39 protein-coding genes and 1 pseudogene (1 of these 40 cut by a window edge) are annotated in these 57,671 nt (G+C 36.9%); 13 read left to right on the top strand and 27 right to left on the bottom strand.

What is annotated here, in order from left to right:
- Positions 1-118 precede the first annotated feature (118 nt).
- A complete protein-coding gene (locus Q0486_RS11885; protein WP_299233531.1) occupies positions 119-565 on the top strand; it encodes a MarR family transcriptional regulator in 447 nt (148 codons plus the stop codon).
- A gap of 123 nt (positions 566-688) precedes the next feature.
- Positions 689-865: a hypothetical protein gene (locus tag Q0486_RS11880; RefSeq protein ID WP_287679639.1), complete on the top strand. Its 177-nt coding sequence runs from the start codon at positions 689-691 to the stop codon at positions 863-865.
- 64 nt (positions 866-929) lie between these two features.
- On the opposite strand, the gene Q0486_RS11875 is transcribed toward Q0486_RS11880, so the two are convergent.
- From Q0486_RS11875 to Q0486_RS11865, 3 genes are all read right to left on the bottom strand, one after another.
- Positions 930-1,640 carry a response regulator transcription factor gene (locus Q0486_RS11875; protein WP_299233528.1) on the bottom strand — a complete coding sequence of 237 codons (711 nt, stop codon included), beginning with the start codon at positions 1,638-1,640 and terminating at the stop codon, positions 930-932.
- Position 1,641: 1 nt separating this feature from the next.
- Positions 1,642-3,198: a HAMP domain-containing sensor histidine kinase gene (locus Q0486_RS11870; RefSeq protein WP_299233525.1), complete on the bottom strand. Its 1,557-nt coding sequence runs from the start codon at positions 3,196-3,198 to the stop codon at positions 1,642-1,644.
- A 265-nt stretch (positions 3,199-3,463) separates the two neighbouring features.
- Complete coding sequence (locus Q0486_RS11865; RefSeq protein ID WP_299233522.1) at positions 3,464-5,623, bottom strand: elongation factor G; 2,160 nt, start codon at positions 5,621-5,623, stop codon at positions 3,464-3,466.
- Between the two features lie 463 nt (positions 5,624-6,086).
- Here Q0486_RS11865 and hemW point away from each other — a divergent pair, with 463 nt between their 5' ends.
- A complete protein-coding gene (hemW, locus tag Q0486_RS11860; protein ID WP_299233519.1) occupies positions 6,087-7,217 on the top strand; it encodes a radical SAM family heme chaperone HemW in 1,131 nt (376 codons plus the stop codon).
- A gap of 62 nt (positions 7,218-7,279) precedes the next feature.
- On the opposite strand, the gene glmM is transcribed toward hemW, so the two are convergent.
- The 7 genes from glmM to Q0486_RS11825 all read right to left on the bottom strand — a co-directional run bounded on the left by glmM (position 7,280) and on the right by Q0486_RS11825 (position 15,193).
- On the bottom strand, positions 7,280-8,668 hold the full coding sequence (glmM, locus tag Q0486_RS11855) for a phosphoglucosamine mutase (RefSeq protein WP_287679646.1): 1,389 nt from the start codon (positions 8,666-8,668) through the stop codon (positions 7,280-7,282).
- A gap of 8 nt (positions 8,669-8,676) precedes the next feature.
- Positions 8,677-9,336 carry a DUF4827 domain-containing protein gene (locus Q0486_RS11850; RefSeq protein WP_299233511.1) on the bottom strand — a complete coding sequence of 220 codons (660 nt, stop codon included), beginning with the start codon at positions 9,334-9,336 and terminating at the stop codon, positions 8,677-8,679.
- Between the two features lie 101 nt (positions 9,337-9,437).
- The gene (locus Q0486_RS11845; protein WP_299233508.1) at positions 9,438-10,475 is read right to left on the bottom strand and encodes a DHH family phosphoesterase; all 1,038 of its coding nucleotides are present in this window, start codon (positions 10,473-10,475) and stop codon (positions 9,438-9,440) included.
- 49 nt (positions 10,476-10,524) lie between these two features.
- On the bottom strand, positions 10,525-12,456 hold the full coding sequence (locus Q0486_RS11840) for a ComEC/Rec2 family competence protein (protein ID WP_299233505.1): 1,932 nt from the start codon (positions 12,454-12,456) through the stop codon (positions 10,525-10,527).
- Positions 12,457-12,519: 63 nt separating this feature from the next.
- Positions 12,520-13,173: a ribulose-phosphate 3-epimerase gene (gene rpe / locus Q0486_RS11835; protein WP_299233502.1), complete on the bottom strand. Its 654-nt coding sequence runs from the start codon at positions 13,171-13,173 to the stop codon at positions 12,520-12,522.
- Between the two features lie 137 nt (positions 13,174-13,310).
- Complete coding sequence (locus Q0486_RS11830) at positions 13,311-14,651, bottom strand: outer membrane beta-barrel protein (protein ID WP_299233499.1); 1,341 nt, start codon at positions 14,649-14,651, stop codon at positions 13,311-13,313.
- Positions 14,648-15,193: a sigma-70 family RNA polymerase sigma factor gene (locus Q0486_RS11825; protein WP_299233496.1), complete on the bottom strand. Its 546-nt coding sequence runs from the start codon at positions 15,191-15,193 to the stop codon at positions 14,648-14,650. The genes Q0486_RS11830 and Q0486_RS11825 overlap by 4 nt, the downstream gene beginning before the upstream one ends.
- A gap of 155 nt (positions 15,194-15,348) precedes the next feature.
- On the opposite strand from Q0486_RS11825, the gene Q0486_RS11820 reads away from it, so the two are divergent.
- Positions 15,349-16,131 carry a NigD-like C-terminal domain-containing protein gene (locus Q0486_RS11820; RefSeq protein ID WP_299233492.1) on the top strand — a complete coding sequence of 261 codons (783 nt, stop codon included), beginning with the start codon at positions 15,349-15,351 and terminating at the stop codon, positions 16,129-16,131.
- Here the strand turns inward: Q0486_RS11820 and fmt are convergent.
- From fmt to Q0486_RS11750, 14 genes are all read right to left on the bottom strand, one after another.
- Positions 16,045-17,016 carry a methionyl-tRNA formyltransferase gene (gene fmt / locus Q0486_RS11815; RefSeq protein WP_299233489.1) on the bottom strand — a complete coding sequence of 324 codons (972 nt, stop codon included), beginning with the start codon at positions 17,014-17,016 and terminating at the stop codon, positions 16,045-16,047. The two genes, Q0486_RS11820 and fmt, sit on opposite strands and share 87 nt — an antisense overlap.
- Positions 17,017-17,026: 10 nt before the next feature.
- Complete coding sequence (locus Q0486_RS11810) at positions 17,027-18,823, bottom strand: chloride channel protein (protein WP_299233486.1); 1,797 nt, start codon at positions 18,821-18,823, stop codon at positions 17,027-17,029.
- Positions 18,824-18,844: 21 nt separating this feature from the next.
- Positions 18,845-19,408 (bottom strand): L-threonylcarbamoyladenylate synthase, encoded by a 564-nt coding sequence (locus Q0486_RS11805; protein WP_154044658.1) that lies wholly within the window; start codon positions 19,406-19,408, stop codon positions 18,845-18,847.
- Between the two features lie 16 nt (positions 19,409-19,424).
- The gene (locus Q0486_RS11800) at positions 19,425-20,525 is read right to left on the bottom strand and encodes an Mrp/NBP35 family ATP-binding protein (RefSeq protein WP_154044637.1); all 1,101 of its coding nucleotides are present in this window, start codon (positions 20,523-20,525) and stop codon (positions 19,425-19,427) included.
- Positions 20,526-20,602: 77 nt separating this feature from the next.
- Positions 20,603-21,361, bottom strand: a complete 759-nt coding sequence (gene trmB, locus Q0486_RS11795) for a tRNA (guanosine(46)-N7)-methyltransferase TrmB (RefSeq protein WP_299233481.1) — start codon at positions 21,359-21,361, stop codon at positions 20,603-20,605.
- Positions 21,362-21,467: 106 nt separating this feature from the next.
- The gene (locus Q0486_RS11790) at positions 21,468-22,118 is read right to left on the bottom strand and encodes a hypothetical protein (RefSeq protein ID WP_299233478.1); all 651 of its coding nucleotides are present in this window, start codon (positions 22,116-22,118) and stop codon (positions 21,468-21,470) included.
- A 466-nt stretch (positions 22,119-22,584) separates the two neighbouring features.
- Positions 22,585-23,025: a hypothetical protein gene (locus Q0486_RS11785; RefSeq protein WP_299233475.1), complete on the bottom strand. Its 441-nt coding sequence runs from the start codon at positions 23,023-23,025 to the stop codon at positions 22,585-22,587.
- A gap of 257 nt (positions 23,026-23,282) precedes the next feature.
- Positions 23,283-24,302, bottom strand: coding sequence for a branched-chain amino acid aminotransferase (locus Q0486_RS11780; RefSeq protein WP_299233473.1), 1,020 nt, complete (start codon positions 24,300-24,302; stop codon positions 23,283-23,285).
- A 173-nt stretch (positions 24,303-24,475) separates the two neighbouring features.
- Positions 24,476-25,921 carry a hypothetical protein gene (locus Q0486_RS11775; protein ID WP_299233471.1) on the bottom strand — a complete coding sequence of 482 codons (1,446 nt, stop codon included), beginning with the start codon at positions 25,919-25,921 and terminating at the stop codon, positions 24,476-24,478.
- Positions 25,922-25,984: 63 nt separating this feature from the next.
- A complete protein-coding gene (locus Q0486_RS11770; protein ID WP_299233469.1) occupies positions 25,985-27,757 on the bottom strand; it encodes a DUF6057 family protein in 1,773 nt (590 codons plus the stop codon).
- A gap of 31 nt (positions 27,758-27,788) precedes the next feature.
- A complete protein-coding gene (gene xseB / locus Q0486_RS11765) occupies positions 27,789-27,998 on the bottom strand; it encodes an exodeoxyribonuclease VII small subunit (RefSeq protein ID WP_299233466.1) in 210 nt (69 codons plus the stop codon).
- A 10-nt stretch (positions 27,999-28,008) separates the two neighbouring features.
- The gene (xseA, locus tag Q0486_RS11760; RefSeq protein ID WP_299233461.1) at positions 28,009-29,307 is read right to left on the bottom strand and encodes an exodeoxyribonuclease VII large subunit; all 1,299 of its coding nucleotides are present in this window, start codon (positions 29,305-29,307) and stop codon (positions 28,009-28,011) included.
- Positions 29,308-29,315: 8 nt separating this feature from the next.
- On the bottom strand, positions 29,316-30,683 hold the full coding sequence (locus Q0486_RS11755) for a S8 family serine peptidase (protein ID WP_299233459.1): 1,368 nt from the start codon (positions 30,681-30,683) through the stop codon (positions 29,316-29,318).
- A gap of 57 nt (positions 30,684-30,740) precedes the next feature.
- On the bottom strand, positions 30,741-31,883 hold the full coding sequence (locus tag Q0486_RS11750; RefSeq protein ID WP_299233457.1) for an acyltransferase family protein: 1,143 nt from the start codon (positions 31,881-31,883) through the stop codon (positions 30,741-30,743).
- 300 nt (positions 31,884-32,183) lie between these two features.
- Here Q0486_RS11750 and Q0486_RS11745 point away from each other — a divergent pair, with 300 nt between their 5' ends.
- The gene (locus Q0486_RS11745) at positions 32,184-33,125 is read left to right on the top strand and encodes a nitronate monooxygenase (protein WP_299233455.1); all 942 of its coding nucleotides are present in this window, start codon (positions 32,184-32,186) and stop codon (positions 33,123-33,125) included.
- An 86-nt stretch (positions 33,126-33,211) separates the two neighbouring features.
- Here the strand turns inward: Q0486_RS11745 and Q0486_RS11740 are convergent, their stop codons facing one another.
- From Q0486_RS11740 to Q0486_RS11730, 3 genes are all read right to left on the bottom strand, one after another.
- Complete coding sequence (locus Q0486_RS11740; protein ID WP_299233564.1) at positions 33,212-35,239, bottom strand: family 20 glycosylhydrolase; 2,028 nt, start codon at positions 35,237-35,239, stop codon at positions 33,212-33,214.
- Positions 35,240-35,318: 79 nt separating this feature from the next.
- Positions 35,319-37,652 (bottom strand): family 20 glycosylhydrolase, encoded by a 2,334-nt coding sequence (locus tag Q0486_RS11735; RefSeq protein ID WP_299233453.1) that lies wholly within the window; start codon positions 37,650-37,652, stop codon positions 35,319-35,321.
- Positions 37,653-37,801: 149 nt separating this feature from the next.
- On the bottom strand, positions 37,802-41,629 hold the full coding sequence (locus Q0486_RS11730) for a response regulator (RefSeq protein ID WP_299233451.1): 3,828 nt from the start codon (positions 41,627-41,629) through the stop codon (positions 37,802-37,804).
- A gap of 325 nt (positions 41,630-41,954) precedes the next feature.
- Between Q0486_RS11730 and Q0486_RS11725 the strand changes: the two genes are divergently transcribed.
- The 8 genes and pseudogenes from Q0486_RS11725 to Q0486_RS11690 all read left to right on the top strand — a co-directional run.
- A complete protein-coding gene (locus Q0486_RS11725) occupies positions 41,955-44,273 on the top strand; it encodes a family 20 glycosylhydrolase (protein ID WP_299233449.1) in 2,319 nt (772 codons plus the stop codon).
- Positions 44,274-44,364: 91 nt separating this feature from the next.
- The gene (locus tag Q0486_RS11720; protein WP_299233447.1) at positions 44,365-47,562 is read left to right on the top strand and encodes a TonB-dependent receptor; all 3,198 of its coding nucleotides are present in this window, start codon (positions 44,365-44,367) and stop codon (positions 47,560-47,562) included.
- An 11-nt stretch (positions 47,563-47,573) separates the two neighbouring features.
- On the top strand, positions 47,574-49,595 hold the full coding sequence (locus Q0486_RS11715; protein WP_299233445.1) for a RagB/SusD family nutrient uptake outer membrane protein: 2,022 nt from the start codon (positions 47,574-47,576) through the stop codon (positions 49,593-49,595).
- Positions 49,596-49,897: 302 nt separating this feature from the next.
- On the top strand, positions 49,898-52,333 hold the full coding sequence (locus tag Q0486_RS11710; RefSeq protein ID WP_299233443.1) for a glycoside hydrolase family 2 TIM barrel-domain containing protein: 2,436 nt from the start codon (positions 49,898-49,900) through the stop codon (positions 52,331-52,333).
- Between the two features lie 239 nt (positions 52,334-52,572).
- Positions 52,573-54,129 (top strand): beta-galactosidase, encoded by a 1,557-nt coding sequence (locus Q0486_RS11705; protein ID WP_299233435.1) that lies wholly within the window; start codon positions 52,573-52,575, stop codon positions 54,127-54,129.
- 15 nt (positions 54,130-54,144) lie between these two features.
- Positions 54,145-56,127 (top strand): annotated as a pseudogene (locus Q0486_RS11700) (family 20 glycosylhydrolase); the annotation flags it as partial.
- A 12-nt stretch (positions 56,128-56,139) separates the two neighbouring features.
- On the top strand, positions 56,140-57,177 hold the full coding sequence (locus Q0486_RS11695; RefSeq protein ID WP_363317994.1) for a glycoside hydrolase family 18 protein: 1,038 nt from the start codon (positions 56,140-56,142) through the stop codon (positions 57,175-57,177).
- A gap of 18 nt (positions 57,178-57,195) precedes the next feature.
- Positions 57,196-57,671, top strand: partial view of an arylsulfatase gene (locus Q0486_RS11690; RefSeq protein WP_299233432.1) — the 5' end (the start) only. It continues 1,090 nt past the right edge of the window; the window shows 476 of its 1,566 coding nt (coding positions 1-476); it begins with the start codon at positions 57,196-57,198; its stop codon lies beyond the right edge, outside the window.

Genomic DNA, 57,671 nt, shown 5'->3' with positions numbered 1-57,671 from the left:
GCCTTTTTCTTCACTATTAATTTACTAATATATACGAATAAGTGCTTATTATGGATAATACAATATATACTTTTGACAATAAGTTGTATATTTGCATAGTTGTATAAACAATAATTATATGATAGAACAATTTAATTTTGACATCCAGTTAATTTTTGCAATACTTAATGGTAAAGTTTCGGCTGCAATCAACCGTAAATTGATAAGAAACTTCAGGATGAACGGACTGGACATTACCCCAGAGCAATGGACAGTACTAATATTTTTGTGGGAAAAAGATGGGGTTACACAGCAGGAACTTTGTAACGCTACGTTCAAAGACAAGCCAAGTATGACCAGACTTATAGATAATATGGAAAAACAACATCTGGTAGTACGCATTTCGGACAAAAAAGACAGAAGAACAAATCTTATACATCTGACGAAAGACGGAAAGCAACTTGAAGACAAAGCAAGACTCGTAGCCAACTTAACGTTAAAGGAAGCGCTAAAGGGCTTGACTTTAGACGAGTTACGTGTAAGTCAGGAAGTATTACGCAAAATTTTCACAAACACGAAGGATTGAAGAATTCATTAAGCACGATATTCTACGATTTTCGTTTTTTTTCGCAAAATAATTTTCTTGTATAAAGAATTATGCTTTAATTTGTAACCAATAACGAATAAACCATAAAAATAGAAGACACACATGAAAAGCTTATTAAAGAATCTGGGAGTAATATTGATTATTATCGGAGCTGTTATCCTTATTGCATGCTTTGCAACTGAAAATGTAAACAACAATGCTATTTTAGGAACATCATTTGTTCTTATAATCGTAGGATTAATCAGCTATATTTTGATTAACAAACGTATTACTGATTAATTCAATCAAGACTTTAAAGAAAAAATAAAAAGAGGTTGCTCTTTCGAGCAACCTCTTTTTATTTTTAAGCTTCCTGTTGATCTTCATCAGGAGTAATGAGTTTATATCCCTTACCATGAATATTTATAATTTCTATAGAAGGATCAGCCTTAAGGTGTTTACGTAATTTTGTTATATAAACATCCATACTTCTGGCATTAAAATAATTATCATCTATCCATATATTCTTAAGTGCATAATCCCTTTGAAGAATCTCGTTTGCATGAGAGCACAACAAAGATAAAAGTTCTGATTCTTTTGTGGTAAGTTTAGTCTGCTTATCACCAATTGTCAGCAATTGCTTTTGTGTATCAAAAGTAAAGTTACCAATAGTATACATAGAACTTTCCTTTACTTTTTTACCTTTTACACGGCGTAAAATCGCTTCTATACGTAGTGTCAATTCTTCCATACTGAACGGCTTGCTGATATAGTCATCCGCACCTATTTTGAATCCTTCCAGAATATCTTCCTTCATTGTTTTTGCAGTAAGGAAAATCACCGGAACTTCAGAATTGATCTGTTTTATTTCCTGTACCATAGAAAAACCATCCTTCACTGGCATCATCACGTCAGTGACAATCATATCATATTTTCCTCTCTGGTAACCTTTAACACCTTCGTCACCATTCAGAAACAAATCAGCTTCATAACCTTTTGCCTGTAAATATTCTCTCAAAAGCATGCCAAGATTCTCATCATCTTCGCACAATAAAATACGCATTCTTTCGTCCATATCAATCTTCTTTAAATAATGGTAATACAATAATAAATTTAGTTCCGACATTCAGTTCACTCTCAGCTCTGATACTTCCATTGTGATCTGAAATAATCTTCTTTACATAGGCCAGTCCCAAACCGAATCCTTTCACGTCATGAAGGTTTCCGGTATGAACACGGTAGAACTTATCAAATATCTTTTTCAAATTTTCTTTCTTTATACCTATACCGTTGTCCTCAACAGAAATGTGGAGTTTATTAGCCTCATTCCATGTTCTGACTTTCAAACTAATATCCACATCCGCACGTTTATACTTGACAGCATTATCGAGCAAATTAAAAATTACATTTGTAAAATGCATTTCATCAACAAAGACAAACGGATCCGTGGCTTCCAATTCTGCGTCTAATGTTCCATGACAACTTTCCACTTTCAATCTGAAAGTATTTATAACACCATTAATCAACTCATTCGCATCAATTTTCTTTTTCTTCAAAGTAGCTTTTTGACGTTCGAACATTGACATCTGCAAGACTTTTTCTACCTGAAAACGAAGACGCTTAGTTTCATCATTTATCACTCCGGATATATGTTTGAACATCACGGGCGATTTTCCTACAGCTGGATCATTTAACATTTGAGCCGCAAGTGATATTGTAGAGATAGGCGTCTTGAACTCATGCGTCATATTATTGATGAAGTCGTTCTTTATCTCCGTAAGTTTCTTCTGACGGAATATTATATATATTGTAAATATAAATGTTATCAGAAGTACAACCGTAAATATTATTGAAGGAATCATAAACTTTACGGAGCTGAAAATATAGTCATCCATTGTCGGGAAGAATATTTTCACATATCCCATTTTTGCAGGAGGATCATTCTCAAACAAGAGTCTGGAATATATTTTCTCACCGTCATACACATAATCAGAACAACGGTAAATTTCCTTTCCTTCCCTATCAGTAACCATAAAATGGTATGGTAAATCCAATCCGTTATTAAGCAACTCAGATTTTATGAAATGATCCAATTGCTTAAAGTTTATCCTCTCCTTTAACGGTTTGTCACTGGCTGTATATAATATATTATACACCACCTCGTCAAGCAAAGCCCTCTGATAGACATATCTTTCTTTAATTATTTCCTGCAATGTTCTTGATGTCTGCGGAATATTTTTTCCGTTGGATATTATCACTTTTGGAACATTGGCAGGTCTGTTAGTAATAGTCTTAAATTCAAAAGTAGAATACATGCTTCCATCAGGCGATGTTATAGTATATTGGTGATGCTGCTGGAGAATGTCTTCACTTCCTTTTCCTTTATTCAGATTAAACTGCTCCGCCAGACGAGCCGCTCTTTCAGTAGCAGCAACATCTGCCTCAAGATACTTCTTGGTTTCCACCAGTTCAAGATTACGCACGGACTGAACAAGACTGCGGTTTACATTCTCTTCGAATTGTCCACGACGCATCTTAACCATCTCTTCTATGTAACTTACCTGCAAATATAGCAGACTAAGAAAAGACAGAGCCATAATGACTCCTAATATCCATATTGTTGACTTTTTCATGGTGACAAATTTAACAAGCTAATTAATATAATCATTATCAATTAACATGTTTTACACGGCATTTTTTCAGATTTAACAATACACACTCATTTTAATTATTAAAATCACAACTAAAAGTCACCTCCACAACATTTACTTTACAAAAATAATATAACTTTAAATGTATAACAACTAAAAGTGACAAAAAGTTCATGAAAAGTGAATAAAAAAAAGCCGTATTTTTAAGAAATACGGCTTTTTTATGTATTAAAATATCAACTAATTATCAATCTTCATTCTTTTCCTGTTCTTCAAATTCCTTCATAAGTTTATTCTGAACATCAGTTGGAACAAGTTCGTAACTTGCAAACTTCATAATGAATGAAGCACGTCCACCTGTCAATGAACTTAAAGCAGTAGAATAGTTAGACATTTCTTTCAAAGGCACCTTTGCTGCAAGTTTTTCGTATCCCTTTTCACTGCTCATACCCATAATCATACCGCGGCGTCCCTGCATATCACTCATCACATCACCAAGTTTATCACTCGGAACGAAAACTTCCACATCATATATAGGTTCAAGAATCTTAGGACCTGCGTTCTTGAATGCTTCGCTGAAAGCATTACGTCCGGCAAGCATGAACGAAATTTCATTTGAGTCAACCGGGTGCATCTTTCCGTCATACACGATAACACGTACGTCGCGTGCATACGAACCAGTCAGAGGTCCCTGCTCCATACGGCTCATGATACCTTTAAGGATTGCAGGCATAAATCTTGTATCGATAGCTCCACCTACAACACTGTTGATGAATACCAGCTTACCACCCCATTCCAAATCAACAGTTTCAGTTCCCTTCACATTGATCTTGAATTCCTGACCATTGAATTTATAGACTTCAGGAGTAGGCATACCCTCGTAATATGGCTCAACAATAAGATGAACTTCACCAAACTGTCCGGCACCACCCGACTGTTTCTTATGTCTGTAGTCAGCACGTGCAGCTTTAGTAATAGTTTCTCTATAAGGTATCTTTGGTTCAAGGAACTGAACAGCCAGTTTCTCATTATTCTCAAGACGCCATTTCAATGTACGCAAATGGAACTCACCCTGACCATGAACAAGAATCTGTTTCAATTCCTTTGACTGTTCAACAACCCATGTAGGATCTTCTTCACGCATACGGTTCAGGATAGCCATCATCTTTTCTGTATCTGCCTCATTTTCCGGCTTGATAGCTCTAGTATATTTAGGATTTGGATACTTGATGAAATTAAATCTGTTTTCACAATCCTTGCTGTTAAGTGTATTGCCTGTCTTTACATCTTTAAGTTTAACTGTACAACCGATATCACCGGCTCTCAGTTCTTCCACCTTTTCACGGTTCGCACCGGCACACACATAAAGCTGAGCCATACGTTCCTTCGATCCACGGTCGGCATTATTCAAATCATCGCCTTCGTGAACCACACCACTCATAACCTTGAAATACTGCACATCACCGATATGAGGTTCAACGGCAGTCTTGAAGAAATAAAGTGAAGTTGGAGCATCAGCCACAGGAGGCACAGGAACACCACGTGTATTGTGAACTACAGGCATTTCGTCAACGAAAGGCACTACGTTACCAAGGAATTCCATCAATCGGCGTACACCCATATCTTTTCCCGCACATACACAGAACACAGGGAACATGCCGCGTGCAGCCAATCCCTTGCGGATACCTTCACGCATTTCGTCTTCTGTAAGTGATTCTGATTCGAAGAATTTCTCCATAAGAGTTTCGTCGTGTTCGGCAGCAGCCTCAACAAGTCTCTTATGCCATTCCATTGCCTTTTCCATTTCTTCTTCTGGAACAGGTTCGATAGTAGGAGCACCTCCTTCAGGTCCCCATGAATATTTTTTCATTAAAAGTACATCAATCAACGAATTGAAGTCCGGACCTGTACTGAGAGGATACTGAACCGGAACAACTTTAGAACCATAATTTTCAGTCAACTGTTCGAGTACTTTGTCGAAATCACAGTTAGGCGAGTCAAGTTGGTTAACGAGGAAGATAACCGGTTTACCCAACTTCTCAGTGTAACGGAAATGATTCTGCGTACCAACTTCCGGTCCATACTGACCGTTAAGAAGTAATACAGCAGTATCTGTTACGTTAAGTGCAGTTATAGCAGCACCCACGAAGTCATCACTACCCGGACAGTCTATGATATTAAGTTTTTTACCATTCCACTCCACATGATAAACGGTAGAGAATACAGAGTAACCATACTCCTGCTCTACCGGGAAATAGTCGCTGACAGTGTTCTTGGCAGTAATTCTGCCGCGACGTTTTATAATACCACTCTCAAAGAGCAACGCTTCAGTGAGGGTGGTTTTACCTGAGCCATCATTGCCAAGAAGTGCAATGTTTTTGATTTCGTTAGTCTGATATACTTTCATGGTATTCTAGATTAAAAAATTAATAGAATAAAGGATATGCTTTTCATATCTCATTTTTAAGTTGGCGCAAAATAGAAATTTATGTTCAGAAATCCAACTATTACATCAGTGTTACTAAACTATGTTTTCCGACACATAGTTTAATATAACGCTTTAAATCATATTGTTAGGTAACGTATTTAAAGGTAAGAATAAAACAGAATCTATTATATAAAAGTGGATTTATATAGAATAAAAAAGATTTCTGTCTTAACATTTTCTATAAATACAACTTATATTTATAAAATTCAAACTTGTGTTTTTAAAAACAAAACTGTTGTTTATAAAAACACAAGTTTAATTTTAAGATTATATCATATCGTTTATAAAAATATTCAAGCACAAAACCTCTTTCCATACAGGCAATACTATAATTCAGAAATTTCGTACCTTTGCATAAAGTCTCAACAATAACAGGATATAAATGGCAGGAATTTACATACACATACCGTTCTGTAAAAGAAGATGCATATACTGCGACTTCTTCTCAACTACGGCTTCCGAAAAGAAAAACGATTATATCAAGGCTCTTTGCAAGGAAATAGCCGGAAGAAAAGACTATCTTAGCGATGAAACCATAGACACTATTTATTTTGGCGGCGGAACGCCATCGCAACTGGAAAAGGATGATTTCACAAATATATTCAGAACCATATATGACAATTACAGCGTAAATCCGAATGCTGAAATCACAATAGAAGCAAATCCTGACGACCTGACAGACGAATATGTGGAAATGCTCTCTACCCTTCCTTTCAACCGTCTGAGCATGGGAATACAGACCTTCAACGACGATATTCTGTCTCTTCTGAAAAGACGCCACAACGCACAGCAGGCCATAGAGGCTTTTGGCAGATGCAGGAATGCAGGATTCCGCAATATAAGCATCGACCTTATGTACGGACTACCCGGCGAAAGTATGGATACGTGGAACAAAGATCTTGACACTGCCATTTCACTGAAACCGGAACATATTTCGGCATATCATCTGATATACGAAGAAGGAACTGTGCTTTACAAACTTAGAGAAGAAAACAAAGTGAGAGAAGCCGACGAGGATTTGAGCAATTCACTGTTTGAAACACTCATCTCACGTCTGAAAGAAAACGGATATGTGCATTATGAGATTTCAAATTTCTGCCGCCCCGGAATGCACTCACGACATAATTCAAGTTACTGGACAGGGATAAAATACCTTGGATGCGGCCCTTCGGCCCATTCATACAACGGATGCTCACGGCAATGGAACATTTCATCACTTGATAAATACATAGAAGGCATAAACAATGGTTCGGATATATCCGAAATAGAAGAACTGGACCTATACACCCGCTACAACGATTTCGTAATCACATCAATCCGTACCGCATGGGGAATGCCACTGGATAAGCTTAAAGCCGAATACGGAAACGTTCTTTACGACTATTGCCTGAAGATGGCTCGCCCACACATCAGTCAGGGAACTCTTGAAATAAAGGACAATACCCTGAAACTGACTCAAATCGGGATTTTCATATCAGACGGAATAATGAGTGACATGCTTTGGGTGGAATAAAAAATGCTCCCCCGATTTATCCATCAAGGGAGCATTTTCATAGATATGAATAGTAACAATTATTACTTAGCCAGGCTATATACTATATCCATGATCTGCTTGCCAAGTTCATCGGCAGCCTCCATAGTAGAAGCTTCAGAATAAACACGGATGATAGGTTCTGTATTACTCTTGCGCAAGTGTACCCATTTATCTGCAAAGTCAATCTTGACACCGTCGATGTCGTTGATTTCCTCATTCTTGTACATTTCCTTAACTTTCAGCAGGATAGCATCAACATCTGTTTCAGGAGTGAGGTCGATACGGTTCTTTGCAATGAAGTATTCAGGATATGTGGCACGGAGTTCTGTCACTTTCTTGCCTTCGTGTGCAAGGTGGCTCAGGAACAATGCTATACCAACAAGAGCATCGCGTCCGTAGTGTGATTCAGGATAGATAACTCCACCGTTACCCTCACCACCGATTACAGCGTTTGTAGCCTTCATCTTTGTTACTACGTTCACTTCACCTACTGCAGACGCATTGTATTCCATACCATATCTGCGGGTAACATCGCGCAAAGCACGAGTTGAACTGAGGTTTGAAACTGTATTTCCAGGAGTATGTTTCAATACATAGTCGGCAACAGTCACCAATGTATATTCTTCACCATACATTGAACCGTCTTCGCTGATGATAGCCAAACGGTCAACGTCAGGGTCAACAACGAAAGCTACATCATTTCCACCCTTCTTCATAAGTCCCATGATGTCGCTCAAGTTCTTTTCAAGAGGTTCTGGGTTGTGCTGGAAGTCACCTGTTGGCTCGCAATACAGTTTTTCTACATGCTGAACGCCCAACTGCTCAAGCAACTGAGGAAGGATGATACCACCTACAGAGTTAACACAGTCAATAGCCACACGGAAGTTAGCCTTACGGATAGCCTCAACGTCAACAAGTTTCAAAGCCAATACGCTGTCAATATGGCGCTGGTTATATGTATTGTTTTCTGTATATTTACCAAGGTTGTCTATGTCGGCAAATGTAAATTCTTCGGCAGCTGCAATACGCAACACTTCATTACCTTCGGCAGCATTAAGGAATTCTCCGTGTTCGTTCAGAAGTTTCAGAGCGTTCCACTGTCTTGGATTATGACTTGCAGTAAGGATGATACCACCGCAAGCACCTTCCATAGTAACGGCAAGTTCTGTAGTAGGAGTAGAAGCAAGACCGATGTTTACAACATCGAATCCCATACCCATAAGAGTACCGCAAACTACATTCTTAACCATTTCGCCGGAAATACGTGCGTCGCGTCCAACAACGATTTTATTGCTTTTCACAGTTGTTGTCTTACGAATCAGCGTAGCATATGCTGAAGTAAACTTCACAATATCCAACGGATTAAGTCCTTCACCGGCCTGGCCACCTATAGTACCACGAATACCGGAAATAGATTTGATTAATGTCATAGATTATATTAATTTAGGTCATAAGTTATTTCATAATAACAAGGATATACATAACGTGTAGCAAATGAAGCCGTACCTTCGCTATGAGGTACAATTAATCTCACACGTGCAATCTTATCTGACGGAGGAGCTGAAATATATGATTTCATTTTCAGATAAGCAAACGGAACAAGCCATCCAGATGGAAAGTCAGCTGTTTGGTAAAAACTATACATAGAACTTTGAGCCTGATCCGTAAATGAAGCGGAATAAGAACCGGACGAACCAATAGTGAGCAAGAAGTTCTCTGAATACGGTGAATATATGTTATGCGCCAATGTATCACCTGCAGAAAATCCTAACTCCTCAACATCCTTTATACAAATCTCGAGAAAACGAGAAGAAATATTATACCTTCCTTCTTTAAGGATTTCACCGTCTCCACGATACTGAATGTTCATATACACACCACTCTTGTCGAACAAAACGAACTCATTCTCCTTAGTCACCGTATCATTCTCTATGAATTCTTTTTCAGAGATAACCTTTATATCGTTCTCTAAAATAAACTTGTTGATGGCATCAGCCTCTTCTTCCTTCATTTCGGCATACGTCTTTCCATTATTACAACTCTGAAGTCCGAAAGACAATGCATATACCAATACCGATAAATAGAATAATTTCTTCATTATTTTAAAAATTTACAGGGCAAAATTAATAAAATTATTTATACCCCTATACTAAATTAGTCGATGTAATAGTTAATTTTGTAGAAAAGATATACTCAGAATCAGTTCTTAAGCAACAGATCCTCATATTTTACAAGTGCCTGCTTAAACAATTCTATGGCCTCATCCATAGTGCCATAAAACTCGCCTCCGGAAGCATTCAAATGACCACCACCATTGAAGAATTCTGTAGCGACCTTGTTGCAAGGGAAATTTCCGACCGAACGTAATGACACTTTTATCATATTCTTTTCTGTATCTTCACGAAGGAATACAGAGAAGCATATACCTTTCATCTGAAGAGGTATATTTACAAATCCTTCAGTATCTCCTTTCACATACTGGAATTTCTTCTGCTCGTCTTTAGTAAGCCATATCAACGCCGACCGGAACTGTGGAAATACCTCCATCTTATCGTAAAGCACATACCCCATCAGGCGAAGACGACCTTCTGAATATGTATTGAACACCTTGCGATAAATATCATCCTTATCAATACCTTTGGAAAGAAGCTCACTGATAATAAAATAAATTTCACGGTCATTAGAGTTATATGTAAATCCTCCAGTATCTGTCATCATTCCTGTATAAATACACTGTGCCCCTTCGTATGATATATCGTCGAAACATCCCAAACGGCATATCAGACGAAATATCAATTCTGATGTTGAAGAAATATTGGGATGAGAAATTGTAACTTTACAGAAAGGTTCCGGATTAAGATGATGATCAATCATAACCTTGCGTGCTTGTGATTCAGCCACTGGTTTTGCAACTGCATCTATTCTAGACAAAGCATTGAAGTCAAGACAGCAGATAACATCAGCTTCAGATATTAGCTTGTCGGCAAACTCGGCATACTTGTCATATCTGATTATATCCTTTGCTCCAGGCATCCACTGTAGGAACTCAGGAAAAGCATTTGGAACTATCACATGCACATTTTTTTCCATTCCTTGCAGAAAATGATAAAGTCCTAACGATGAGCCAAGAGCATCACCATCAGGCGAAACATGTGTTACTATAACTATTTTGTCAGCCTTTTCGAAATAGGTTTCTACCTTGTCTATGTTCGCTTGTAAGATAATCTTTGAAAGCATATTTATTGTTTGTGTTAAATTGTTGGCAAATGTACTCTTTTTTTTCTATTTACAGAAGTATTCTGAAGGAAGCTTGAGAGGATTTTTCAATGCATTTTATGTTTAGTCTCTCACATTCAGCTTTCAGAAACTCCCTATATCTTTCACTTACGGTTTCGTCTATTATTACATTTTTAATATCAAACAACACAGTTAATCCGGTAATATCCCCACTGAAACCCTTACATATATACACATAGTCTAAAACGGCCAGTTTTGTTTTCCCGGTGAGCCGGACATCTTTCCAAAAAGCTGACTTCATTACTCCTACTCTTATTCCGTTTATCTCATGCAGTCCGTTTTCCGATGAAAGAGTTTCAAGTTCCTTATCCTTTCTTATATATAAATCCGAACGAGTTAAAAACAACGATGGAGAATCTTCAATGTGGATTTTATAAAGTTCAGTTGCCATAATCATGCAAGATGAAAACAAAAGCATTATAAGTCCAGATGCAGTTCTTTTTCGAAAGAATATATACAGTATACATACAAGCATAAATCCTAAAAGCACCTGAATTTCATTGAAATATATAGAAGTTATCTGTGAACCTTGCAGACTGTGGACAAACTGCATGGATCCGTTAAGAGCCTTAGTCATGGTTTCCAGCATACACACACAGATATTTTCCACCACTGGAATAAACGAAAAAACGAGTGAAGCCAGAGTAAGAGAAAGTATGATCGAAGCCAGAAAACCGACAAAAAGATTAGCCATAAGAAAATATGTTGGGAAAGTACCAAAATAATATAGGATTAAAGGTAATGTACCCAACTGGGCAGCCAATGAAACTGACATTGCACTCCAAACATAACGCACAACTCTGTTATCGCTTTTTACCCATTCGGACATGATCGGATAAAAAAGAATGATGGAAAGTACTGCCACAAACGACAGTTGGAAACTAATATCGAAAAGATACATAGGATTGTAAAACAGCATTATGAATGCTGCAAGCGATAGAGAGAAGAATCCGCAAAACCCGTTTTCCACCACTACAGAAGCCACAAGATAAAGCGTACACATAGTCACGGCTCTAACCACCGAAGGACTCAATCCTGATATAAATGCAAATATCCACAAGATGACGGCAACGGCTAATGACTGAAACATACGTCCACCCCTTATTTTCCTCATTGGCTGGAAAAGAAAATAAAAAATACATGACAATATTCCTACGTGCAATCCTGACAATGCCAGTACGTGACTCGTGCCTGCTCCACTATATACAGCTTTCAATTCAGGTGTAAGCTCACTCTTGTCGCCTATTGTCAATGCAGAAACCACTGCCAGCTCATCATCTTCCATATTCCAACTTCTGAATTTACTGACCACAGCATCCCTGCATCTCAATGCAACATGTTTTATTGAATACGGTTTTTCCACCTTAATTCCTCTCCAATTACCGGCAAAAGCCAAAGCTGTGCCGGAAACTCCTTTATTGAAAAGATATCCGGCATAATCGAAACCCATAAATTCAATATCAGATAAAGGTCTGGAAACAGAAGAATGGAATACTATTTTATCACCACACCGTGGAATATACGACAATGAATCCGGAATAAGATATAACAGAATATTGCGATTGACCGGATATCCGGCAATGCTATCATTTGACGAAGGAATACAGAACTTAACATTAACTTCAGAACACAATGTTTTACCCTTCACTTCCGGAGTTGTCTCCACTACTCCATAGTAGCACAATTGCTTATTCGACCATTCATTGTATACACTGTTTTTCTTGTTTATAATAAGTATTCCACCTATCACAAAGAAACAAACGGATACAATAATCCCCACAAAACAATTCAGATTTACATTTCTGAATTTCACAAATACAGACAACAACAAAGGCAAAAAGAGAACACATAAAATCAGTATTAAGGACCATACTGACACATTCGGCAGAAATCTGTCGAAGAAAAAAATTCCGGCTGCCATAAAAACTGTCAACCGGAATAATGGATAATTTACCAAATAGGATTTTTTCTCCAATCTGAGTAGTTATAAGTTTTTCATTTGATGAATCATGTCTATCATATCCGGAGCTTTGAATATGGCATTTCCAGCCACCAGTACATCGGCTCCCGCATCAACCAATTGTCTACCCGTTTCCAGATTAACTCCGCCGTCTACTTCTATCAGCGTATTCGAACCTGTCTCCTCAATCAGTTTCCTCAACTGACGAACCTTATTCAATGTATTAGGAATAAATTTCTGTCCGCCGAATCCTGGATTTACGCTCATAAGCAAAACCATGTCAATATCAGAAATAATATCTGTAAGTACAGATACCGGAGTAGCAGGATTAAGAGTAACACCGGCTTTCATTCCATTATCCTTTATCATCTGTACAACACGGTGAAGGTGTGGGCAAGTTTCAAAATGTACATTCATCATCATCGAGCCCAAAGCCTTTACTTCCCTGATAAACTTTTCAGGCTGCACAATCATAAGATGAACATCAAGAGGTTTGTTACAGAGTTTTGCAACATATTCCAGCACAGGAAATCCGAATGATATATTAGGAACGAACACTCCGTCCATTATATCGATATGCAACCAATCCGCCTCACTGCGGTTAATCTTGTCCAGATCATCTTTCAGACAGCCGAAATCGGCCGAAAGTAAAGAGGGAGAAATCAAAACTTTATTCATTTCAGAACTATTATATATTAGTATATGAACAAAGATATGAATTCTTTTCCGAATAAAAGAACAATGCGTACCTAATATTATTTAAACACTGTTCAATCACCATTTAAACAATGTTTGAAAAGTCTTTTTTAATATATTCATTTGTTCAGACTAAACCTAAATCCCAACTGAAGATTGAAATTCAAAGGCTTATCCTTGCGGATAGTAAGGATTTCTGTATTATCATCGAAATAATATATAACTCCAGGTTCAAGGTAAAAGCTCAACAACTTATTTAAATTAGCCTGAACACCTACAGATGCCAAGACTGAAAATTGTAACGGCTTCACATCCAATTCCTCACGACCTGAACTTTTTCTGTCGTTATCATATACGCATACTGTTTCTACGGAACCGGATACACACTTTTCCATCATACCTCCTGCAGAGGCATAGAAAGAAAAAATATTGTTATTCCATACAGAACGCTGAACCTTCAAAGGAATTCCAACGTAATGCAACTTCTGTTTATCCTCTATATAAGACTTAGCTCCGGAACGAAGTTCAGAATAAAGATAAGTATAGTTAAGTCCTGACTCTAAAGCCCAATATTCGTTAATATTCCACTTGACAGAAGCTCCTACAGTAAACGGTACATGGTGTTTCACATCTGTATATGTCTGTCTTCCCATGTTATTGAACAACATCTGACTGTATGATGCGGTTGCATCAGAAACCTCTCCTACCACAACATCATTAACTTGGCTAACAGATTTTGTCGGAAGCGATAAGCGAGACATACCACTAAAACTGTTACTTGATGAATATGGTACATTTCCGGTCATGATTCCTATCTGAAAGTCACCACTCTTTCCACGTTTATTTTCAGCCATAGCCAGATAAGATACATTCCGTCTCACGGCCTCACGATCTTCCAAAACTCTTTTCTTTCTTTTTTCTCTTAGCGAAACCTCATCTTCTGTTACATCTTCTGTTACTTTGGAATCTGTTATAGCCTCAATATCTGAATTTACCTGTTCATTACCTGACAAGCCATTGGTATCGAATGCAGCCATGGATTTTTGTGGTAAATTACGCGTATGATTATTTCTCTGCTTTATACTGACAACAGAACTTTCAGTTTCAGCCACAGATTCTGACATTAATGATTTCACATTTTCCTGAGTGCCAGCGGCATCAGATAAAACCAAATTTCTTTCAGGTGCCTGGATTATTTCACTATTTTCTGACAACACAGAATTTACCTCATTAAGTTCAGAGTTAGAAGTCCAATACCATACCGAGACACTTGATATGGCCAATACCAAAGCGGCAGCTGCGGCAACAGACATCCATTTTCTCCACATCGATATAACCTTTGGAGCAGGAGTTGATATTTCAGATTCTATCTTCTCCCATAAACCGGCAGGGAGAGGCTCCGAATAGTTGTCCATCCGACTACGAATATCATTTATCCATTTGTCTTTCATTTCATTCATAAGCTCTTCCTGTATTCATTAATTTTTTTCATTAACAATGTCTTTGCTCTATAAAACTGCGACGATGAAGTATGTTCTGATATGCCAAGCATGGCAGCTATCTCCTTATGGCTTTTCTCTTCGAATACGAATAGATTGAAAACTGTTCTATAGCCGTCTGGCAATTCCTTTATCATCCTCATCAATTCCTTGTTCGGAATATTGTTCACATCTCCATCATCGTCTAACTGCGTATCGGGCAATTGCTCAACCAAAGTTTCCTGCTGCATCTGTACGTTTTTTTTTCTTAGATAGCCAAGCGCCTCATTCACCATCACCCTGGAAAGCCAAGCCTTCAACGAACCGTCACCCAAAAATTTAAACTGACCTATCGACTGATATATCTTAATCATCCCATCATGAAAAACATCTTGAGCTGTATCACGGTCGCCAATATACCGAAGACATATAGCCAATAGCTGACCACCATAAACCTCATAAAGCCGTTTTCTGGCATACGGGTCCGCATCCACACATTTTAAAGCTAATTCTTCTTCGGTCATATTTATTTTTTTGTTCTAATTATATAATGAAGTGATAGCAAAATTACTGCTTTATATAACACAATTTTTTTTATTCTTTTTTTTTAACATGAATATATGCAGTAATCAACACTATGACACATTTTCAAGACAAAGAATCGTAAAATACACATAATATGAAACTTAAACATAAAATAATCAGTATTATCGGACTTTGCGCTTTTGGTATTTATATGTCATCATGCCTTGACAACGAGAAATACCCGGAACTGCATTCCACAATGGGAACTATCACCAACATAGAAAGTCCTACAATAGAATCTGACTCATACGGTAAACTTATACCCGACAACCCGGATATAATAAGGATGTATGATGCAGACAGTATAGGACAAAGAGTACTTCTAAGCTTAAGTTTTCCAAATACAGAAGAAAATGCCAAAGAGGATTCAGGAAAAGAAGTTACAATATACGACTTTTACAAAGTTCTCACCAAAAAAGCAAACGACACAAGAAATCAGGACAGCGAGCCTATAGAGAACTTCGGAGAAGATATAATAAACATAACAAGTGCCTATATAAGCAAAGAGCACTTGAATATTGAGTTTAATATCAATGGCAATAATGAAACAATCCCTCACCGTATCAGTCTGCTTCTTACAGAAGAGACAAAGATAGACGATGAAGGATTGGTATATGTGGAGTTAAGACATAACAAAAACTCCGACTATGGAAACAAACTCTACTGGGGAGTTGTTTCATACACATTATCAAGTATTCCTGAATACAATGACACTGATTTTAAAGGATTCAGAATCTCTTACATGAGTTCAGACAACACTAAATCGGAAATTACAGTAAAGAAACAGGAATCAAATCAGGACAGTGCTGTCAGAAGCATGAAATCCACGCAGGAAATCGGCTACAGGCATCCTCTTTTTGCCGGCCAACTGCAATGACAACACATTGACATATCCATCTGTAGAAGCTACATGCAGATAAGTTTTATTGTCTGTTACTATGCTTCCTGGTTTATATTCATGATTGCAGAAAATCTTTTCTGTCTCAAATATCTTCAGCATGACCGGAGCTAAATCGCCCTGATGAAGTTCCGTCCATGCTGCCGGATATGGCGACAATCCTCTAACGAAGTCATACACTTTCTTTACTCCGGCACTCCAGTCTATACGGCATGTTTCCTTGAAAATCTTAGGAGCCGGACGCAATTCCTCAACTTTTACCAGTTCTTCCTGAGGAGTGGTCTTCACGTTTCCTTCAAGTATTGCATCAACAGTTTTCAAAACCAAGTCACCTCCAAGCATCATCAGCTTGTCATAGACTATTTCTACATTGTCTGTATCGGCAATAGGCACTCTTACCTGGTCTATAATCTCGCCGGTATCTATCTCATGCTTCAGGAAGAATGTTGTTATACCGGTTTCTGTATCACCGTTTATCACAGCCCAGTTTATAGGAGCAGCTCCTCTGTATTGAGGAAGCAATGATGCATGCAGATTGAATGTCCCCATAGGAGGCATGTTCCATACCACTTCAGGCAACATTCTGAAAGCAACGACAATCTGCAAATCAGCCTTCAACGAACGAAGTTCCTCTACGAAAGTCTCATCCTTAAGTTTTTCAGGCTGCAATACCTTCAATCCCTGCGATACCGCATACTGTTTCACAGGGCTAGGCTGCAGGACACTGCCATGACGCCCCATTGGTTTGTCAGGCATAGTAATAACAGCCACCACATTATATCCACCTTCCACAAGTCTGCGCAAGCTTTCAACCGCAAACTCTGGAGTACCCATATATACTATACGCAAATCTTTCTTTTCCATAATCATAAGTTTATTCTGCCGAGAAGTCAACAAGCACCTGACGGTAAGTGTTTAGCATCTTCGACTTAGAAACAAATCCTTTATATTTATTATCCTCATCCACTACCGGAAGATTCCAGGCCTTTGTAGAATCGAATTTCTCCATCACCTCTTCCATGGAATCCGTAGTGACAAGTTTAGCCTTCGGAACAGTCATAAAACTTTCCACAGTATATCTGTGATACAACTCCTGACGGAACATTATATTCCTTATGTCGTCAAGATTGACTATTCCTATGAGCTCGTCATTGGCATCTATCACAGGGAACATGTTTCTGCTGGATTTTGAGATAACCTTCACCATCTGTCCCAAATCCATTTCAGGCTTTACGGTAAGGAAATCTGTTTCCATTATGCTCTCTATATTCATCATTGTAAGCACAGCCTTGTCCTTGTGATGTGTGATAAGTTCACCTTTCTTTGCCAGACGCATGGAATATATACTGTGTGGCTCGAACACCTTAATGGTGAGGTATGCAAAAACTGAAACTATCATAAGCGGAAGAAACAATCCGTACCCTCCGGTAAGTTCGGCAATAAGGAATACACCGGTAAGCGGCGCATGCATAACCCCGGACATAAGTCCTGCCATACCCATAAGAGCAAAGTTTTTCTCAGGTATATACGTACTTCCTATATTGAATTCATTGCATAAATGCGAAAATACAAATCCGGCTATACATCCCAGGAACAGACTTGGTGCAAATATACCACCGCATCCTCCACCACCATTGGTCGCACTTGAAGCAAATACCTTGAACAGGATGATAAGCAACAGATATACAACTAAAAGACTACTGTGTCCATAGAAAAATGAATTATTCATCACTGTATCCCATTCGGCGCTCGACGTTCCGTTAAGAAGGAGTGAAATGGTGTCATAACCTTCACCGTACAGAGGCGGGAAAAGGAATATCAGCACACTAAGCATTATACCGCCAAGCACAAATTTGGAGTAAGGACTTGAAAATCGTCTGAAAATATTCTCTATCCAGTTCATGGAACGTGTGAAATACCATGCTATCAAGCCACAGAACACTCCCAAAGCTATAGCATAAGGAATACGCTCAAGGGCAAAAGGATAATCAAGTGTAAACTGGAACATAGCCTCTGTTCCTGTGAGCAGATAAGACATACATGCCGCTGTGACACTTGAAATCAGCAATGGCAACAAAGAAGCCATTGTCAGGTCGAACATAAGAACTTCAAGCGTAAACACCAAGCCGGCTATAGGTGCCTTGAATATTCCTGACACTGCACCTGCAGCACCACAACCTAAAAGCAACATAAGAGTCTTATGATCCATTCGGAACATACTTCCAAGGTTAGAACCTATGGCAGACCCAGTAAGGACTATAGGCGCCTCAGCACCGACAGATCCACCACAACCGATGGTTATTGCTGACGCACATACGGACGACCATACATTATGCCCTTTTATCCTACTCTGACGACGCGAAATGGCATACAAAATCTTAGTCACACCATGACTGATATCATCGCGAACAATATATCTGATGAACAGTCCGGTTATGAAAATTCCGGCTACCGGATAGACCAGATACAGCCAGTTGGCTCCTGTTGTATCAAAGTTTTCAGTAAGGAATTCCTTTATATACTCTACAAGGAATTTCAGGACAAAAGCAGCCAGAGCAGTAAAGATACCTACCAGGAAACTAAGTATGAGTATGAACTGCTTATCGGTGATATGCTTTTCTCTCCACTTTATAAAACTCTGCAAAAAAGAAAATTTTTCCTTAGTCTTCATTCTCCAGCAAATTTATATCAACTATTCTCTGATAACTTTTACAGTACCACCCTTTCCGAGCTTTATTATACTTGAAGGTTTTGCAGGACCGGTCTCATCCCTTCTGTAATCTACGATGTAGTCAACCGCATTCTTTATTTCCTCGCTTATTTCACTGAACACAGCCGGTGCTGGCTGACCGCTTATATTCGCAGATGTAGAAACAATAGCTTTCTTGAATCTGAAGCACAGCTGTTTTGAAAATTCCTCTGATGTAACCCTTATACCCACACTTCCGTCTTCTGCAATAAGATTAGGTGCCAGATTTCTGGCTCCGTCGTAAATTATAGTAAGCGGTTTTGTAGTCATATCTATAAGATCCCATGCTACACTAGGAACATCGCTTACATAAGATTCCACTTTTACAGGACTATCTACAAGCACCAGCATAGCCTTGCTGTCTGCCCTGCGTTTAATCTCGAAAACTTTCTTTACCGCTTCTTCATTTGTGGCGTCGCAACCTATACCCCACACTGTATCTGTAGGATATAGAATAACTCCACCTTTGTACATGACGTCGCATGCCTTTTTAATTTCATCGTTCATCATAAGCCCAATATAATTATTTGTGTGTCTGAACTATCTGTGTCGGAGCCATTTCAGCATTACGCTTTTCTGTCTGTTCCACCACATTCTTGGCAAGTTCTATAAATGCCTGGCCTGTTATAGAATCCTCATTGAGAGCTACAGGAGTACCGTTGTCTCCACCTTCGCAAATGCTCTGTACGATAGGAATCTGTCCCAACAAAGGAACATTAAGTTCTTCTGCAAGTCTCTTTGTTCCTTCCTTTCCAAACAGATAATACTTGTTTTCAGGAAGTTCGGCAGGAGTAAACCAGGCCATATTTTCCACCAGACCAAGAATTGGAACATTCACCTTGTCATTCTGATACATATTTATACCCTTACGCGCATCAGCCAATGCAACTTCCTGAGGTGTACTTACTATCACCGCGCCTGTTATTGCAAGGTTCTGCAATAGAGTAAGATGAATATCGCTGGTTCCCGGAGGAGTATCAAGAACAAAATAGTCAAGTTCTCCCCATTTGGCATCGCCTACAAGCTGTTTCAAGGCATTGCTTGCCATAGCTCCACGCCAAAGTGTGGCCTGCTCAGGACTGACGAAAAATCCTATAGACAAAAGTTCGATACCGTATTTTTCCACCGGTACAATCAAATCACGTCCGCCAACTTCTTCTGCATATGGACGAGCGTCTTCCACCTGAAACATTTTAGGTACGGAAGGACCGAATATATCGGCATCAAGCAATCCAACCTTGTATCCCAATTTCGAGAGAGCTACAGCTAGGTTTGCCGCTACAGTTGACTTGCCTACACCACCCTTACCGGATGACACTGCAATAACATTTTTCACCTGTGGAAGGAGTTTACCAGGTTCAGGACGTGCCGCCTGCTTGCTTTCAGTGGTGATTGTAACTTCTACTTCTTTCGAAACGTATGTATGGATAGCTGTTTCAGCCGATTTGACTACTGATTTCATAAACGGATCTGTAGGCTTTTCGAAAATAATAGAAAAGCTAACCTTCATTCCGTCAATTCGAAGATTGTCGGCAACCATTTCTGCCTCGACAATATTTTTTCCGTTTCCCGGATAACGCACTGTTGAAAGCGCGTCAAGAATTAATTTTGGATATAGTGTCATATATTTTTTATTTAAACATCGTTTAAACAGTATTTAAACACCATTCAAACGCCTATATAGTTTATTTATAGAAAATCTTATTTGCTTGTCTTCAAACCACTTCTTTTGCTGCGGTTATAACTTCTGTAATCATCAAGTTCTATTTCCACGTCCGGTTCCTTCAGTTCACCTTCCTTAGGCAATCTGAACTTGATATACTTGATATTCAAACCTCTGTCAAGCCACTGCTGTTCGTAATATGTACGAATACTTAGAATATCATCATCCATACCCGAATGATAAAGGTCATCAGTGATAAACTCTACAGGCAAGTTATTGGCCTCTATCATATATTTGGTATATGTAAACATGAAGTTACTGTCTGTTTTAAGATGTACGATTCCACCCGGAACAAGGAATTTCCTGTATCTTTCCATGAAATAAGTAGATGTAAGACGCTTTGTAGCCTTCTTCATCTGCGGATCGGAAAATGTAAGCCATATTTCGCTAACCTCACCAGGTGCGAAGAAACGGTCTATAATTTCTATATTGGTACGAAGGAAAGCCGCATTTTTCAATCCTTCATTAAGAGCCTCCGTTGCTCCTGTCCACATACGTGCTCCTTTGATATCAACTCCTATAAAATTTTTGTCTGAATATCTTCTTGCAAGTCCTACGGTATATTCACCCCTTCCGCATCCCAATTCCAAAACAATAGGATTGTCATTCTTAAAGAAGTCACGATTCCAGTTTCCCTTCATTTCGAAGTTTACATCATCAACCACCGAATACGGATATTCAAAAACATGCGGATATTCCGCCATATCTGCAAATTTAGCCAGTTTACCTTTTCCCATGTCAAAATAAGTAGTAATTCAGAAGCCAAAGATACTACTTTTTTGTCAATTAAGTCTAAAGTTTATGTTTTAACAATTAACGCACAATGAATCATATATATGAAACTTATATATTATCACCATAAATCACTGATTTATGTTCAATATCTATCCATTTCTTCTTTATTGCATAAACGTAAAATAGTACTAATGCATAGACAATTATAGATATAAAAAACAGTACAAAAGAAATAACTGCAACTATACCATTAATTTTTGTATCAGTCTCTTCCTGTATGTATTGTAAAATATTATGTATATTAAAAGGCATATTCTTTTGTTCAAATAAAATAATATTTTCATCCAATTTTTCAGCAAAAGACTCAAAGAAAGACAGATAAGCATCAACTCCCATAAGACGTGTTAAAAAAGACACATCTTGTGTGTATTCATTCAAATTATGCTTCATTTGTTTTGTATCTTGAAGCATATTTCTAATCTTTTCCTTATCCAATATTTGTTCAGTATATCCAGGAGATATTTCGTTTAGTTTTTTTTCAGTTATATTTATACCTGCACCAACAAATTCCGTTACAGCTCCAGGAATAAATCTTGTAGAAATAAGCAGTGGCAAAAATATTATACATGAACCAACCGTAACGACTATAGCTAAAGTCCTATATTTTGACTTATCCAATGTACCAAGAACATATTTTATTATAAAATAAGGTAAAGCTAAAATTACAGTAATGTAAATTATAAATAAGAAAGTATCCATAATCAAACGTTTTTTTTGTAAACCACAGTTTTAGCAGGTTTTTTAGATTTAAAAATACTCTTTAAAGTCTTTAACCAAGAAATCTTATAAATTTTCAGTTTCTTATATTGTTCCTTTTCATTCAAATCTTCTAATACTAATTTCACCAACAACCTTCCACATGGAGCTTTCATATATTCCTCAAAAGAATTTGGATTAAAATTATCCTTATTAGTTTCGATTAGTTTTTTATATCTGCGTTTTTTAGCTTTCCATGTTTTAAATATACTAATAGAAGATTTAAGACAAACCAACGAAAATAAAATTTGAACATAAATACAGTACGACGCCAAACTGGATAACGGTAAAAATATAATGCCTATCCCCACTAATAAAATGAGGAAGGCATATATATTGATATAAATAAATCTTCTGAAAGTTGAAATAGAATATTCACACATCTTTTACAACCCCAAAAATTAAAAATTTACTGAGCAGCAGAAATAGCTTTATAAAATGCTTCAACAACTTTTTGTGCTTCTTCATCAGAATCTATATCCGACAAAAGAACTTGCGTTCTCTGAGTAAACGCATCATAATATAAATTATATGACTGACAGAAACATCCACACAATGTACCTTCTTTTAAATAACCAACTTCCTTAACACTGCTAGGTAAAAGGAACTTAACATTTCTACCTACATTAAATACCCATAAAGCCTTAAACTGTACAATTTCAACAACACGTTTATCTGTAATTACAACAAATCCTTGACGCTTGTTTCCCAATATTAAATTTATAAATCTAATAATTGTACCTATAATTTTTGCAATAAAATTAGAACTTGAAGCCCATAATTCAGCTTCCAACTCCATAACCAAATTTTCTCCTTCGTTTAAAACGAGCCCTGATTTTAAGTTTGCCATAGTATAAAATTTTTTTATTGTCCCTACTCTTTTTAGGCTTTTCGGGTTTCTCCTTTATTTCATTTAATCATAAATACTAGTTTGGATATGTAGATACATCTTGTTAATTATTTAAGGAAAATCAACTATGGCAAATATACATTATTTTTTAACAAAAACAAATTTTTATAATAAAAAAAACTATTCGAATTACTTTTTACAAAAAAAGCTGCTTAATTATAAATGGTTAAGCAGCCTCACAATATTTCTATGTCTTTTTATTCCACAATCATCACCCAACCGTATGGATCTGCCTCATCACCATACTGTATAGCACGAAGTTTGTTATAAAGCTTCTCGCTGACAGGTCCCGGTTTACCGTCTTTTGCAATAACATATGATTTATTGTTCTCAAGGTCATCAATACGCTCTATAGGACTGATAACTGCAGCAGTTCCGCATGCACCGGCTTCTTCAAACGTTTCAAGTTCTTCTTCTGCAATAGGACGTCGTTCTACTTTCAATCCCATATCCTCTGCCAATTGCATAAGACTTCTGTTTGTAATAGAAGGAAGTATTGATGTAGATAACGGAGTTACGTATGTATTGTCCTTAATACCAAAGAAATTGGCAGCTCCGCATTCGTCGATATATTTCTTTTCCTTAGCGTCAAGATAAAACTCGCTGGCATAACCTGCATCGTGAGCCATTTTGTTTGCACGAAGACTGGCTGCATAATTACCTCCGACCTTGAAAGTACCGGTTCCTAGAGGAGCAGCACGGTCGAACTGACGAATAATAACGTATGGATTGGTAGCGAAGCCTCCTTTAAAGTAAGGTCCTACAGGAGTGACAAAGACTACGAAAAGATACTCACTAGCCGGATGAACACCCACCTGAGCTCCTGTACCGATAAGTAAAGGACGGATATACAGCGATGCACCGCTCTCGTATGGAGGGATGAAACGTTCATTAGCTTTTACCACTTTCTTAACAGCCTCACAAAAGAGTTCTGTTGGAAATTCAGGCATCAGAATACCGTTACAAGTACTTTGCAGACGCTCGGCATTTGCTTGTGGACGGAACACACGGATTTTTCCATCCTTACCTCGATAAGCCTTCAAACCTTCGAATGCTTCCTGACCATAGTGCAGGCATGTTGCAGCCATGTGTATATTCAGTGTCTCTTCCGAACAGAGTTCTAATTCACCCCACTTTCCGTCGCGATAGTAGCAACGTACATTGTAATCTGTCTTCATATAACCGAACGACAAATTAGACCAATCTATTTCTTTCATAACCTTATTATTTAATATTTTCAAAATCCAATGATATTACGTTGACGGCAAATGTAAGACTTTAATTTACATATTCCAACACTTTTGAATAAAAAAAAGCGTTTTGATAACCTTATGCTATTCTATGTCTCCAAATTGATTTACAATGAAAGAAGTACATATTAATTGTTTCTTTACTTACATATTTTTAGTACATCTTTCACATCTAAATGGACTTTATCTTTTACCAGTTCAGGAATATTGAATGAATACATAAACTTATTGTAAAAATCAGGATCTTCTTGAGGCACAACAAACGCTTTACTGCATTTCCCATTTTCGTCAACATGAACAATATAAGGACTCGTATACAGTCCATCCATACGTCTACTGCTAAAGACAAGCCATCTGCTGTTACTGCTCCATGAATGATAGCTATCAACATTATCACTATTAGCCCCATTCATCTCAGATATTGTCTTATTTTCAAAATCATAAATATACAGATCTGATTCTCTATGCCAAATAGAAAAATTACCATAATCGGATTCAGTGAAAACCATAAATTTTCCATCCGGAGAAACCCGTGGAAAAGATGCGCTACCATTATATTCATTACAATTATATATAGTATCCACACTAGATGAAAATTTTCCTGATTCAGCATCAAATCCAATAGAGCAAATACTATATTTCACTTTATCGAATACCTGTGGCAAATTACGTTTCTCGGCGGTACAAAACAACAATGATTTTCCATCAGGAGTAAAAGTAGGAAATGTTTCAAATGAGATAGGTGAGAATATAAGAGAATCTGTAAGTACTTTCTGTTTCTCAGTATCAAACACTATAACATCTGACGTCAAGTCGTAGACTTCTATCCTATTAGAATCACAGGAATGAAAAGCCTGCTTGGTATCATTGGTTGAATATGCTATATACCTTCCTGACGGATGCCATGAAGGATAAACAAATGATTTTACATTTGATATTTCAGAGGGAATTATTTTTTTTATACTTTCTCCTTTCTTGATATATGTCCCTCCAAATACAGCCCTCATATGAAAAGACATATTTTCAGGAGTATTGTTACTGAATGAATGACAGTTAATACAGTTGTTTTTCGTATTGTTATTGCTTATAATAGCACTTTCCTGATAAGTAGACAGATTTCTCTGATATATTCCCATTTTATTCCACAACTCATACCCCGGCGCTATCAGTCTATATACAAGCCATGAATCTATTTTATCTTTCGAAATATACCATGAAAAAGGTTTATAGGCACACCACTTGTCTTCTTTCTTTGTATATACTCTGACACTTACCGAATCACCGGCTGTCTGTTCGATCATTTGCCTCCAGGCTTCCTCTTCAATAAAAAATTTATTATTCCTGGATTTTACAACCAGTTTTCCACCTTTACCTTCAATAGCAACCACACATTCTTCGGACTTATCTTTAATACCAAAACGTAATGGAGCTATATTAACAGGTATTTTAACATTAATATAATCTGGATATATCTCAGGATATTTTTCCAAAAACTTTTCAGCATACGGTTCTTCATTCCTTACGCAAGAAAAGGCGAATAATAAAGACACCATTGCCACTATAAGATGTGAAAAATATTTTATCATACTCATTATTACAAACTACAAAATTTCTATTATTTGAATTCTTAGTCAATAAAAAACTACATACTATTGGGCAAACATAAAATAGAACCAATAAGTATCTGCATATTTATTTTTCAAAGCAAAAGCAATACTACCCCCGTTTTTTCGCAATGTCAGGACGTCACTGCAGTAATTTTTAAAACGAGAAATCACACTTTCACTTATCCCGTACTTTTTCCATTGCTCTTCGGTTTCCTTTTCATGCATCATTATATATGCTTCCTGAAAATACAAAGGCATAGGTTTTGCTATTTTCAAATATTCATCGGCCAATATATTGAATGCCTGAATATTTTTCGACAATAGACATAAAGATCCCAAATACTCCAAAGCTGGATTATATTCAGGATAATTAGTTATAATTTTGTATAATCCGTCTGCAAACGTTTCCGAATTAATCAATCCTGATGTATTTTTTATACATTTTCTGAGTTCACTAAGTTCATGATCATTATCTATTAACTCAGGATTTTCTACGATTTTACTATAATATTTAGCCTTATCTTTATAGAAAAGTGTACGCATCAGCATCGAAATATACTTATCTGCAACCTTATAATGACCCATTATAATATTTGTCTGAACAAGCCTCATCAGCATTCGCGGGTTCATCGAGCTTTCAGTACCTACTAATCCTTCAAAAGCCATCTCCTGAGAAAGAGCTACATTACCCATTTTATAGAATACATCACTCAAAAGCATAGACGAATTCAAAGATTTATTCCAGGAAATGACTAGCCCTCTAGGTCCGGACTGACGAAACTTTAACAGTTTATTTCCCAATATTCCAAGCTCAGCCAATGCCAGATTTTGATAACATGCATGCATATAATTCTGTCCTGGACGCAATTCTTTAAAGTCAAGTATTTCCTGCCACTGACCTGTACGGGTATAGTAATCCAACTGTTTTGCGTAATAATTTTGTAGAGGATTATATTTTATTGTTCCCTTATGCAATATATATCCGGCAATAACAACTTGCAAAACAATAGATAAAACCGAAAATGTCACAGTTCTCTTATAATTGAATCTATTTAATACTACAGCCAAAAGAACATTCAACAAAATGGCTATAACTACATAATAATGTAAAGGTTTAGAACCAAGTTGCGAATTATAATACATATCAAAGCTAAAAGCCTGGCTAAGATTAATAAACATACCGCTCTTATATAATATATAAGGTAGTAAGATACTAAAAGGTATATTAATCAGACTAATCCATTTACCGGACTTTTTCTCTGTATATATATCATATATAACAGCAGCAAATACAGCTGTAAATATTGCAGATCCTGAAATGTAATATCCCGACCAAGAGCAAAACATCATAAACAATAAACGCAGCCAGAAGCTATTTATCCTAATATATACATTAACGACCAACAATGAGAGCAGAACCGAAAATGTCCCCCACCAATGATAATTAAAATCTGTCTGGGCCCATAATAACGTTATTCCCGGAAGGAATACAAAAATGGGCATAAACAACTGTTGTAGAGAAATTTTCTTCCAAATACCATATACCCCAATGGCCATAGCCAGAAAAACAAATGATGATATAGCTGCGCCATAATACGGATTGATATAAAATTGAGTGATAAATGCAGATATATACGACATTAATCCACCTATATTGAATATTCTGTTTACAGCATAATCCGAATCAAACAGGAACATATCCAACTGCTCTATATATGGATAATTATAGGCAAAATATCTTACATTATACCAGAAAATAATAGCAAACAGTATTACTCCCAAAGAAAAATATAATACAAATCCTTTAGCTTTCATAGTCTCAATATGTTCTTAAGTCTTCAAAAAACTACTCACCTTCCATACGTCCGTCTTCCAGCATTTTCTTTATTTCCTCGTCCGCCTTATATAATTTATCCTTACAGAACTTTATGAGTCTTTGAGCTTCCTTAAGACTTTCTCCAAGCTGATCTATATCCAGTTCACCACTCTCTATTTTTGCTACAATAGTCTCAAGCTTTTTCATTGCATCTGTGTATGTTTCTTTCTTTGCTGCCATAATTATATTCTTATTTTACTATACTTTTAAATTTACCAGTAGCCAATACAGTTTCTACCTCATCACCAGGTTTTAGAGCAGAAATGTCCCTGACAGATTTTCCATTAAGGAAAGTTATACTATATCCTCGCTTCAGAAGCTGTTCCGGAGAAGCTGCTTTCAAGACCCTATCCATTAACTCTATCTTATGTGTTTCCTTATCTACGACAGAACGTACGTACATCAATAAACGGGGGTAGACATCCATTCTATGCTGTTCCACCAGAAAACGTTTTTGCCAGGCCATAACCAGACGCGAATACACACGTTCACAACGCATATTCTCTCTCTGAATTCCGGACTGTACTACCAACGGTATTCTCGATATAAGTCTGTTCAGACGTTCAGACTCATAATTCAAACGTTTAGATATTTCATTGCTTATTCTACCGGACAAATCTTCCAGTCTTGAAGCTGTTTCCAACATTCTACCTATAATATATTCAGCCGCTGCAGTCGGTGTCTTCACTCTGGTATGCGAAACCATATCTATCACCGTATCATCACGTTCATGACCTATTCCGGTAATAATCGGCAAAGGGAATTGAGCACAATGAGCCGCCAGATTGTATGTATCAAAACCAGACAAATCGGATGTAGCACCTCCACCACGGATAATCACCACAACATCCCAGTTGTCGATTTCTGAATATATTCTTTCCAGGGATGATATTATGGTTTCCTCCACCCTGTCTCCCTGCATTATGGCAGGAAAAAGTTTTGTGTAGAATATAAAACCAAACTTGTTGGAATGAAGCTGATTACAGAAATCACCATATCCTGCAGCAGTAGCCGATGATATAACAGCTATTCTCTGTAGAGGCTCAGGCATTTGCAGTTCCTTGTTCATAGTCAGGATACCTTCTTCGTCAAGGCGCATCAGAATTTCCTTTCTCCTGCGTGCCATATCGCCTATAGTATATGCAGGGTCAATATCTACAACAGTAAGAGAATAACCATATAGTTCATGAAAGTCAACTGTAACCTTAACCATAACCTTTATTCCTGACACAAAAGCCTGGCCTGTTTCACTTTCGAAATACGGACGTAATCTCATGAAAACATTGCCCCATATCACTCCACGAGCCTTAGCTATCAAAGCATTACTTTTCGGATCTTTCTGTACGAATTCCAAATAACAATGACCTGAATAGTTGGAACGAACATCACTCAATTCCGCCTGAATCCAATACTCGTCCGGGAAAATAGTATGAATTCCCCTGCGAACAAGAGTATTCAACTCGTATAAAGACATTGTATTGCTTTCCATTGCCAATGCTATTTTTTCATCTCCTTCCCTATACGATAAGCCTTCCACATATCAGATATTCCGTAACCGAATATATTGTCAGGATAATCATACCTATCAGAAGAACGGTGAACCACATCAATAAGTTCTTTTACGGTAAGCCATGGACAAGCCTGCCAAAGACATGTTACAAGTCCGCAAAATATAGGTGATGCAAAAGAAGTTCCATTTCCATAAGATGTACCTCCATTTGGTCCAGCTATACTTGAATGAAACCCTACAGCCATCACGTCAGGTTTGATACGTCCATCAGCAGTATTACCCACTGAAGAAAAATCTGCATTTACACCATCTACATTAACAGCACCTACAGTAAGGACACCTTCAGCATCACCTGGAGGAGTAATTTTCTTCCAACTTGAAGCGCCAGAATTTCCGGCACTGCATACTATAAGCATTCCTTTTGAAGAAGCAATATTTGCCGAACGTGACATCATTGAAGTACGTCCGTCAAGATCACGATAGGTATAATTATCAGCTACATTGTCAAATGAATAATAACCGAGTGAAGTATTTACAACATCTACCCCAACGCTATCAGCAAATTCCACAGCTGCAGCCCAATAATCTTCCTCAGCAGGCTGCTCGGTATCATTGTCTTCACTTCTTAGAAGCCAGTACGAAGCCTCAGGTGCTGAACCAACCATTACTTTTGGCATATTTACAGCCATACATGAAAGAACTTTCAGTCCATGATTATGTTCAGCATATATGTCAGACTCTGGATTTACAAAATCCTTAGTACCAAGGATATGCAGTTTACGGAAGAACTTCATTTTATCCACATTATAATATCCGGCATCAATAACAGCTATATGCATCCCCTCACCACGGAATCCGGCATCGTGAAGGCTGTCGCCATGATGAATCTTTATCTGGTTTGCAGCAACACCGTAATATTCATCCGTTTTTTTCCACTCATTAGTTATTTCCTTTTTTCTATCCTTGTTTCTCGGGAAAACAGTATCGGGCGACACCCACACTTTTCTTATGTCGACCACAAAAGGATTCTGTTTGAACCTTGAGGCAGTTTCCTCATCCTGAGTAAGCATAAGCACTGTATTATTCCATTTGCTCTGCATAAGATACTTTCCTCCCTGCTCTATCAAACGGTCTATATAATTTTTGCAGACAGGCAAATCTGTAGAATCAACAGATATTCCTTGTCTGTTCCTACGCTCTAATGCGCGTTCTGACAAAAATTCCTGTGGTCGATCTAAGCTATAAGTAGTGAGTGATTTGTCTCTCAAAGTGACACGATATTTATATGTTTCCGAATAAGAGTACAAACACCCCAAAAAAGATAAGCAAAAAAGTAGTAAATTTCTTATTTTCATACAAGTTAATATGTTATACGTTACAAAGATATGACAAATTAAACACTGTTGAAATACTTATCCGACAATATATTTTGAATTAGGCAATTTGCTAAGCATATACACTGTGCCCCACGAGCATGCAAATGCTATCACAGTAGCAGTAGGAACTATCATGGAAAGAGGAACACCAATGAATTCCACTAGAAGGAAACTTGGTCCTACAAAAAAATAGTGTACACAGTATATTCCAAATCCGCAATCAGTAAGATTAGCTAAAGCACGACGTATTTTTTCCGAATTCACATTCACATATCTTGCAATCATGAATATAGGTATAGTCATCATCACTACATTAGGCGAGCAATAAGTGAAAAATAGCTCCATACCTTCTTCCGTGACATCCGGATCGGAAATCATGTACCTGAATCCTACTAAAGTAACAATAAAACCAATGGCAAACATAGGGATTCCCCAAATAGAAAGTTTTCCTACAGAAGGTTTGTCAATATTCCCTAGATAATGGCCCAGCAACAGATACCCATTGAAACCTGCAAAATAATATAACAGCCCGAATGAATTCCACGAACATGTTCCTAACAGATATTCAGAATAAAAAACCATAAGATATGGCAAAAACAATGTAGCCATCCATGCAACAAGAAACCATTGTTTCTCCCTATTGCTAGCCTTCTCTACCCACGACGAGAAAACAGGCATATAAAGATATAAACCTATAAGTGTATATACATACCACATAGGAGTAGCATATACAGTAAAGTGTACAGGTATCATCGCTATATTCTTCAAGGCATCAGCGAAATCAGCAGAAGGATTCGGATCCCATGGAAAGAAATCAATTACAAGTTCTTTCGTTCCGCCAATAAACTGAATGAACCAAGGAGCGAGATTGAACAAAATTGACCATAAGAGAAAGGGGAAAAATACTCTTGGAATCCTTTTCTTGTAAAATGCAGATGCATTCTGACGTACAGGCAACAATAAGAATCCTGTCATCATGACAAAAAGAGGAACACAAGGGCGGAGAAAAGACCCGTATACAGATCCCCAAAAACTGATATCAGGGTTAGAACGTGCTTCAGGAGAAGCATTTAACGGATCAGTACAATGGCATGCTATCACCAACAGAATAGCTATCAGCCGCAATACATCAAGCCATACAATTCTTGGCTTGTGAGTGGACATTGTTTGATTATTCATATTTTTGTTATTTTTGCATATTAGATTATGCTATTACTAGTATATAGATTCTCTGCAAAATTAAATAAATGTATTAGCTAAAAAAAGAGTTTTTTTGTTTTTGATGTTTTTAAATCGAAGACAATTTATCTTAAATAAAACAGCAACTGAACATCGTTAAAAAAATGACCTGTCATTCGATCTTAAATGACAGTTCATTTTAAATAGAAAGACAGTTCATTTTAATACGAGATTTTGAGATATAAAAATAAGCCTTTTTTGTTACATTCTTAAATTAGGATAAAGTTAAATTAATAACAAATGAAAAACAGAATAACAGAACTTTTCGGAATAAAATATCCGATAATATCAGGAGGTATGGTATGGTGCAGTGGTTGGAAACTCGCATCAGCGGTAAGTAATGCAGGAGGACTTGGACTAATAGGTGCAGGATCAATGTATCCTGAAGTTTTGAGAGAGCACATACAGAAATGCAAGGCTGCAACTGATAAGCCTTTCGGAGTAAACATTCCATTGATTTCAAAATATTCAGAAGAGCTGGTAAAGGTTGTAATAGAAGAAAAAGTTCCAATAGTCTTTACTTCTGCCGGAAACCCGAAAACATGGACTGCCATACTGCACGAAAACAAAATAAGAGTTGCACACGTAGTGGCAAGTACAAGGTTCGCGCTTAAATGTCAGGAAGCAGAAGTAGATGCTGTAGTGGCAGAAGGTTTCGAGGCAGGAGGACATAACGGCAAGGAAGAAACCACTACAATGGTTCTGATACCTCAAATCAGAAAACACTTGGAAATTCCTTTGATAGCTGCAGGAGGAATTGCAACAGGAGAAGCCATGCTCGCTTCATTCGCTTTGGGTGCAGAGGGTGTACAAGTAGGAAGCCGTTTTGCCATTACAAAGGAAAGTTCGGCCAATGAGAACTTCAAAAAATTATGTATTGGACTTAACGAAGGAGACACTATGTTGGCCTTGAAAAAACTTGTACCTACACGATTGATAAAAAACGATTTCTACCGTGATGTAGAAGCTGCAGAGAATCGTGGAGCCTCAGCCGAAGAACTGTCAGAAATACTGGGTAAAGGAAGAGCCATGAAAGGTATATTCGAGGGGGATTTATCAGAAGGTGAGCTTGAAATTGGCCAGGTGGCGTGTCTGATAAACGACATTCCCTCAGCTGAAGAAGTTATACAGACTATGATAAATGAATATAATGAAGGTATAAAGCATCTTTCATCAATATAAAAAAATGACTTTCTGTTTGTAAGTAAGTAGAACATAAAAAGCTGAACTACTTACTTGCAGACAGAAAGTCACATAACAGAAAATTTTTATTTGACTACTATTTCATCAGTAAACAGTACACCGCCAAACTTATCGCTAGCCAATGCCTGATAACGTACATATCTGCCGTTAGCAGTTCCAGTCCAGCCGAAGTTCTTGAAAGAAACCTCATCATCTCTCACTACCTCATGTGAAATTTCAGACAATACGGTAAAGTTTTCACCGTCTGAAGACACAGAAATTATAACCTTGGCAGGCATGAATACTTCCGGACCGCAAATCTGCATAAAGTCTGCAGCTACCGAGTGTATCTCTGTTTCTTTTTCCAAATCAATCACAACATCTACCCTATTTTTTGTTACAAAACCCTGCCATAGATGGTCATTATAATTCCAGCCTCCACGGAGACCGTCAGTAAGAGTTGCCTCTCCATTCGCAGGATAGTTTTCCCAATAAGGAGCATTATATTTCACTTTCTTACCCAAAGCAAGATGTTCTATAGGAGCCTGAGCCTCTTTACGATTACCTATTTCATTTTTAAGGTCGAAAGGATTATAACCTTTCTGTTTGAGTTCATCAACTATCTTCAAGGCACGTGCATGGAAATCATCCCAAGAACGATTTTCCTGATTGGACCATGCCACCTCTGCCAAAGCTATCATTCGAGGATAAAGCATATATTCCACATGTTCTTCTGTAGGAACATACTCAGTCCACAGATTAGCTTGAACACCATATATAAGTTCTTTTTCCGAAGCTGAAAGCGAATCAGGGACAGGATTATAGCCATAGACCTTGCTCAATGGAAGATATCCTCCAATAGCTTCTGGTTGTGAATAAGGCGCATCCTGATAACCATCCAGATAGCAATACTGCCCTGGCGACATGATTGTTTTCTGACCGGCTTTTACAGCCTTTAATCCGCCCTCTGTTCCTCTCCAGGACATAACAGTAGCATTTGGAGCAAGTCCTCCTTCAAGAATTTCATCCCAGCCCAAAAGATTACGGCCATGACTGTTCAAGAATCTCTCCATACGGTGTATCATATAACTCTGAAGTTCATTCACATCCTTAAGTCCTTCCTTTTTCATACGGGCCTGACATAACTTGCATGTTTTCCAAGAAGCTTTTCCAGCCTCATCACCACCAATATGGATATACTCTGAAGGGAATATTTCCATTACCTCAAGAAGCACATTTTCAAGGAACTCAAAAACTTTCTCATTACCTACACAGAAATCAGCCTGCTTGTATGGAACATGTGTACACGACAGTTCCGGATATGCGGTAAGAACCTCTTCCGAATGTGCAGGCATCTCTATTTCAGGGATAATAGTAATATATTTCTTAGCTGCATATTCTACAAGCTCACGCATCTCATCTTGAGTATAATATCCTCCTTGTGCTCTAGGATCTGACTGTTCGCAATATTTTCTGTCACCGTTCCACCATTCTTTCCATACAGCCTGCGGACGCCATGCCGCAAACTCTGTAAGTCGTGGGTATTTCTTTATTTCAAGTCTCCAGCCTGCAGCATCCGTCAGATGCAGATGAAGACGGTTTATCTTGTAGTATGCAAGAAGATCAATCTGCTTCTTCACAAACTCTTTACCATAGAAATGACGTGAGACATCAAGCATCATACCTCTATATTGGAAACGTGGTTCATCCTTTATTTCTATATAAGGTATTTCCGAAGACTCGGCCGCCATTTGCAACAAAGTTTGTACACCGTAAAACAATCCGGCACCGGATAAGGCTTCAATCATCACTCCTTTCCCATCAACCGAAAGTCTATAACCTTCGGCTGATTTAATACCTTCCAACGACGGAACAACTTTCAGCAAAATACGATTGTTACCACCTTCTGTTTCAGACGATTTCACTTTCAATGGTGAAGCAAGCAAATAAGACGAAAGATTCTTCTTGTCAGCATCCGGAGCTTCAACCGTAAATGTAGTAGAAGTATCAAGCTTGAACACTCCATTCTGCCATTTTACCTCAGAAGGAACCGGAGTTACCGACAACTTTCCTTCAACAACTTTCTCAGCACATGACATCAGATTCATCATCATGACTCCAGCCATAGCGAAAAAGCAAATAAATGAGTTTTTTTTCTTTACATTCATATAAAATCAGTTTAGGAGGTGGTGATTATTCTACAGTAAGCTCATCCACAAACAAGAAACCAGGATTTCCCTTTCCGCCATGCCATGAAGGAATACTGCGTTCTGACAACGCTTTAATCTTTACATAACGTGTTTTGACAGGAGAAAACTTAAGATGATGAACATAAATCTTATTTGCGTCTGTTTGCTTCATTGCCGGATAAGATTCTGAGAATACTTCCTTGAAAGTTTTGTTATCATCAGAAACAGAAATAGTAATACCTCTTGTATCGAAAATCCAATCTCCTTTTTCAACTAGTGTACGCATTATCAATGAAGAAATTTCCGTAACATTCTTCAAATCAATTACAGCTTCCAAATCGTTCTTATAAAATCCTAGCCAACGGCCTGTCTTATAATTCATGTTTCCAGTCATACCATCAACCAAAACCGATTCTCCCGTAAACTTATACTGATTATTTATAGGCTGAAGCATTGTTATAGGCTTCATTGATGATTTACTGAAAGTAATAGTATCAGTAGTGATATGAGATTTTCCGTTAGGACGTATTGCGGCAGTTCTCAATACACAAGGTTTGTTTATTTTAACTACTCCCGTATAAAGCTGAGACTGCTCTGTAGGTTCAGTACCATCCAAAGTATAATAGACAGGAGCATTATCAACTGTGCGAACTGATGCGTCTAGAGTACCACTCTCCGTATCAGGAGTAAGGTCCAGCATCACATCAAATATGTGTTTTGCATAATTCCATCCATGAAGTTCGTATATATCAACAAGTCTTACCAATCTCTTAAGGAACTCATCATAATTTTTCTTTTCAGGAGCACACCATTGAGACTCACAAAGTGCAGCCATACGAGGAAGAACCATATATTCTGCCTGACTGAAAACAGGAATATATTCTGTCCAAAGATTAGCTTGTACTCCAATTATGTATTTCTGTTCCTCAGGAGTAAGTGAAGAAGGCATAGGTTCATAGCTGTAAACACGCTCCATAGGAAGGTAGCCACCTATAGCCAAAGGCTCGCTGTCTGTATCTTTAGACTGATAATAGTCGAAATACAAATATGTATTAGGAGTCATGATAACATTATGTTTCTGTTTGGCAGCTTCAATACCACCACCTTCGCCGCGCCATGACATTACTGTAGCGTTAGGTGCAAGACCACCTTCAAGAGTTTCGTCCCAACCAATCATCTGACGTCCTTTTGAATTCAAGAATTCTTCAGCTTCATGTATGACATAACTCTGCAAGCGCTCTTCTTTTGTATGCTTTTTATCTGTTTTCAGTCCTAAAGCCTTAATTCTTGCCTGGCATTTAGGACATTTTGTCCACTGTATCTTAGGACATTCATCACCACCCACATGTATATACTCAGAAGGGAATATCTCAATGATTTCAGCCAATACATCCTTTATAAACTCTATAGTTTTGTCATTTCCGGCACAAAGAACATTGTCTGAAACCCCCCATTGTGTCCACACTTCGTACGGTCCTCCAGTACATCCCAGTTCAGGATATGCAGCCAATGCTCCAAGCATGTGGCCGGGAAGATCGATTTCAGGAATTACTGTGATATATCTCTTCGCTGCATAATCCACAATCTCCTTTGCCTGTTCCTGGGTATAGAAACCTCCGTATGGTTTTCCATCATATTTACCTGAATTACGTCCAATAACAGTTTCTTTACGGTAAGCGCCAATCTCAGTAAGTTTAGGATATTTCTTTATTTCTATACGCCATCCCTGATCTTCGGACAAATGCCAGTGGAAACGGTTAATGTTATGAAGCGCCAGAATATCAATATAAGTCTTTATTTCATCCATTGTAAAGAAATGACGCCCAACATCCAGCATCATTCCACGATAGCTGAACCTTGGTTTATCTACAATGTCAACGACAGGAAGTTCTATTGCAGATGCTTTATTTACAGAAACTGATTTACGCAAAGTCTGTATTCCGTAAAAGACACCGGCCTCTGTCGGCGCACTTATCAGGACATTATCTCCTGTAACTTTCAACTGATAAGCTTCAGGATTTGCATTATCCAAACCTAGTTGAAGAGATATTCCTCCACTCTTTCCTTCACCTTCCTGAATTTTGAGTTCTATACCTGTCTGCTCATTGATATAGGATGCCAAAAATTCCGCATTTCGCTTCATTTTCTCATTTCCGGCGGTATAGTAAATACTGACACCATTCTTAAGTAAAAAAGAAGGCTGTTGAGCCGCAGAAATTTCCAAAGGCATAGGTACAATCTGATAGTCAGCTTTAGCTGTTTCTCCTGACGTGCAAGATGCCATAATCACACTTGCAAAAGTCAATCCCAATAAACCGGTTCTGATGATTGATTTCATTTTGATTATATTTAAGTTGATTAGAAAATACATTCCAGAATAAAGGTACGTCACATAAACGGTGTAAAATTAAAAAAAACTTTCTGAATATCAATGATTCAGAAAGTTTTTTATAAAATACAATCGTAATAAAGAGTTTTTTAAGTGAATTATAAATTTCTTTCCTTACTCCTAAACTGGGTTGGTGTCATACCAATATACTGCTTGAAAATTGTACTGAAATATTTTGATGAAGTAAATCCAGACATCTCAGATATTTCGGTAAAACTAAGATCTGTTGATTTTATAAGATTCATTGCATATTCCAGCCTAATTCTATTTATATACTCACTACCACTTACATCTGTTACTGATTTCAATTTATTATAGAAAGAGGTTCTGCTCATTCCTATAGATGCGCTTATTAGGTTTATATCAAGATCAGGATTACTAATATTATCTTTTATTACCTCATTAAGTTTCTTTATAAATATTTCATCGGCATTACCCAAGTTTTTGTTTTCCATTTCAGGAACTGCTGAAAAATTCATATAAAACTGTTTTGTCTGTTTCCTGTTTCTAAGTAACCCTTTAATTACTTCCAACAGAGTCTCGATATCGAAAGGTTTGGAAATATATGTATCAGCACCAACCTCATATCCTCTTTTCTTACTATGTTCATCATCTCTTGCAGTAAGTAAAATTACCGGTATATGGCACATATCTTTATTTTTCTTTATCTTACTACATAATTCATATCCATCCATTTCAGGCATCATGACATCGCTGACTATTATACTAGGCATATTTCGTGATATAACATTCAAAGCCTCAACACCATTAGAAGCCGTAAGTATGGTTTTAAACTTACCATTCAACGATTCCAGAACAAAATCCTGCAATTCATTACTATCATCCACAAACAGTAATACTTCATTTTCCGTAGATAAATCCACTCCACTCTTTTCATCAGATATTACAGAATCATCTTCTGAAACAAGGAATTCGTTAAGGTAAGGTTTTTCCTCTGTGTTTATATCTGATTTCTTTAAATCAACAGGCATACAAAAGAAAAATGTAGCGCCACGACCATCTTCATTATTCACAGCACCAATAGAACCATTATGCAGTTCAACAAGAACCTTAGAATAAGACAACCCTATACCTGTACCATATTTTTCATTATTACCTTGGTAAAAACGGGTAAACAACTTGTTCAATTCTATATTATCCAGCCCAGCCCCTTTATCTACCACAGAAATCTTCACATCTCTGCCTTCATTAACAAGTTCTGTTTTTATTATTACTTCTGAATCTCTTTCGCTATGCTTCATTGCATTGACAAGAAGATTGGTAAGAACAACTTCAATTTTTTCCTTATCAAATACCATTTCACCTACTTTTTCATCTAATTCCGTATGTATATTTATACCCATAGCCTCTCCCTCTGAGACAAAATCATCTACAACATTCTTCAACCAATCGTTAAGATTATATTCTCCCAGATGAACGGTATTCTCCCCCATCTCCATCTTCCTCAAATCAAGTACCATATTCAACAGTTTTTTCATACGTCCGGACTGCCTGTAAATTTTACTTAAAGCGACAAAATTCACATCGTCGTTTTTCATATTCTGAAGAATCCTTTTCAGTGGAGCATGTATAAGTGTCAGAGGAGTTCTCAACTCATGACTCATATTAATAAGGAATCTCACCTTTTCCTCATATACATTCTTTTCATGCTCCTTCAGTGCCATTTTCATTGCATTATTCTTTCTTCTGAGGATAGAAAAGAATATTATCATAACCAAACTACATGCCAAAAATACACAGCCTAACATAAACCACCATGTCCTGTACCATGGAGGTAATACTTCTACGGTCAATAATTCGACAGGTCTGGTCCACAAACCTTTTCTAGTACTGCAGGATACATATATAGAGTTTTTACCAGGAAGAAGGGAATTAAGCCTAAGAACAGGTTTTGATGAATTTACAACCATAGGATTAGCCCCTATTATTTCGAACCTGAAATTCTTTGGTCTCAATATATCTCTCTCAAGCGACATAACCGAAAGTTCGAGCGACTTACTATCCCATGCAATTTCTATATTCTCAGTACTACTGTCATCTTTTACAACATGTTGTACTCCATCTATTTTTATTTCTGCTATTTTTACTTCAGGAACTTCTTTAGATTCAATCTTGAAATCCCTATCTACAACCAACAAACCTCTTGCACCACCCATACATACGCTTCCATTATTTGCAAGTAGATTTGATTTCTTTAAATATTCATTATCTATCGCTCCTTCAGAACTTCCCAAAATAGCAAAACTATTTTCTTTCTGAAGATATGCATACAGTCTGTTCTCTATACCTATCCATATTGTTCCATTATTATCAGGTACAATCGATGAAATGTCAAACAAAATATCATCAGTAATAATTTTTCTTGAACCATCATTAATATTAAATTTAGAAAAGCCTTTATTTGTAGCCAACCACAAACACTTTTCATTGTCAAGACTTGTTGTTGTAATCATTTCTGAATCAACATAAAACACCCTTATAAGAGAGTCTGAAGAACTTTCAAGTCTGTATACAGCATGATCGTCATATAAAAATGTATTTGTATCATATCTTCCAGCTAAAAGAAAATATCCTAAATGCTGTTCCTTATTTCCTATCTTTATTTCCTTTACTTTCCCTGTTCTTTTATTAAACCTGAATAACTTGTCTGACATAAAAAGAAGATTATCTGTACCCTCATTTTCTATATTTACTGTAGTTTCCGAGAAAAGAGCCTTATTATTAATCAATTTGTTTTTTATATCAAACTTTTTCATAGAACCGGTTTTCTTATTGAACAGGAAAAAACCCTTCAGATATAACGAAAGTATTAACTCATCATCCGAATAATTTGCTATAGATGCCACTTTTGTATTGAAAGTAGACGGATAATGTGTAAAAGTTTTATTTACTAAATCAAATTTATTTATACCTTCCCCATCTGTTCCAATCCATATATAATTACAGTCAGGTTCCTGAAAAAGAGAAATAACACTAGGATTACTCAAGCCATAACAGCTCCCAAGATTAACTTCCAGATAAGTATTTATTTTTCCTTGTTGTATACTTATAATACCATCACGGACACTACCTGCCCAAACCATACCATAATCATCAATATGCAAACTCTTTATCGAATTTGAGGGAAGGGTATTTGCATTTCCAGGTATGTGTTCCAATAATCTTATAGAATCATCTTTTTTATTTAATACATTAATTCCTCCACCATCAGTACCCATCCAAAGAAGTGAATCTTTTTCTTCAATACATAATATAACTTCTGAATTAAGCTCATCATTTTTTTTCTCGAAACTTTTTAATAGTTTTCCATTTGAATCAAAACATTTAAGACCATTATTGAATGTAGCCACCCATATATTACCTTCATTATCACAATGAAAACATGACGCTTTGGACGGCAAAGGAATAAAATTCCTTATATACTCTCTTTTTTCATAATCAAGTAACAAAATTTCATACTGATCACTGACTAAAATCTTATTCTTTCCTATTTTCTTTATGTATTTTACATAAAAAGGTGATGTTAAAGAAAATTCATAAAATAAATCAATTTGGTTAGTTTCAAAATCATACCTAAGAATACCGTTAGAAACACCCCAATATATACCATCATCCTCAATACTGTAACAATTAAAATCTATACTGGAACTTTTCTCCCATAAAATAGGCATAACAAAAAACTTATCAATATTTCTATCATATTTTCCTACCCCCAAATTTGAAACAAACCACAGATTATTGTTCTTATCAACAAAAATTGCCTTTACAACACAACTTTGATATATTCCATTTACTGAAATTTCATATCGTTTATATTCAGAACCATCAAATCTGTATATACCGTCACTTGTACCAATCCACACATATTGTCTTTTTTCCTTATAAATACAATTTGCATTAGGCATAAACATTTTACTTGAAGGTAACGATGTATATATATAATTATCAACATTTGTTGCATTAATTGAAAAAAAGCACAAAAAGAATATTATTGAAAAAAAGATTTTAAGGTCACTATTTTTATTCATAAACATATTTAGTTTTTTATAATGTATCCAATATGACAGTTCAAAGTTAGTATATTATTTCCAATTTTATACATTTCAGTTCCAAAATCGTACTAAAAAGCACTTTTATCCAATAACGAACTTTAATTGTCCTATATTGAAAATCTACATTAGTAAATGCAAATACATTTGTACCAGAAAAAATTATTAAATCAATTTTATAATGATCAACACAGTTATAAAGACCTTAATATCTATAGTAGTGTTTATAGTCTGCTCATGCAATAAAGAAAGATTAGAAGACATATACATTACTCCAAGACCTTATGAACTTAAAATTGACAATGGAGTATTCACAATTAATACCAATACTAGCATATCAGTAGAAAATAAAGAACAGGCAAAAATAGTCAAAATATTTACAACACTTATAAATAATTCAACAGGTTCTAGAATCACTGTATCTGAAAACAACAATAATGCAGACATAAAACTAATAACAGACAAGACATTAACAAAAGAAGGTTCGTACATTCTTAAGGTAACAAAAGATAATATTGTAATTAAATCTTCATCTCTTGCCGGATTCTTCTATGCGTTCCAGACATTACGCTTAAGTTTACCTTCGGGTATCGAATCCGGCAAGACAATAGGCGCGAAGCTAGTAGTACCTGCTATGAATATTACTGACCAACCACGTTTCGAGTATCGCGGTCTTATGCTTGATGTAGCCCGTTGCTTTATGCCGTTGGATGGACTTAAACAACTTATTGACTGTATGTCAATGCTCAAACTTAATAAGTTACATCTTCACCTATCAGATGATACAGGTTGGAGAATAGAGATAAAGAAATATCCTAAACTTACCGAAGTTGGAGCATGGCGAGTAGACAGAAGCGAACTACCATTTTACGAAAGAAGGAACCAACAACCTGGTGAAAAAGCCACTTATGGAGGTTTCTACACACAAGAAGAGATCAGAGAACTGGTGGAATACGCTTCTGACAGACAGGTAGATATTATACCTGAAATAGATGTACCGGCACATTCATGCGCGGCCTTGGCTTCTTATCCTGAATTGACTTGCCCAAATGTAAAAAAGAAAATAACAGTACTTCCAGGTTTAGGGGGACGAGATACAGAAATAATATATTGTGCCGGAAAAGAAGAGACTTTCAAATTTCTCTACAACATAATAGATGAAATATCTGAATTGTTTCCTTCCCAATATATACATATGGGCGGTGATGAAGCAAACAAACATTATTGGAATACATGTCCGCTATGTAAAAACAGGATGAAGCAAGAAGGCATTACTCATGTAGAGGACTTGCAAGGATATTTTATGAAAAGAGTAAGCAATTACATCAAATCGAAAGGTAAAACTATGATAGGATGGGATGAACTTACAAATAGTACTGTACCTGAAGGAACTGTTATAATGGGTTGGCAAGGTTATGGGAACGCAGCACTAAAGGCAGCTGAAAAAGGTCATCAGTTTATCATGACACCGGCACGCCTGCTATACCTCATCAGATATCAGGGACCACAGTGGTTTGAGCCATTGACATATTTTGGAAATAATCTGATGAAAGATATATATATGTATGAACCTGTAGAGAAAAACTGGAATAAATATTATACCGATTTACTAATAGGAGTACAAGCCTCAATGTGGACAGAATTCTGTAATAATACTGATGACATTATGTACCAGATTTTTCCACGACTCGCAGCTTTAGCAGAAGTAGCTTGGAATGATAATGGCAAAAAAGACTGGAATACATTCCAAAAAGCGCTGGATAACTACCTTGAACATTTGGATGCTAAAAATGTAAAATATGCCAAATCAATGTTCAACATCCAACATAAATCCATTCCTACAGGAAACGGTATTAAATTAAGCCTGGAATCAGAAAGAACAGATGTTGAAATACGATATACCACAGACGGCTCAGAACCGGATATAAGTTCATTAATATATTCAGATACACTGTTAATATCAGGAAGTACAGTTCTGAAAGCTGCGACATTCAAAAACAAAAAGCAGATGGGACAAACACTCAAGCTTGATCTGAATTTCAATAAAGCTACAGGAAAAATAATTTCAGGAAACAATAAAGACGAACATCTTCTAACAAATGGAGTTAGAGGAAGTCTTAGAGAATCTGATTTTGAATGGTGTACAAACTATAATTCAAACAATAATTTTATACTTGACCTACAGAATAACGAGAGTATTAACAAAATATATTTAGGCTGTCTAACCAATTATGGAATGGGAGTTCATAAGCCAAGAAGAATAAAAATTGAATTTTCAGATGACGGAAAAGAATATATAGTTGTAAAGGAAAAAATATTCTCTGATGAAGAAATCTTTAAGGAAGGAAACTTCGTAGAAGATATAAGTTTTGAATTCAAAAATACAAAAGCAAGATATATAAAGTTTTTTATTGAAAGTGCAGGAAATATTCCTTCTACACATTTTATGAGACCAGGACAATTTTCAAAATTTAGTATTGATGAAATAATAATAGAGTAAGAAGTAAAAATAAACGACATAAGATTTTTAGAATTGAGTTTTTTAAACACCAATTATAAATACTATGATTAAAGACTTTAAAACAGTTAGCATGCTGTGTTCAATGGGTTTAGTAACCATTGGAACAGCTACAGCCTCATCTCTTAATGGAGTGGCAGAATCAGAAGTGGTTCAACAGAACAACATTTGTAAAGGTATTGTGAAAGATGATACCGGTGAATCAGTTATCGGTGCATCTGTAGTAGTTAAAGGAACTACTAATGGTACAATTACAGATTTTGATGGTAATTTCTCATTATCAAATCTTAAAAAAGGAGATGTAATCGAAGTATCCTATATTGGATATAAGACATTAACAGTTACCTGGGATGGTTCTCCGCTTAACCTTGTTCTAAAATCTGATACTCAGACACTAGATGAAGTTGTTGTTGTAGGTTTTGGTACTCAGAAAAAAGTAAACCTTACAGGTTCTGTTTCTACAGTGGGAGCAGAAGAGCTTGCATCTCGTCCTGTCAGTAATGTCAGCCAAGCATTACAAGGACTTGTTCCTGGTATGAATTTCGATTATTCGTCAAATGGCAATGGAGGGCAATTAGGACAAGAAATGTCTGTTAACATTCGTGGAGCCGGCACTATTGGTAGTGGATCAAGTGGGTCCCCTCTTATTCTTATCGATGGAATGGAAGGAAATATGAATATGTTAAACCCTCAAGACATTGAAAGCATTTCTGTATTAAAAGATGCTGCAGCATCTTCTATTTACGGATCTCGCGCTCCTTTCGGTGTTGTGTTAATTACAACCAAAAAAGGTAAAGCCGGAAAAATTAATATAAACTATAATAATAACTTCCGTTGGTCACAAGCTATAAATATGCCTAAGGTTGCCGATTCATATACGTATGCATCTTATTTTAATCGTATGCTTACCAATGATGGTGATGTAGCATATTTTGATGAGACTCGTATGCAAAATATAAAGGATTATCAAGAAGGTAAAATTACTCAAACTACATTCCCTAGTAAGGATAATGCTAATATTTGGGATTGGGTTGGTAATACAGACAACGATTGGTATGACATTATGTTTGGTGGAAGTGCATTCTCTCAGGAACATTCAATCAGTGCAAACGGTGGCACAGAAAAGATTCAGTTTTATTTTTCTGCCAACTACATGAATCAAGAAGGTTTGATTGCCGTAAAAAGAGATGATTTAAAGAGATATACTGTAACAGGTAAAGTTACCGCTCAATTGTTTCCTTGGCTTAACATGACATACAATACCAAGTATATGAGAAGAGATATGTCACAGCCAACTGCTTTTGAAGATGCCGTTATGTATCATAATATTGCGAAAAGATGGCCTATGCAGCCTGTATACGATCCAAATGGCCATTATCTTACAGAACTTATGAGTACGCCTAACGAAGGTGGCGATATTACGACACAAACAGACTGGTTATACCAACAATTCCAAATTGTAGCTGAGCCAATTAAAAATTGGAAAATTTATGGAGAACTTAACTATAAAACAATAGATGAATTCTCTCATAAAGCAAAATTACAGGTAAATAAATGGTATGTAGATAATACTCCATATCCACTTAATGACTGGAAAACAACAAGCGTAACAGAACGCTCTGAAAGAACAAACTATTTTAATATAAATTTCTATTCAGATTACAGCCATACATTTAATGATGCCCATAACTTTAAAGTAATGGCAGGTTTCCAGGCTGAAAATAATAAATGGCGTCAACTACAAGCTACAGCATTAGACCTTATATCAAATGAAGTAGATAATATTAATGCCGCAACAGGTAAACAAACTATTGATAAATCAAAATTAACACATTGGGCTACAGCCGGCTTCTTTGGACGTATTAATTATGATTACAAAGAACGTTATTTATTGGAAGTTAATGTCCGTTATGACGGAACATCCCGTTTCGCAGCAGACAAAAGATGGAATGTATTCCCATCTTTCTCAGCAGGATGGAATATTGCTAAAGAAGCATTTATGGAACCATATTTAGATATAGTAAACAATCTTAAGTTTAGAGGTTCTTGGGGTGAATTAGGTAACCAAAATACAGAAAGCTTATATCCATATATTCAATTAATGAAATTTGTTGCAGCTGATAAAGATTCACATTGGTTAATTAATAATGAAAGGCCCAATACAGCCAATGCTCCAGATTTAGTATCTGCATTATTAGGTTGGGAAACCATGCGCTCATGGAATGTGGGATTTGATTTAGGTATGTTAAATAACCGATTTACAATGAGCTTTGATTTCTTTAATCGTAAGACAATTGATATGGTTGGACCTGCTCCTGAATTACCTGTAATATTGGGTGCTACAGTACCTAAGGTTAATAATGCAGATATGCAATCTGTAGGTTGGGAACTTGATTTAGGCTGGCAAGATCGTATAAAAGATTTCAGTTATAATATACATTTCTTGCTATCTGATGACAGACAAAAGATTCTTAAATACCCTAACCCAACAGGAAACTTAAATACCTGGAATGCAAATCATTATATGGGAGAAATATGGGGACTTACTACTATCGGCATAGCAAAAACAGATGCTGAAATGAATGAACATTTAGCTTCATTACCAAATGGCGGACAGGACGCAATTGGTTCTAAATGGGCTGCAGGAGATATTATGTATAAAGACGTAAATGGAGATGGAAGAATTACCCAAGGTAAAACATTGTCAGACCTGGGTGACTTAACTATTATCGGTAACAGTTCACCTCGTTATCGCTTTGGACTTGACATGAATGCAAGCTGGAAAGGATTTGACATGCGCATATTCTTGCAAGGAGTTATGAAAAGAGATGCCTGGTTATCAGACAATATGTTCTGGGGAGCCAATGGTGGAATGTGGGGATCTTCATGCTTTACATCACATTTAGATTATTTCAGGCCTGAAGGAGATCCAGAAGGAGCTAACCTTGATGCATATTTTCCAAGACCACTATCAACCAATTATGATAAAAACCAAAAGACACAAACAGGATATTTACAGAATGCCTCATATATGCGTTTGAAGAATTTACAGATTGGCTATACATTACCAAATCACCTTACACAGAAAATAGGTATGTCAAACGTAAGAATATTCTTCTCAGGTGAAAACCTATTCACAATCTCAGGATTACCTGATGGATTTGATCCAGAAACAATAAATACTGGTTATGGTGCTACATGGGGAGTACAATCTGGTAAATCATATCCTCTTTCACGTACATTCTCTACTGGTATAAGTGTTAACTTCTAAAATTCAGATTTATGAAAAGCTTAGCAAAATATATGTTATTAATTTTAGGTGGAACTATGGTTTTGCCTTCATGTGATGATTTTTTGAACAAGCAACCATTGGACAGTGTTACACCTAACACATTCTTTTACACAGAAAATGATATAGCAGCTTATGCTGTAAAACACTATAATTTCAATACTCATAGTGGATGGGGACTTGGTGTTTGGGCTAGTGATAATGGAACAGATAATCAGATAGCCGTAAGTTACGACAAAAAATGGATACCTGGTCAATGGAGAACTGTAGAATCATATTCCAATGAATCTGATGATCCTTGGTATTTTAATCAAATCAGAGAATTAAACTATGCATTAGAGATTGTTATTCCTCGTTATGAAAACAAAGAAATATCTGGAGTAAATGCCGGACATTATATCGGTGAATTGTTATTTTTACGTGCAAAAACTTATTTTGACAAGTTACAGACTTTAGGAGATTTCCCTATTGTGGAAACCACACTGCCAGATGAGATGGAAACCTTGAAACAAGCAAGTAAACGCCAGCCCCGTAATAAAGTGGCAAGATTTATTATTAAGGATTTGGATAATGCTATTGATAACTATTTAAGCAATACCCCTCCCGGAGGTAAAAATCGTATTACCAAAAATGTGGCATTATTACTAAAGTCAAGAGTAGCACTTTTTGAAGCATCTTGGTTGAAATATCATAGCAATACTGCCCTAGTACCTGGTGGACCAGGATGGCCAGGAAAGGCAGAGGATGTTGCAGGCCTCGATTTGAATGCTGAAATAAGTTATTTCTTAACTGAAGCCAAAAAAGCGGCAAAACAAGTTATAGAGAATGCACCATTATCACAAAATACAGCTGTAAGTTGTACTGATGAAATAGTACCTACAGACGAAGAGCAATATAAGATGAGCAATCCTTATTTTGCACAATTCTCTGCCGACAACTTAGAAGGTTATTCTGAAATACTCATGTGGAGAAGTTATAATTTGGATGAATATAATGTGGTACATTCTGCACCATTTTACTTAAGAGTTGGTGGAAATAGCGGTTTTACACGTCAATTTGTAGAAACATTCTTATGTAGAGACGGAATGCCTATCTATAGCACTAATCAATATAAAGGAGACGGTTCACTATTAGACGTTAGAAAAAACAGAGATTTACGTTTGCAGTTGTTTATGATGACTCCAAAGGAATTATTAACTCCAGAGCCATTAAAAGATGGTGATGGAAAACCATATAACGACACTTTAGCTGTAGCTCCTAACATCCTTGATATTACAGAAAAGAAATGTGTAACAGGATATCAGATGCGAAAAGGATTGTCAAATCATTGGTATAGAGATGGTAACACAGCAATTGAAGCATGTCCGGTTTACCGCTCTACAGAGGCATATCTGAACTATATAGAAGCATCAGCTATTGAAACTGATGGACAATCCATCGACGCTGATGCTGAAAAATATTGGGGTGATTTAAGAGAACGTGCTGGTTTGCCACGCGATTACAAGGTTACTGTTAATAATACTAATCTTGATAAGGAAAGTGACTTCGCTGTATATTCTCATGGCCAAAAAGTGACACCTCTAATGTATAGTATCAGAAGAGAACGCCGTTGCGAACTTGTGGAAGAAGGATTCCGCATGAATGACTTACGTAGGTGGAGAGCACTTGATCAAGTTAAAAACTTCTGGCCGGAAGGTGTGAATCTTTGGGAATCTGAATTGAAGGATATGTACAAAGATAAAAAAACAGATAAGTCATTACTCGTTTCTGATGAAAGTTCTAATGCAAATGTATCCAATCCTACAACAACTGGTAAATATCTTTCTCCATACAGAATAGTGAAAGAAAATAACTTAATGTATGCATCAGGATATTCATGGTGTGAAGCACATTATTTAAATCCAATTTCCATTAGGCATTTCCGAATTACATCAAGCGGAGATAACTTGACTACATCTACAATATATCAGAATCCAGGATGGCCATTAGAAGCTGATCAATCTCCTGAATTTTAATATGATTTGTTAATATAGAATATAGAGGTTGTATCGCGGAAAATATTTTTTGCGATACAACCTTCTGTTAATAGGTTTTATTATTATAATGAATTATGGTAATAGTGAAAAATAGAATAGTAATATATTTTAAAAGTTTTCTATTCAGTATTTATATAATTAGCTTTTTTCATTAGACTTTTCAACATATACTGGATAAAATGACACTCCTTATGTTACCATAAGTTCGTTACGTGTTGATTCTTTAACTAAATTAGTACTATACTATATTATATTATTGACACGTATAAAAAAATTTGATTATGAAAAAACTATTCTTTACAACACTAGGACTTATAGCAACGCTAAGTCTTTTTGCACAGCGTAGCGAACAGTCATTAGAAAAGGGCTGGAAATTTACTAAAGGTGAAGTCGCGGGAGCCGAAAGACCGGACTTTAACGATTCCGGCTGGGAAAATGTTACAGTACCTCACGACTGGGCTATATATGGTCCTTTTGATGTAAACAACGACCTTCAAAACGTTGCGGTTAAACAGAATTTTGAGACTCAGGCAAGCCTTAAGACAGGCCGTACCGGAGGTTTGCCATACGTTGGGATTGGATGGTACCGCACTACCTTTGAATCTGAACCTAACAAAAATACCACACTTATATTCGATGGTGCCATGAGTGAGGCACGTGTTTATGTAAACGGTAAAGAAACCTGCTTCTGGCCATGTGGTTACAATTCATTCCATTGCGACGTAACAGGTTTTGTTAATGCTAACGGCAAAAACAATGTGCTAGCAGTACGTCTGGAGAACCGTCCTCAATCATCTCGTTGGTATCCGGGTGCTGGCATTTACCGTCATGTACGTGTGGTAAGTACAGAAAAAATTCATGTACCTGTATGGGGTACCCAGATAACAACTCCTCATGTTAAGAAAGACTATGCCTCGGTATGCCTTCGTACTACAATTCTAAACTCAGACAAGACTCTTCTTACAGTAACAACCGATATTATTGACTCCGAAGGAGATGTTGTTGCCTCTAAAACCAACAAGGGAATTATCAACCATGGCCAGCCTTTTACACAGAACTTTACTGTAAACAATCCTAAGCTATGGTCTCCTGAATCTCCTGTATTATATAATGCTGTAACCAAGATATATTCATCCGATACTCTTCTTGATACATATACTACACGCTTCGGTATCCGTACCATAGAGTATGTTGCAGACAAGGGATTCTATCTCAACGGCAAGCACCGCAAGTTTCAGGGAGTATGCAATCATCACGACCTTGGCCCTCTTGGTTCCGCAATTAATGTTTCCGCTCTTCGTCATCAACTTAAATTGCTTAAGGACATGGGGTGCGATGCAATACGTACAGCACATAACATGCCTGCGCCCGAACTTGTATCACTCTGTGATGAAATGGGCTTCATGATGATGCTTGAACCGTTCGACGAATGGGATATTGCAAAATGCGACAATGGCTATCACCGATTCTTCAACGAATGGGCAGAAAAAGATATGATAAACATGCTTCATCAATACCGTAACAATCCGTGTGTAGTAATGTGGAGTATAGGTAATGAAGTGCCTACACAGTGGAGTGCAGACGGTTATAAAGTTGCAAAATTCCTTCAGGACATTTGTCATCGCGAAGACCCTACCCGCCCTGTCACATGCGGAATGGATCAGGTTCAGAGTGTACTGGGCAACGGTTTTGCAGCCATGCTGGATATACCAGGTTTCAACTACCGTGCACACATGTACGATGAAGCCTACGAGCGTCTTCCACAGAATATTGTACTTGGTTCGGAAACATCATCTACAGTCAGTTCACGAGGTGTATATAAGCTACCTGCAGAACGAAAGGCTGGAGCAATGTATGAAGATCATCAATCTTCTTCTTACGATCTTGAATACTGCTCATGGTCTAATATACCGGACATAGACTTTGCCCGTGCAGATGACCACGAATGGACTATTGGACAATTCGTCTGGACTGGTTTCGACTATCTTGGAGAACCAAGTCCGTACGATACAAATGCATGGCCTAACCACAGTTCCATGTTTGGGATAATAGACCTGGCTTCTATCCCTAAGGACAGATATTATCTTTACCGCAGCGTATGGAACAAGGATGCAGAAACACTACATATCCTACCTCACTGGAACTGGGAAGGACATGAAGGAAAGAAAGTTCCTGTATTTGTATATACCAACTACCCTAGTGCTGAATTGTTTATAAACGGCAAGAGTTATGGCAAGCAGTCAAAACACAAGAACGGAACTGTAGAAAACCGTTACCGACTTATGTGGCATGACGCTATATATGAGCCAGGTGAGGTTAAGGTTGTTGCATACGACAGTAATAATAAAGCTGTAGCAGAGAAAACAGTCTGTACAGCAGGCAAACCTCATCATATTGAACTTTCAACAGATTATCCTATATTGAAAGCAGATGGAAAAGATTTGGCATATATTACACTGAAAATAGTCGATAAAGACGGTAATCTTTGTCCAACCGATGGTCGCCTTGTCAACTTCAAAGTAAAAGGTGCCGGAAAATATCGTGCCTCAACCAATGGAGACCCTACTTGTCTTGATCTCTTTCATCTTCCTCGTATGCACGCATTCAGCGGTATGCTGACTGTAATAGTCCAGTCAGGCGAGAAATCAGGCGAAATAGAGCTTCAGGCTTCGGCTAAGGGAGTGAAAACTGGTAAGATAAAAATAAATGTAAAATAATATAATAACACGTTCTGTCCAATGTTCAAAATGTTTATATGCATAACTCTAAAATATATCTATTGCATTTGTATTCTACGACAATTATATATATTTTACACAAATAATATTTAGAACGTTGGACAGATTCTACAAAGTAAAAAAAATCACATAACATGTTGACCTTTAAATACTTCCTTCCATTATTTCTTATATTTTCTTTTGAAGCCTTGTATTCACAAATGCAGGATTACAATTTTATGGATAAAATATCTATAAAATCAGCCAATATTACGGACTATAAATATAAAGATACAATAAAATCAGAATGTGGTCTGATAAGACTATCAAACGGCAAAGTAGTTTTTATGACCAGGCAGAACGGTGAAATGAAACCTTTCTTCATAAAAGCTATTGAAACAGGCTATTGGGATACAAGATATGAACCAGACACCAACTACGATTCTGTTTTTAGCGACATGAAATCCATAGGCGCAAATACTGCATTTGTCATGATTCATTGGGAAGATATTGAAACATCTGATAACTGTTTTGACTTTTCTTTCGCAGACATGGTCGCCTCAGCAGCTAAGCGTCAGGGACTTAAAATAAACTGGGTATTGTTTCTGCACACCCAACATAATGGAGTTCCACCTCACGGAGCAGAAAATGCCTGGACTTTTAACCTGGACAACCGAGATTCATGTAACTACACAATGCAATGGCCAAAACAAGGTACAAAAATATACAAGAATGTAAAATCACTCGTCGAAAATGGAGGTATTAGACCATTACATGTATATGGCCATCCTGAAATATTTGTAAGAATCAAAAGGTTAATGAGAAAAATAGCTCAACATTATCGTTACAGTGATACTGTAATAGGAGTACAACTAGGAAACGAAGAAGGATTTAGTTTTCTTGATGAAAGCGATTTCAATCCTATAACAAACAAACTTTATGAAATATGGAAAACCCAAACAAACAAAACCGATTATAACCAATTTAAAAAAGAGGCTATAAACTGGTGGTGGAAACAATTTACAACTGCGTATCATGAAATAGACCCATATAAAATACTATCATTCAATTTAGATGCCGGACAAGCTGAAGCAGGAGACAGAAACAGGATAAATATGACAGGAACCAGTGCTGCAACTTATGCAGATGGTAATCTTGATGCTATCGGAACCATGTTTTACAAACAATGGGGATATAAGGCTATATTAGGTTTGGATGAAAGATACAATGAAAATAGCTATAATTTCAAATTACCAATCCTTATACCTTCAGAAATAGGTATTGGAAAATTCAACAAACCGGAAGATTTCAATAGCTTTGTTATGCACACATTGGAAAGAGCTTCCCAAGGATTCGGCGTATACTGCTACGGAGAAGTCAGAAAAGAACTGCCTGACTCTATTTCAGCTAGAGAAGTTCTAAAAAAGATGTTTTCCAATATTAGAGAAAATGAAAAAATAATTTTTTCCGGACTACCGGGACCTGGAAGTGTGACATGTACTATATCCGAAACACACATGCGGGTAAGCCACCTGAATGCCGAGAATGAAGGAACTCTTGCTATGATTTACATACCAACTCTATCGGAAACAAAAAAACTCATAAAGAGCACAGAAAATTTTAAAATTAATCTATTATCCGAAAAAGATGGTATATTTGAAGTAAGAATATATCAATCCGGCATATTAATAGAGACTTGCATGCTAAAACTTAAAAAGGGAAAACTGAAAACACTGGCAATAGATAAGTTCAAGAATGCAGATCCTATATTCGTTAACATAAGTGCTAAACAATAAATACCATACATAACCATGAAAAGATTATATTTGATTATATCTCTATTATTGGCTTGCGTGTCTATTTGGAGTAGCAATAATTTTCCTAAAGTTATACCAGCATTGCAAAAATGGGAAAGCTCAAAAGGTGTTTTATCTCTGAAAGAAAAAGGAACTATATATATTTCAGAAAAAGACAAACATCAGTTAGAGTGGTGTGCAAAACAGCTTTCAGAGGACATTAAGGAAATGTTCGGTTGGGAGTACAGTATAGAAGTTGGTAAACCTTCGAAAAATGCTATTATATTATCTCTTGGCAAATCATCATCGAAGTTTGGTGATGAGAGTTATGAGATGAAAATTTCCAATAATATAACAATTCAAGCTTCCAATAAGAAAGGTGTATTTTGGGGTACCAGAACGCTATTGCAAATGCTATATAACCAACCTGATGGATTGCAAAAAGGCAAAGCTATAGATTATCCTGAATACCCTAGCAGAGGCTTCATGATTGATGTAGGCAGGAAGTTTTTTTCTTTGGATTTTCTGAAGAAATATATCAAAATTATGTCTTTCTATAAGATGAACGAACTTCAGATACATCTCAATGATAACGGATTCGTTGAATTCTTCAACAATGACTGGAATGATACATATTCGGCATACAGACTGGAAAGCGAAAGATATCCGGGATTAGCGGCTAAAGACGGTCATTACACCAAAGAAGAATTCAGAAACTTGCAGATTATGGCTGCTGAATATGGTATTAAGATTATTCCTGAAATAGATGTACCAGCTCATTCATTGGCTTTTGCTCATTATAATCCCAATCTGGCTGCTTCATGCAAAGAGTATGGTATGGATCATCTTGATTTATACAAAGAAGAAGTATATACATTTGTAGATAATCTGTTTGACGAGTATCTGTCCGGTGAAAATCCTGTTTTCATTGGTGATGAAGTCCACATAGGTACAGATGAATATAACTTGAAAGAGGGAGAACAGTTCAGAGTATTCACCAATCATTGCCTCAGCATGGTGAAGAACTATGGAAAAACACCTCGCTTGTGGGGAAGCCTCAACCAAATGAAAGGCAATACTAAAGTTGATTTGAACGGTACAGTTGTCAGTGCATGGAACTACGGGTGGATGGATATGGAAAGTGCAATAAAAGCCGGCGCCAAAGTTGTCAACATGTGCGACCGTTTTCTATACATTGTACCGGCTGTAAACTATTACCATGATTTTCTGGACTGTAAATGGATTTATGAAAACTGGACACCGGAAATGATGAAAGAAGGGCATAAAATAGAAAAGAATCCTAATATCCTTGGAGCGATGTTTGCCGAATGGAACGACCGTATCGGTAATGGAATATCAGAACAGGATGTACATATACGTGTATTTCCAGCCATGCAGTTATTGTCAGACAAACTTTGGAAAGGCGAAAACCACAATAAGATGTCATACAGTTCATTCGAAAAACTGTGTAAGACTACACCGGAAGCTCCCGGAGTAAATATTGCAGCAAAAGTAAATGCACCAATGAATCTTACGGAATATAATAAAGAAATAAGACTTGACGGAAAAAATAAAATAACAACAGCTGTTAAGGAAATAGGATACCCATATTCTGTAGAATTCGATATTTGTGCTGACCACCAAGACCCAATGATAGATGCTGTACTTTTTAAAGGACCGCATTCGGTTTTTGTAGCCAACTGGCATAATACCGGTAAATTCGCATTTACAAGAGAAGGTTACGAAATGGTATTTCACAATTTTAGTCTCAAACCGGGCGAATGGACAAAAGTTAAGGTTGAAGGTAATAAAGACGGAACTTCACTATATATTAATGGAGAACTTAAAGAGAGACTTGAAGGAAAGATTGGACAGGTTTACAACAAAAAGGCTGAAAGACTGGACAAAATATGGTATCGCGAAACTCTTATATTCCCTTTGGAACAGCTTGGAAATACTGAACAAGGCTTCAAGGGTTCTATAAGAAATTTGAGATGCGAACATACCAATATGAAAGTTGGAAACTTGAAACATTCTACATACGTTATCGGTAGTGGACTTAAAAATATTCCATTTATTGATAAAATCAACTTCAGACAGTTTGACTACATTTATCTGATGGCTGCACCAGACTGGAAATCATTTGATTTTGGAAAGTCACAGAATGAAATAAATAAAATATTAGTAGAAAATCATAAGTATGCTAAAGACAGAAATATGGAAATCATACCATATTTCATAAAAAAAGCACAAGAAAATGACACCAGAGTTATGATATCGTTTGCAGGAGAAGGTTTCATTGATATCGTTAAAGATGAAGTTAAAAGAAAACGGTTCACGACTTTTATGACAGAATTTGCCGGTAAATATAATTATGATGGTATAGAAATAGATTGGGAGAGCGACCTTGACGTTAACTTGCATTGTAAGCTGATGAAAGAAATCAGAACTAAGCTGGACAGTATGGAATCTGAAAAAGGAAGAAAACTATACCTCACCACAGCCCTTCACAGCTGGAGAGTCTATAACAAAGAACTTGCCGACGAACTTGTGAAATACGTAGATTGGATAAATATTATGACATATGACATGGGAGGTGGGATATGGGGAAACCAGGCTGGCCATAACACACCACTTAATGGCATTGAAAGAGAATTGAAGAACTGGGAAGTTTTCAACAAGTCAAAACTAAATATCGGTCTTGCTAATTATGGTTTTAGATATAAGGGTATAAAACCGGGACAAAAAATAGACGGAAAACTTGATAAATATGGTCGTTACTTCAGCTATAATTCATTTCTTCCTCTTCTTAAAGAAGGATGGAGTTCTGAATACGACAACGAAGCAAAAGTGAATTATTTTTATTCACCGGACAAAAATGAATTTATAACAATGGAAACTCCTGAGACAATAAAGACTAAACTTGAATGGATTAAGCAAAAAGAATATCTTGGAGTTTTCTGGTGGGAATTTTCATATGACTCTCATGACTCTGAAAATACAGATGAATATATAAAACATCATTTGATAGATATAGTAAGACAATAAACTAAAATCAATATTAATATGAACAATTTTTATCTCTCGGTTATTCTTGCAGCTGTTTCTCAAACTGCATTGGCTAATAAAAACAGTTCACCCAATATTGTTCTTATAATGTGTGACGACATGGGATTCTCCGATCTTGGTTGCTATGGCAGTGAAATAAGAACTCCCAACATAGACAGACTCGCCAAGGAAGGAGTCCGATTCAGCCAGTTCAAGAATACAGGACGCAGTTGTCCAAGCCGTGCCGCACTGCTTACAGGAAGATACCAGCATCAGGCTGGAATGGGATGGATGGCAGAGGTTGATGAACACCGTCCAGGATACAGGGGGCAGATTGACAAAGAATATCCCACGATTGCCGAAATAATGAAATCTGGTGGATACAGTACATATATGAGTGGAAAATGGCATGTAACTACTACCGGAGGCTATGATTCTCCAAATGGAAGTTATCCTGTGCAGAGAGGATTTGACAGATATTATGGTTGTCTCCA

This window comes from uncultured Bacteroides sp., from assembly GCF_937912035.1.
GTDB lineage: Bacteria > Bacteroidota > Bacteroidia > Bacteroidales > Bacteroidaceae > Phocaeicola.
Note: the sequence above shows the minus strand (reverse complement) of the source record. Positions and strands in the feature narration are given on the sequence as shown.

What these genes read in the sequence shown, in the direction of transcription:
- Q0486_RS11885 (WP_299233531.1), top strand. Translation starts at nt 119, where the DNA reads ATGATAGAACAATTTAATTTTGACATCCAGTTAATTTTTGCAATACTT.
- Q0486_RS11880 (WP_287679639.1), top strand. Translation starts at nt 689, where the DNA reads ATGAAAAGCTTATTAAAGAATCTGGGAGTAATATTGATTATTATCGGA.
- Q0486_RS11875 (WP_299233528.1), bottom strand. Translation starts at nt 1,640, where the DNA reads ATGGACGAAAGAATGCGTATTTTATTGTGCGAAGATGATGAGAATCTT.
- Q0486_RS11870 (WP_299233525.1), bottom strand. Translation starts at nt 3,198, where the DNA reads ATGAAAAAGTCAACAATATGGATATTAGGAGTCATTATGGCTCTGTCT.
- Q0486_RS11865 (WP_299233522.1), bottom strand. Translation starts at nt 5,623, where the DNA reads ATGAAAGTATATCAGACTAACGAAATCAAAAACATTGCACTTCTTGGC.
- hemW (WP_299233519.1), top strand. Translation starts at nt 6,087, where the DNA reads ATGGCAGGAATTTACATACACATACCGTTCTGTAAAAGAAGATGCATA.
- glmM (WP_287679646.1), bottom strand. Translation starts at nt 8,668, where the DNA reads ATGACATTAATCAAATCTATTTCCGGTATTCGTGGTACTATAGGTGGC.
- Q0486_RS11850 (WP_299233511.1), bottom strand. Translation starts at nt 9,336, where the DNA reads ATGAAGAAATTATTCTATTTATCGGTATTGGTATATGCATTGTCTTTC.
- Q0486_RS11845 (WP_299233508.1), bottom strand. Translation starts at nt 10,475, where the DNA reads ATGCTTTCAAAGATTATCTTACAAGCGAACATAGACAAGGTAGAAACC.
- Q0486_RS11840 (WP_299233505.1), bottom strand. Translation starts at nt 12,456, where the DNA reads ATGGCAGCCGGAATTTTTTTCTTCGACAGATTTCTGCCGAATGTGTCA.
- rpe (WP_299233502.1), bottom strand. Translation starts at nt 13,173, where the DNA reads ATGAATAAAGTTTTGATTTCTCCCTCTTTACTTTCGGCCGATTTCGGC.
- Q0486_RS11830 (WP_299233499.1), bottom strand. Translation starts at nt 14,651, where the DNA reads ATGAATGAAATGAAAGACAAATGGATAAATGATATTCGTAGTCGGATG.
- Q0486_RS11825 (WP_299233496.1), bottom strand. Translation starts at nt 15,193, where the DNA reads ATGACCGAAGAAGAATTAGCTTTAAAATGTGTGGATGCGGACCCGTAT.
- Q0486_RS11820 (WP_299233492.1), top strand. Translation starts at nt 15,349, where the DNA reads ATGAAACTTAAACATAAAATAATCAGTATTATCGGACTTTGCGCTTTT.
- fmt (WP_299233489.1), bottom strand. Translation starts at nt 17,016, where the DNA reads ATGGAAAAGAAAGATTTGCGTATAGTATATATGGGTACTCCAGAGTTT.
- Q0486_RS11810 (WP_299233486.1), bottom strand. Translation starts at nt 18,823, where the DNA reads ATGAAGACTAAGGAAAAATTTTCTTTTTTGCAGAGTTTTATAAAGTGG.
- Q0486_RS11805 (WP_154044658.1), bottom strand. Translation starts at nt 19,408, where the DNA reads ATGAACGATGAAATTAAAAAGGCATGCGACGTCATGTACAAAGGTGGA.
- Q0486_RS11800 (WP_154044637.1), bottom strand. Translation starts at nt 20,525, where the DNA reads ATGACACTATATCCAAAATTAATTCTTGACGCGCTTTCAACAGTGCGT.
- trmB (WP_299233481.1), bottom strand. Translation starts at nt 21,361, where the DNA reads ATGGGAAAAGGTAAACTGGCTAAATTTGCAGATATGGCGGAATATCCG.
- Q0486_RS11790 (WP_299233478.1), bottom strand. Translation starts at nt 22,118, where the DNA reads ATGGATACTTTCTTATTTATAATTTACATTACTGTAATTTTAGCTTTA.
- Q0486_RS11785 (WP_299233475.1), bottom strand. Translation starts at nt 23,025, where the DNA reads ATGGCAAACTTAAAATCAGGGCTCGTTTTAAACGAAGGAGAAAATTTG.
- Q0486_RS11780 (WP_299233473.1), bottom strand. Translation starts at nt 24,302, where the DNA reads ATGAAAGAAATAGATTGGTCTAATTTGTCGTTCGGTTATATGAAGACA.
- Q0486_RS11775 (WP_299233471.1), bottom strand. Translation starts at nt 25,921, where the DNA reads ATGATAAAATATTTTTCACATCTTATAGTGGCAATGGTGTCTTTATTA.
- Q0486_RS11770 (WP_299233469.1), bottom strand. Translation starts at nt 27,757, where the DNA reads ATGAAAGCTAAAGGATTTGTATTATATTTTTCTTTGGGAGTAATACTG.
- xseB (WP_299233466.1), bottom strand. Translation starts at nt 27,998, where the DNA reads ATGGCAGCAAAGAAAGAAACATACACAGATGCAATGAAAAAGCTTGAG.
- xseA (WP_299233461.1), bottom strand. Translation starts at nt 29,307, where the DNA reads ATGGAAAGCAATACAATGTCTTTATACGAGTTGAATACTCTTGTTCGC.
- Q0486_RS11755 (WP_299233459.1), bottom strand. Translation starts at nt 30,683, where the DNA reads ATGAAAATAAGAAATTTACTACTTTTTTGCTTATCTTTTTTGGGGTGT.
- Q0486_RS11750 (WP_299233457.1), bottom strand. Translation starts at nt 31,883, where the DNA reads ATGAATAATCAAACAATGTCCACTCACAAGCCAAGAATTGTATGGCTT.
- Q0486_RS11745 (WP_299233455.1), top strand. Translation starts at nt 32,184, where the DNA reads ATGAAAAACAGAATAACAGAACTTTTCGGAATAAAATATCCGATAATA.
- Q0486_RS11740 (WP_299233564.1), bottom strand. Translation starts at nt 35,239, where the DNA reads ATGATGATGAATCTGATGTCATGTGCTGAGAAAGTTGTTGAAGGAAAG.
- Q0486_RS11735 (WP_299233453.1), bottom strand. Translation starts at nt 37,652, where the DNA reads ATGAAATCAATCATCAGAACCGGTTTATTGGGATTGACTTTTGCAAGT.
- Q0486_RS11730 (WP_299233451.1), bottom strand. Translation starts at nt 41,629, where the DNA reads ATGCCTAATGCAAATTGTATTTATAAGGAAAAAAGACAATATGTGTGG.
- Q0486_RS11725 (WP_299233449.1), top strand. Translation starts at nt 41,955, where the DNA reads ATGATCAACACAGTTATAAAGACCTTAATATCTATAGTAGTGTTTATA.
- Q0486_RS11720 (WP_299233447.1), top strand. Translation starts at nt 44,365, where the DNA reads ATGCTGTGTTCAATGGGTTTAGTAACCATTGGAACAGCTACAGCCTCA.
- Q0486_RS11715 (WP_299233445.1), top strand. Translation starts at nt 47,574, where the DNA reads ATGAAAAGCTTAGCAAAATATATGTTATTAATTTTAGGTGGAACTATG.
- Q0486_RS11710 (WP_299233443.1), top strand. Translation starts at nt 49,898, where the DNA reads ATGAAAAAACTATTCTTTACAACACTAGGACTTATAGCAACGCTAAGT.
- Q0486_RS11705 (WP_299233435.1), top strand. Translation starts at nt 52,573, where the DNA reads ATGGATAAAATATCTATAAAATCAGCCAATATTACGGACTATAAATAT.
- Q0486_RS11695 (WP_363317994.1), top strand. Translation starts at nt 56,140, where the DNA reads ATGAAAGTTGGAAACTTGAAACATTCTACATACGTTATCGGTAGTGGA.